This is a genomic window from Rhizobium sp. EC-SD404 (genome assembly GCF_902498825.1).
In the GTDB taxonomy this organism is placed as follows: Bacteria; Pseudomonadota; Alphaproteobacteria; order Rhizobiales; family Rhizobiaceae; genus Georhizobium.
Genome location: NZ_LR701459.1, coordinates 3,190,079 through 3,247,473 on the forward strand (window position 1 = coordinate 3,190,079; position 57,395 = coordinate 3,247,473).

Annotated in this window: 56 protein-coding genes and 1 pseudogene (2 of these 57 running past the window's edge); 24 read left to right on the top strand and 33 right to left on the bottom strand. The window is 62.3% G+C overall.

The genetic code is table 11. The annotated features are described in order from the left end of the window. The 4 genes in view from aroC to GC125_RS16225 are tightly spaced (at most 48 nt apart) and all read left to right on the top strand, a layout consistent with a single transcriptional unit that may run on beyond the window. Nucleotides 1-84 carry the 3' end of a chorismate synthase gene (gene aroC, locus GC125_RS16210; protein WP_151986596.1) on the top strand. The gene continues 1,029 nt to the left of window position 1, outside the view, so 84 of the gene's 1,113 nt are visible here — the last part of the coding sequence; the start codon falls outside the window, past its left edge; the stop codon is at nt 82-84. Between the two features lie 48 nt (nt 85-132). Beyond that, a complete protein-coding gene (gene ribB, locus GC125_RS16215; RefSeq protein WP_151986597.1) occupies nt 133-1,230 on the top strand; it encodes a 3,4-dihydroxy-2-butanone-4-phosphate synthase in 1,098 nt (365 codons plus the stop codon). A 22-nt stretch (nt 1,231-1,252) separates the two neighbouring features. Then, nucleotides 1,253-2,182, top strand: a complete 930-nt coding sequence (locus tag GC125_RS16220) for a histone deacetylase family protein (protein WP_151986598.1) — start codon at nt 1,253-1,255, stop codon at nt 2,180-2,182. A gap of 2 nt (nt 2,183-2,184) precedes the next feature. Then, on the top strand, nt 2,185-2,442 hold the full coding sequence (locus tag GC125_RS16225; RefSeq protein WP_502706066.1) for an exodeoxyribonuclease VII small subunit: 258 nt from the start codon (nt 2,185-2,187) through the stop codon (nt 2,440-2,442). A 29-nt stretch (nt 2,443-2,471) separates the two neighbouring features. Here GC125_RS16225 and GC125_RS16230 read toward each other — a convergent pair whose 3' ends face one another. Further along, entirely contained in the window at nt 2,472-3,992 is a 1,521-nt protein-coding gene (locus GC125_RS16230; RefSeq protein ID WP_151986600.1) for a putative bifunctional diguanylate cyclase/phosphodiesterase, read from the bottom strand. A gap of 323 nt (nt 3,993-4,315) precedes the next feature. On the opposite strand from GC125_RS16230, the gene dxs reads away from it, so the two are divergent. Next, nucleotides 4,316-6,250, top strand: a complete 1,935-nt coding sequence (dxs, locus tag GC125_RS16235) for a 1-deoxy-D-xylulose-5-phosphate synthase (protein WP_151986601.1) — start codon at nt 4,316-4,318, stop codon at nt 6,248-6,250. A gap of 22 nt (nt 6,251-6,272) precedes the next feature. Here the strand turns inward: dxs and GC125_RS16240 are convergent, their stop codons facing one another. Continuing rightward, nucleotides 6,273-7,277 (bottom strand): sensor histidine kinase, encoded by a 1,005-nt coding sequence (locus tag GC125_RS16240; RefSeq protein WP_151986602.1) that lies wholly within the window; start codon nt 7,275-7,277, stop codon nt 6,273-6,275. A gap of 237 nt (nt 7,278-7,514) precedes the next feature. Between GC125_RS16240 and GC125_RS16245 the strand changes: the two genes are divergently transcribed. Next, complete coding sequence (locus GC125_RS16245) at nt 7,515-8,306, top strand: TlyA family RNA methyltransferase (RefSeq protein WP_151986603.1); 792 nt, start codon at nt 7,515-7,517, stop codon at nt 8,304-8,306. Beyond that, the gene (locus GC125_RS16250) at nt 8,303-9,559 is read left to right on the top strand and encodes a class I SAM-dependent RNA methyltransferase (RefSeq protein ID WP_151986604.1); all 1,257 of its coding nucleotides are present in this window, start codon (nt 8,303-8,305) and stop codon (nt 9,557-9,559) included. Before GC125_RS16245 ends, GC125_RS16250 begins: the two co-directional genes overlap by 4 nt. A 17-nt stretch (nt 9,560-9,576) precedes the next feature. On the opposite strand, the gene GC125_RS16255 is transcribed toward GC125_RS16250, so the two are convergent. Next, nucleotides 9,577-10,338, bottom strand: a complete 762-nt coding sequence (locus GC125_RS16255; protein ID WP_151986605.1) for a crotonase/enoyl-CoA hydratase family protein — start codon at nt 10,336-10,338, stop codon at nt 9,577-9,579. Between the two features lie 11 nt (nt 10,339-10,349). Beyond that, nucleotides 10,350-12,125 carry an acyl-CoA dehydrogenase family protein gene (locus GC125_RS16260; protein WP_151986606.1) on the bottom strand — a complete coding sequence of 592 codons (1,776 nt, stop codon included), beginning with the start codon at nt 12,123-12,125 and terminating at the stop codon, nt 10,350-10,352. Nucleotides 12,126-12,373: 248 nt separating this feature from the next. Between GC125_RS16260 and GC125_RS16265 the strand changes: the two genes are divergently transcribed. The 4 genes from GC125_RS16265 (at nt 12,374) to GC125_RS16280 (ending at nt 16,206) form a co-directional block, all read left to right on the top strand. After that, nucleotides 12,374-13,375: an L-threonylcarbamoyladenylate synthase gene (locus tag GC125_RS16265; RefSeq protein WP_151986607.1), complete on the top strand. Its 1,002-nt coding sequence runs from the start codon at nt 12,374-12,376 to the stop codon at nt 13,373-13,375. A 20-nt stretch (nt 13,376-13,395) separates the two neighbouring features. Further along, entirely contained in the window at nt 13,396-14,835 is a 1,440-nt protein-coding gene (locus GC125_RS16270) for an FAD-binding oxidoreductase (RefSeq protein ID WP_151986608.1), read from the top strand. A 168-nt stretch (nt 14,836-15,003) separates the two neighbouring features. Continuing rightward, nucleotides 15,004-15,585 carry a DUF6101 family protein gene (locus tag GC125_RS16275; protein WP_151986609.1) on the top strand — a complete coding sequence of 194 codons (582 nt, stop codon included), beginning with the start codon at nt 15,004-15,006 and terminating at the stop codon, nt 15,583-15,585. 219 nt (nt 15,586-15,804) lie between these two features. Next, a complete protein-coding gene (locus GC125_RS16280) occupies nt 15,805-16,206 on the top strand; it encodes a hypothetical protein (RefSeq protein ID WP_151986610.1) in 402 nt (133 codons plus the stop codon). A 75-nt stretch (nt 16,207-16,281) separates the two neighbouring features. Here the strand turns inward: GC125_RS16280 and ubiA are convergent, their stop codons facing one another. Next, complete coding sequence (gene ubiA / locus GC125_RS16285; RefSeq protein WP_151986611.1) at nt 16,282-17,247, bottom strand: 4-hydroxybenzoate octaprenyltransferase; 966 nt, start codon at nt 17,245-17,247, stop codon at nt 16,282-16,284. Between the two features lie 129 nt (nt 17,248-17,376). Here ubiA and purD point away from each other — a divergent pair, with 129 nt between their 5' ends. Beyond that, nucleotides 17,377-18,645 (top strand): phosphoribosylamine--glycine ligase, encoded by a 1,269-nt coding sequence (gene purD / locus GC125_RS16290; protein WP_151986612.1) that lies wholly within the window; start codon nt 17,377-17,379, stop codon nt 18,643-18,645. Nucleotides 18,646-18,758: 113 nt separating this feature from the next. Beyond that, complete coding sequence (locus GC125_RS16295) at nt 18,759-19,244, top strand: plant virulence effector HPE1-like domain-containing protein (RefSeq protein WP_151986613.1); 486 nt, start codon at nt 18,759-18,761, stop codon at nt 19,242-19,244. A gap of 28 nt (nt 19,245-19,272) precedes the next feature. Here the strand turns inward: GC125_RS16295 and GC125_RS16300 are convergent, their stop codons facing one another. From GC125_RS16300 to GC125_RS16335, 8 genes are all read right to left on the bottom strand, one after another. Further along, nucleotides 19,273-19,650, bottom strand: coding sequence for a PH domain-containing protein (locus tag GC125_RS16300; protein ID WP_151986614.1), 378 nt, complete (start codon nt 19,648-19,650; stop codon nt 19,273-19,275). Between the two features lie 64 nt (nt 19,651-19,714). Then, nucleotides 19,715-22,009 (bottom strand): glycine--tRNA ligase subunit beta, encoded by a 2,295-nt coding sequence (gene glyS, locus GC125_RS16305; protein WP_151986615.1) that lies wholly within the window; start codon nt 22,007-22,009, stop codon nt 19,715-19,717. Between the two features lie 183 nt (nt 22,010-22,192). Further along, nucleotides 22,193-22,834 carry a hypothetical protein gene (locus tag GC125_RS16310; RefSeq protein ID WP_151986616.1) on the bottom strand — a complete coding sequence of 214 codons (642 nt, stop codon included), beginning with the start codon at nt 22,832-22,834 and terminating at the stop codon, nt 22,193-22,195. Continuing rightward, entirely contained in the window at nt 22,831-23,766 is a 936-nt protein-coding gene (locus GC125_RS16315; RefSeq protein WP_151988002.1) for a glycine--tRNA ligase subunit alpha, read from the bottom strand. Before GC125_RS16315 ends, GC125_RS16310 begins: the two co-directional genes overlap by 4 nt. A gap of 130 nt (nt 23,767-23,896) precedes the next feature. Further along, complete coding sequence (locus GC125_RS16320) at nt 23,897-24,094, bottom strand: hypothetical protein (RefSeq protein WP_151986617.1); 198 nt, start codon at nt 24,092-24,094, stop codon at nt 23,897-23,899. A 23-nt stretch (nt 24,095-24,117) separates the two neighbouring features. Next, nucleotides 24,118-24,984, bottom strand: coding sequence for a S49 family peptidase (locus GC125_RS16325; RefSeq protein WP_151986618.1), 867 nt, complete (start codon nt 24,982-24,984; stop codon nt 24,118-24,120). A 112-nt stretch (nt 24,985-25,096) separates the two neighbouring features. Continuing rightward, nucleotides 25,097-25,891 (bottom strand): tRNA1(Val) (adenine(37)-N6)-methyltransferase, encoded by a 795-nt coding sequence (locus tag GC125_RS16330; RefSeq protein WP_286165544.1) that lies wholly within the window; start codon nt 25,889-25,891, stop codon nt 25,097-25,099. 7 nt (nt 25,892-25,898) lie between these two features. After that, the gene (locus GC125_RS16335) at nt 25,899-26,126 is read right to left on the bottom strand and encodes a putative signal transducing protein (protein WP_151986620.1); all 228 of its coding nucleotides are present in this window, start codon (nt 26,124-26,126) and stop codon (nt 25,899-25,901) included. 110 nt (nt 26,127-26,236) lie between these two features. On the opposite strand from GC125_RS16335, the gene GC125_RS16340 reads away from it, so the two are divergent. The 4 genes from GC125_RS16340 (at nt 26,237) to moaB (ending at nt 30,834) form a co-directional block, all read left to right on the top strand. Continuing rightward, nucleotides 26,237-27,253: a polyprenyl synthetase family protein gene (locus GC125_RS16340; protein WP_151986621.1), complete on the top strand. Its 1,017-nt coding sequence runs from the start codon at nt 26,237-26,239 to the stop codon at nt 27,251-27,253. 147 nt (nt 27,254-27,400) lie between these two features. After that, a complete protein-coding gene (locus GC125_RS16345; RefSeq protein ID WP_151986622.1) occupies nt 27,401-29,302 on the top strand; it encodes a tetratricopeptide repeat protein in 1,902 nt (633 codons plus the stop codon). A 72-nt stretch (nt 29,303-29,374) separates the two neighbouring features. Further along, a complete protein-coding gene (locus GC125_RS16350) occupies nt 29,375-30,271 on the top strand; it encodes a 4-(cytidine 5'-diphospho)-2-C-methyl-D-erythritol kinase (RefSeq protein WP_151988004.1) in 897 nt (298 codons plus the stop codon). Beyond that, a complete protein-coding gene (gene moaB / locus GC125_RS16355; RefSeq protein ID WP_151986623.1) occupies nt 30,268-30,834 on the top strand; it encodes a molybdenum cofactor biosynthesis protein B in 567 nt (188 codons plus the stop codon). Before GC125_RS16350 ends, moaB begins: the two co-directional genes overlap by 4 nt. On the opposite strand, the gene GC125_RS16360 is transcribed toward moaB, so the two are convergent. Next, nucleotides 30,797-31,303 carry a glycosyl transferase family 2 gene (locus GC125_RS16360; protein WP_151986624.1) on the bottom strand — a complete coding sequence of 169 codons (507 nt, stop codon included), beginning with the start codon at nt 31,301-31,303 and terminating at the stop codon, nt 30,797-30,799. The two genes, moaB and GC125_RS16360, sit on opposite strands and share 38 nt — an antisense overlap. Nucleotides 31,304-31,431: 128 nt before the next feature. On the opposite strand from GC125_RS16360, the gene GC125_RS16365 reads away from it, so the two are divergent. Both GC125_RS16365 and rnhB read left to right on the top strand, forming a co-directional pair. Beyond that, nucleotides 31,432-32,589 carry a PA0069 family radical SAM protein gene (locus GC125_RS16365; protein WP_151986625.1) on the top strand — a complete coding sequence of 386 codons (1,158 nt, stop codon included), beginning with the start codon at nt 31,432-31,434 and terminating at the stop codon, nt 32,587-32,589. Between the two features lie 266 nt (nt 32,590-32,855). After that, a complete protein-coding gene (rnhB, locus tag GC125_RS16370; RefSeq protein WP_151986626.1) occupies nt 32,856-33,521 on the top strand; it encodes a ribonuclease HII in 666 nt (221 codons plus the stop codon). A gap of 64 nt (nt 33,522-33,585) precedes the next feature. On the opposite strand, the gene GC125_RS16375 is transcribed toward rnhB, so the two are convergent. The 13 genes and pseudogenes from GC125_RS16375 to GC125_RS16435 all read right to left on the bottom strand — a co-directional run bounded on the left by GC125_RS16375 (nt 33,586) and on the right by GC125_RS16435 (nt 45,818). Then, nucleotides 33,586-34,065: a F0F1 ATP synthase subunit B gene (locus tag GC125_RS16375; protein WP_151986627.1), complete on the bottom strand. Its 480-nt coding sequence runs from the start codon at nt 34,063-34,065 to the stop codon at nt 33,586-33,588. Nucleotides 34,066-34,075: 10 nt separating this feature from the next. Further along, entirely contained in the window at nt 34,076-34,669 is a 594-nt protein-coding gene (locus GC125_RS16380) for a F0F1 ATP synthase subunit B (RefSeq protein ID WP_151986628.1), read from the bottom strand. A gap of 82 nt (nt 34,670-34,751) precedes the next feature. Then, complete coding sequence (locus GC125_RS16385) at nt 34,752-34,979, bottom strand: F0F1 ATP synthase subunit C (RefSeq protein ID WP_126013498.1); 228 nt, start codon at nt 34,977-34,979, stop codon at nt 34,752-34,754. An 80-nt stretch (nt 34,980-35,059) separates the two neighbouring features. Beyond that, nucleotides 35,060-35,809: a F0F1 ATP synthase subunit A gene (locus tag GC125_RS16390; protein WP_151986629.1), complete on the bottom strand. Its 750-nt coding sequence runs from the start codon at nt 35,807-35,809 to the stop codon at nt 35,060-35,062. Between the two features lie 68 nt (nt 35,810-35,877). Beyond that, a complete protein-coding gene (locus GC125_RS16395) occupies nt 35,878-36,243 on the bottom strand; it encodes an AtpZ/AtpI family protein (protein ID WP_151986630.1) in 366 nt (121 codons plus the stop codon). 262 nt (nt 36,244-36,505) lie between these two features. Then, nucleotides 36,506-37,687, bottom strand: coding sequence for a cell wall hydrolase (locus tag GC125_RS16400; protein WP_502706067.1), 1,182 nt, complete (start codon nt 37,685-37,687; stop codon nt 36,506-36,508). Nucleotides 37,688-37,795: 108 nt separating this feature from the next. Then, nucleotides 37,796-39,235: a ribosome biogenesis GTPase Der gene (gene der / locus GC125_RS16405; protein ID WP_151986631.1), complete on the bottom strand. Its 1,440-nt coding sequence runs from the start codon at nt 39,233-39,235 to the stop codon at nt 37,796-37,798. 432 nt (nt 39,236-39,667) lie between these two features. Beyond that, nucleotides 39,668-40,318 (bottom strand): annotated as a pseudogene (locus GC125_RS16410) (tetratricopeptide repeat protein); the annotation flags it as partial. A gap of 190 nt (nt 40,319-40,508) precedes the next feature. After that, entirely contained in the window at nt 40,509-41,090 is a 582-nt protein-coding gene (locus GC125_RS16415; protein WP_151986632.1) for an NnrU family protein, read from the bottom strand. A gap of 21 nt (nt 41,091-41,111) precedes the next feature. Then, nucleotides 41,112-42,401, bottom strand: coding sequence for a peptide antibiotic transporter SbmA (gene sbmA, locus GC125_RS16420; protein WP_151986633.1), 1,290 nt, complete (start codon nt 42,399-42,401; stop codon nt 41,112-41,114). A 153-nt stretch (nt 42,402-42,554) separates the two neighbouring features. Beyond that, nucleotides 42,555-43,715: a YbfB/YjiJ family MFS transporter gene (locus GC125_RS16425; RefSeq protein WP_151986634.1), complete on the bottom strand. Its 1,161-nt coding sequence runs from the start codon at nt 43,713-43,715 to the stop codon at nt 42,555-42,557. Nucleotides 43,716-43,726: 11 nt separating this feature from the next. Continuing rightward, nucleotides 43,727-44,686 (bottom strand): UDP-glucuronic acid decarboxylase family protein, encoded by a 960-nt coding sequence (locus tag GC125_RS16430; protein ID WP_151986635.1) that lies wholly within the window; start codon nt 44,684-44,686, stop codon nt 43,727-43,729. A gap of 1 nt (nt 44,687) precedes the next feature. Next, nucleotides 44,688-45,818: a glycosyltransferase family 1 protein gene (locus GC125_RS16435; protein ID WP_151986636.1), complete on the bottom strand. Its 1,131-nt coding sequence runs from the start codon at nt 45,816-45,818 to the stop codon at nt 44,688-44,690. Between the two features lie 266 nt (nt 45,819-46,084). Here GC125_RS16435 and GC125_RS16440 point away from each other — a divergent pair, with 266 nt between their 5' ends. Beyond that, nucleotides 46,085-47,113 (top strand): TerC family protein, encoded by a 1,029-nt coding sequence (locus GC125_RS16440; protein ID WP_151986637.1) that lies wholly within the window; start codon nt 46,085-46,087, stop codon nt 47,111-47,113. 66 nt (nt 47,114-47,179) lie between these two features. Here the strand turns inward: GC125_RS16440 and GC125_RS16445 are convergent, their stop codons facing one another. After that, nucleotides 47,180-49,594, bottom strand: a complete 2,415-nt coding sequence (locus GC125_RS16445; protein ID WP_502706107.1) for a heavy metal translocating P-type ATPase — start codon at nt 49,592-49,594, stop codon at nt 47,180-47,182. 243 nt (nt 49,595-49,837) lie between these two features. On the opposite strand from GC125_RS16445, the gene GC125_RS16450 reads away from it, so the two are divergent. From GC125_RS16450 to cueR, 3 genes are read left to right on the top strand one after another with little or no spacing between them, the layout of a single operon-like run. Next, on the top strand, nt 49,838-50,035 hold the full coding sequence (locus GC125_RS16450) for a heavy-metal-associated domain-containing protein (RefSeq protein WP_151986639.1): 198 nt from the start codon (nt 49,838-49,840) through the stop codon (nt 50,033-50,035). A gap of 9 nt (nt 50,036-50,044) precedes the next feature. After that, the gene (gene copM, locus GC125_RS16455; protein WP_151986640.1) at nt 50,045-50,494 is read left to right on the top strand and encodes a CopM family metallochaperone; all 450 of its coding nucleotides are present in this window, start codon (nt 50,045-50,047) and stop codon (nt 50,492-50,494) included. Between the two features lie 32 nt (nt 50,495-50,526). Then, nucleotides 50,527-50,928, top strand: coding sequence for a Cu(I)-responsive transcriptional regulator (gene cueR, locus GC125_RS16460; RefSeq protein ID WP_151986641.1), 402 nt, complete (start codon nt 50,527-50,529; stop codon nt 50,926-50,928). A 139-nt stretch (nt 50,929-51,067) separates the two neighbouring features. On the opposite strand, the gene GC125_RS16465 is transcribed toward cueR, so the two are convergent. The 5 genes from GC125_RS16465 to GC125_RS16485 all read right to left on the bottom strand — a co-directional run bounded on the left by GC125_RS16465 (nt 51,068) and on the right by GC125_RS16485 (nt 55,259). Next, nucleotides 51,068-51,532, bottom strand: a complete 465-nt coding sequence (locus GC125_RS16465) for a nuclear transport factor 2 family protein (RefSeq protein ID WP_151986642.1) — start codon at nt 51,530-51,532, stop codon at nt 51,068-51,070. Nucleotides 51,533-51,608: 76 nt separating this feature from the next. Continuing rightward, a complete protein-coding gene (cynS, locus tag GC125_RS16470) occupies nt 51,609-52,052 on the bottom strand; it encodes a cyanase (RefSeq protein WP_286165545.1) in 444 nt (147 codons plus the stop codon). 44 nt (nt 52,053-52,096) lie between these two features. Continuing rightward, nucleotides 52,097-53,014, bottom strand: coding sequence for an ABC transporter ATP-binding protein (locus GC125_RS16475; RefSeq protein ID WP_151986643.1), 918 nt, complete (start codon nt 53,012-53,014; stop codon nt 52,097-52,099). Nucleotides 53,015-53,023: 9 nt separating this feature from the next. Then, entirely contained in the window at nt 53,024-53,860 is an 837-nt protein-coding gene (gene ntrB / locus GC125_RS16480) for a nitrate ABC transporter permease (RefSeq protein WP_151986644.1), read from the bottom strand. 1 nt (nt 53,861) lies between these two features. Then, complete coding sequence (locus GC125_RS16485) at nt 53,862-55,259, bottom strand: CmpA/NrtA family ABC transporter substrate-binding protein (RefSeq protein ID WP_502706108.1); 1,398 nt, start codon at nt 55,257-55,259, stop codon at nt 53,862-53,864. 224 nt (nt 55,260-55,483) lie between these two features. Here GC125_RS16485 and GC125_RS16490 point away from each other — a divergent pair, with 224 nt between their 5' ends. Beyond that, nucleotides 55,484-57,395, top strand: the 5' portion of a protein-coding gene (locus tag GC125_RS16490) for a sigma 54-interacting transcriptional regulator (RefSeq protein WP_151986646.1). It continues 29 nt past the right edge of the window; the window shows 1,912 of its 1,941 coding nt (coding positions 1-1,912); the start codon lies at nt 55,484-55,486; its stop codon lies off the right edge, out of view.

Here is a 57,395-nt window from a genome sequence, read left to right on the forward strand (position 1 = left end):
GCCATGCTCGCCTGCACGATCGCCGATCACTATCTCAGGGACCGAGGACAGACCGGCCAGTCGAGACTTGTCACTGACGACTGAGCCCCTCCGCCACAAGGGTTGCGTCCATACGCTTGCTAGGAACACTTCATGCCATACGATCAAAAACGAGTTGTCGAAGCGCTGCGCGCCTTCGAAGCCGGTGAAATCGTCGTCGTCACCGACGATGACGGGCGCGAAAACGAGGGCGACCTGATCGTCGCCGCGGTGCATTGCACACCCGAGAAGATGGCCTTCATCGTGCGCCACACATCCGGTATCGTCTGCACGCCGATGACCCGCGAGGACGCCAAGCGTTTCAATCTCGGGCCGATGGTCGCAGAAAACGATGCGCCGCACACGACGGCCTTCACGGTCTCGGTGGACTACAAGCACGGCACGACGACGGGGATTTCGGCCGACGACCGGACCCTGACGGCACGCAACCTCGCCAATCCCAACGCCGGCGCCTCGGATTTCGTGCGGCCCGGCCACATCTTCCCGCTGGTCGCACGCGAAGGCGGGGTGCTGATGCGCTCCGGCCATACGGAAGCGGCGGTGGACCTCTGCAAGCTGGCCGGCCTTCCCCCGATCGGCGTCATCTGCGAACTCGTCAACGACGACGGCACCGTCATGCGTGGCCCGCAGGTGGAGGCGTTCGCACAGGACAAGGGCCTCAAGCAGGTCTCCGTCGCCGATCTGATTGCCTATCGGCAGCGCAAGGAAACACTCGTCAAGCAGAACGCCACCTTCCCGATCGAGACGCCGCACGGGCGCGCGGTCGCGCACTCCTATTCGCTGCCCTGGGACCCAATGCATCACCTCGCCATCGTCTTCGGCGACATTCGCGACGGCGAGGACGTGCCGGTGCGGCTTCAGGTCGGATCCGTGCAGGACGTGTTCGGCATGCCGCGGCCCATTGATACCTACATGGAGCGCGTTGCCGCTCACGGACGTGGCGTGATCGTCTATCTTCGCGAAGGATCGGTCGGCGTCGGCCACCAGAATTCGGGACGCGCAGCGCTCGGCATCGAAGAACATGACGAAGCGAAGGCCCGCGAGAACGAATGGCTGGAAATCGGCCTCGGCGCCCAGATCCTGAAGGACCTCGGCATCACGTCGATCCGCCTGCTCGCCTCGCGCGAACGGCACTATGTCGGGCTAGAAGGCTTCGGCATCGCCATCACAGAGACAGAAATCTGCTCTTGATCACACCCCGGGGAAGCGCGTCATGACGACCAAGCTTTATACGAGCCCGATCTTCCTGGAGCATCTGGTGCCCGCCGGGCATCCCGAACGCCCAGACCGCCTTCGGGCAGTGGCCGCGGCGCTGGAGCATGAGAACTTCGATGCCCTCGTCCGGGTCGAGGCTCCGCTGGCGCCGGAAGAAGCGGTCCTGCTCGCCCATCCCGAGACCTATCTGAACCGGGTTCGCGGCAGCATCCCCGAAGAGGGCATGACCCAGATCGATGCCGACACCCATGCGAGCCCGCGCAGCCTTGAGGCCGCGTTGACGGCCGTCGGCGCCGCGATGGCCGCTGTCGACGACGTGTTCACCAACAAGGCCGACAACGTCTTCGTCGCGTCGCGCCCGCCCGGCCACCACGCCGAAGCGGACAAGGCAATGGGCTTCTGCCTGTTCAACAATGCCGCTATCGCCGCCCGCCATGCCCAGCGCAAATATGGCTGCGACCGCGTCGCGATCATCGATTGGGACGTGCATCACGGAAACGGCACCCAGGACATCTTCTGGAACGACCCGTCGGTGCTTTATCTCTCGACCCACCAGATGCCGCTCTACCCGGGCACCGGCGCGCTTGGGGAGACCGGCACGAAGGGCAATATCGTCAATGCCCCGCTCTCACCGAACGTGGGGGGCGATCATTTCCGCGAGGCGTTCAAATCGCGCATCCTGCCCGCGATCGAGGATGCGATGCCCGATCTGATCATCATTTCGGCTGGCTTCGACGCGCACCATCGCGACCCGCTGGCGCAGATCAACCTGGTTGCCGACGATTTCGACTGGGCGACTGCAAAGCTTATGGAGATTGCCGAACGCCACTCGGGCCACCGCATCGTCAGCCTGCTCGAGGGTGGCTATGATCTCGTGGGGCTGGCCGAGTCGGCGGCGATCCATATCCATCGACTGATGAAAGGATGATCATGAACGCGCAACCGGATGCCATCACCGAAATCGCGGGATTGAGCTTCGAGCAGGCTCTGGCCGAACTGGAGCGCATCGTTTCGGATCTGGAACGGGGCGATGTTCCGCTCGATCGCTCGATCGCCATCTATGAACGCGGCGAAGCCCTCAAGAAGCATTGCGAAACGCTGCTGAAGGCCGCCGAAGATCGCGTCGAGAAAATCCGGCTCGACCGGAACGGCAAGCCGACGGGCGTCGAGCCGCTGGACGACGCCTAAGCTTTTAAAGCTGCTGCTGGCTCACTTCGTTAGGAGGCTTCGGCAAGCACTCCGTCGACATTTGAAAGATCAATCTGTTCAAGCGGCTGCGGGCGGCAGATCGCGTAACCCTGGAAGCGATCGCAGCCGGCGGCCTTGGCCAGCTGGAAATCCTCGTCCGTCTCGATACCTTCTGCCACGACCGACACGCCCTGGATCCGGCCGACTTCCGTGAGCGCAGAAACCAGCACCTGCGCAAGCCTGTCCTTGCCGAGATTGCTGATGTAGCTGCGATCGATCTTGATGACGTCGATCGGCAAAGTTTTCAGATAGTTGAAGCCACAATGTCCGGTGCCGAAATCGTCGAGCGCCAGGCGGATGCCCATGGCGCGCAATTTGTTCAGCCTGCGCAGCACATCAGGCGTTGCGTCGGTCGCTGCCGTTTCGGTGATTTCATAGACGATGCGCTGCGGGGCGCAGCCTGTCTGTTGGAGAACCCGCTCGGTCATGGCCACCAGATTGTCGCGCTTCAATTGCTCACCCGAGACGTTGATGCTGACATTCAGGTGCCCGAGCCGAGCCAGATCCTGACAGGCGCGGGTAAAGACCCACTCGCCCAGGAGATCGATCAATGTCGATGATTCCGCCACCGGAATGAATTCGATCGGAGGAATAAGGCCGCGCACGGGATGGCGCCAGCGCACCAACGCTTCGAAGCCTTTCACCTGCTTTTGAGCATCGACCACGGGCTGGTAGTGCAATTCGAGATGGTCGAGATAGATCGCAGCTCGCAGCTCGCGCTGGAGATACCGAACGCGGCGGCGATCCTGCAGCATGGACTCCTCGAACGTCGTCGCGTGCCCGCGTCCTGCCGATTTGCTCGCGTAAAGCGCCAGGTCTGCATTCTGGAAAAGCCCGCTTGCATCATGGGCACGATCAATCGACGTGGCAGTGCCGATCGAAACGCTGAGGGCGATGTCGTGCCCTGCGTGCCTGAAGGGTTTTGCGATTAGTTGCAGCAGGGACGCAGTCTGGCGCGCGATTTCGTCCTCGGAGGTGCCAATGAAGAGGATCGCGAATTCGTCGCCGCCCAGCCGCCCGACTTGGCCCGTCTTGAACTGATGGCGAAGGCAATTGCTGAGATGAACAAGCGCTGCATCGCCCGCCGGATGTCCGAGCGTGTCGTTGAGCTGCTTGAAATGATCGATGTCGATCAGCATCAGGGTTACAGGCGCGCCTGTCTTGATCCGCACTGCCTGGTCCAGGCATTCCATGAAATGCCGTCGCGCTACCGCACCGGTCATGACATCGCTTTCCATCATGCGCTGCCGCTCGCCATCGGCGATGTGCGCATGCTCCAGCTTGCGGTAGACACCGCGCCTTGCATGATGAAGCGTGAACATGGAAAAGCCCACCGCCGCCATCGCGGCTGCCGAGGTCGCCACGATGGAACCGGTAGCATCGGCAGATAGGGCGATGGCTGATGTGGCCGACAATGCCCCCAGAAGTGAAAACTGCGATACCAGATAGGATCGACGGCTCTGCCGTTGGATAGTTGCAATCAGTCCCATTGCGTCGGTCAGGCCCCGTTTAACTCAGCCTGTTCCTGCCTAGCGTCCAGACGTTAAGACCGGGTTGAAATACACTTTCCTGGTGCAATTGAATGGCACGCGCCGCCTGATCGCGGCTGTGGCGGCAGATTGCGGGACACATTTCCTCCTCCCCGGGGGATGCAAGTCACGCCCCGCCTCGCCATATCTGATGGAATTCACCCCTTTGCCGCAGCGGTGACTTTGGTTAGTAACAACCTTTGCACCCGATCGGTCGCGGCGAGGCGGACCGAAACGACAACACCGGACACGGCCTGAAAGATGCCGTGCGGAACGAGGCCAGCGTGACGCAACTTCCCCATACCGCGAAACCGGAAACTCCGCTGCTCGACCGCGTGACATGGCCGGCCGACCTCAAGGCGATCGACGACCGCCAGATGCCGCAGCTTGCCAAGGAGCTTCGCGCGGAGATGGTCGATGCCGTTTCGGTCACGGGCGGACATCTCGGTGCCGGGTTGGGCGTGGTGGAACTGACGCTCGCCATCCACAAGGTGTTCGATACGCCGGAAGACCGCCTGATCTTCGATGTCGGCCATCAGTGCTATCCGCACAAGATCATCACCGGCCGGCGCGACCGCATCCGCACGCTGCGCCAGGAAGACGGGCTTTCCGGTTTCACCAAGCGGGACGAGAGCGCCTACGACCCCTTCGGCGCCGCCCATTCCTCGACATCGATCTCGGCCGGCCTTGGTATGGCGGTCGCCAGCGACCTGACGGGCAAGAACCGGCACGTCATCGCCGTCATCGGCGACGGCGCGCTGTCAGCCGGCATGGCTTATGAAGCGCTGAACAATGCCGGCGCACTCGATGCGCGGCTCATCGTCATCCTCAACGACAACGACATGTCGATCGCGCCGCCGACCGGCGCCATGAGCGCCTATCTGGCGCGTCTGGCGTCGGGCCGGACCTATATGGGCATCCGCGAATTCGGCAAGAAGCTGACGGCCTATCTCGGCCGATCGGTCGACCGCGCCATCACACGCGCCGTCGAGCACGCCCGCGGCTACGTGACCGGTGGGACGCTGTTCGAGGAGATGGGCTTCTATCACATCGGCCCGATCGACGGTCATTCCTTCGACCACCTGCTGCCTGTCCTGCGCAATGTGCGCGACAACGGGCGCGGGCCGGTGCTCATTCACGTCGTCACCCAGAAGGGCAAGGGCTACCCGCCGGCCGAAGCGGCTGCCGACAAATATCACGGCGTTTCCAAATTCGATGTGATCACCGGCACCCAGGCAAAAGCCAAACCGAATGCACCGAGCTACACGAACGTTTTTGCCGATGCTCTGATCGGCGAAGCGCGACAGGACGATCGGATCGTCGCGGTGACCGCCGCCATGCCGGACGGCACTGGGCTCGGCAAATTCGCCAATGAATTTGCTGCGCGTACTTTCGATGTCGGCATCGCCGAGCAACACGCCGTCACCTTCGCAGCCGGAATGGCGACGGAAGGGCTCAAGCCATTCGTGGCCATCTATTCGACATTCCTGCAGCGCGGCTACGACCAGGTCGTGCACGACGTTGCCATCCAGAACCTGCCAGTCCGCTTTGCCATCGACCGCGCCGGCTTCGTCGGTGCCGACGGCGCCACGCATGCCGGTTCCTTCGACACGACCTATCTGGCGACCCTGCCGGGCTTCGTCGTCATGGCGCCTGCCGATGAAGCCGAACTGAAGCACATGGTGCGAACGGCTGCTGCCTATGACGACGGCCCGATCGCATTCCGCTATCCACGTGGCGAGGGTGTCGGGATCGAGATGCCTGAGCGTGGCGAGATCCTGCCGATCGGCAAGGGTCGCATCGTCAAGCAGGGCGCCAAGATCGCGCTTCTCTCGTTCGGGACACGGCTTGCAGACGCGCTGCTTGCGGCGGAAGACCTCGATGCCGCCGGCCTGTCGACGACGGTCGCCGATGCCCGCTTCTGCAAGCCGCTGGACGAAACGATGATCGCCGAGCTTGCATCCAAGCACGAGGTGCTGATCACCATCGAGGAAGGCTCCGTCGGCGGCTTCGGCTCGCATGTGCTGCACTATCTGTCGAACGAAGGCCTGCTCGACAACGGGCTCAAGGTGCGTTCGCTCGTCATGCCCGACATCTTCATGGATCAGGCCAAGCCCGAGGTGATGGTCGCCAAGGCCGGGCTCGATCGCAAGGGCATCGTGGACACTGTCTTCCGGGCGCTCGGCCAGGATGACGTCGACCTTCCTGCGAAGGCCTGATCGCCTTCAGCGAGCTTAGCTCTCAGGCCTTGCGGCCATCGATCCGGAAGGCAAGGCTCGAAACGGCGCCGCCATCGTTGTGATAGCTGAACTGGCCGCCAATCTGCTGGGCAAGCGACATCACGATACGCATGCCGAGATTACGCGACGTATCCGGCTTGAAAGCGTCCGGCCAGCCCGGCCCATCGTCCCTGACGCGCATAACATAGGCGCCATCCGATCCGTCCACTTGAGCAAGGTTCACGCTGATCGTGCCCTGCCGCTTCTGCGCGAAGGCATGTTCGACCGAATTCGAGATCAGTTCGGTCGCGATCAGTCCGAGCGGCACCGCCATGTCAGACGAAACGTCGATCGCGGTGACCTGCGCATCGTAGGTGACATGGCGCGCGCCCATCGCTTCCAGGATGTCCGGTCCGAGCGCCTTGAGATACGCGGCAAAGTCGAGGCTCTGATGCGCGGGGTCGTAAAGCTCGCGCTGCATGCGTGCCACGAGATTGACCCGCGTGGCGGCCTGGGCGAGCGCGGTTGCCGCCTCGCCTTCCGGCAAAGATCGCTTCTGCGCATTCAACAGCGCGCTGACGACGGCCAGGTTGTTGGAAACGCGGTGCTGCATTTCCTTGAAGAGAACGTCGCGCTCTTCAGCATGCCGGTGTGACACCATCTGCTCTCGCTTCAGCCGATCGAGCGCCACGTGCATCCAATGGATCAAAAGCACATCCACCGTCACGATCGCCACGAAAAACGCGAGTGCGATGATCGCCGGACCGTTCAGCTCGAAGCTTCCGATCGGCGCGATGAAAAAGAACCAGGCCGCGAAGAACGAAGCAACGCCAACCGCGATGCCGGGCGCGAGCCCCACGAAGAAAGTCGTGAGAATCACCGCAGGGAAAAACGTCAGATACGGGAAGCCCGGCGGCAGGCGCTCTTCCAGCCAGAAACGAGCGCCGAAGGCGAGGCCGAAAGCGATAACCGCAAACAACCACCGCTTTGCAGGGCTCGCCCGAAGCGTTTCGGTGCGATCGAGCATCCGCTGGACTGAACTGATAGAAGCCTGCTGCACAAATCCCACGCTGAACTGCGCGCGGAGGCGCGACCATCTTCGGCCGCACCAAACCAGAATTCCCGCGAAATGCAATGGCAGTGTCACAAGACTTGGACATATTTGCCATCACTAACAAAAACGCGCAGCAACTGCGTACAGTCCCGACCTGAATTGTGGGGCAAGTGCTTGTCATGGGCACCATCAACGCGCATAGCCCACGCCATGATTGGACAAAATATCCAGAATACCGACGATGACGTGGCAGCTGACCCCAGCGTCAGGGAGCGGTTGGACCGCGTGCTGGTCGATCGCGGTCTTTACGACACGCGATCCCGTGCACGCGATGCGATCCTGCGCGGAACGGTGGCGGTAAACGGCGCGGTCGTGCGCAAGCCCGGTCACCCGACGGCTTTTGCGGATGCGTTGGCGATCGAGGACGATGCCAGCGCCTACGTCTCGCGTGCAGCATTGAAGCTCATTGCGGCGCTCGATGCCTTCAACCTCGATCCCACCGGTCGAACCGCGCTCGACATCGGCGCATCGACAGGTGGCTTCACCCAGGTTCTTCTCGAACGCGGCGCTGCACACGTGGTCGCGGTCGATGTCGGGCACGGCCAGTTGCACCCCTCGCTCGCAAACCATCCCTCCGTCACGTCCTACGAAGGCTTGAACGCGCGCAACCTCACGGCCGAGCAGATCGGGCACCCGACCATCGATTGCGTCGTCAGCGATGTGAGCTTCATTTCGCTCAAGCTTGCCCTGCCGCCGGCGCTCTCGCTCGCCGCGCCCGGATCGTTCTGCGTGCTTCTCGTCAAACCCCAGTTCGAGGCTGGCCGGGATGCGATCGGCAAGGGCGGCCTCCTGAAGGATCCCACGCAAGGGATCGAGGTCGCGCAGGATCTGGAGCGGTGGCTCGGCGCACAGGCGGGTTGGCGCGCCACCGGCTTCGTCCCTTCACCGATCGCGGGCGGCGACGGCAACCAGGAATATCTGCTGGCTGGAGAGAAGACATGAGCGCCGAAACCGTCGATATCAGCGAACTTGGTGCTCAGGGCGATGGCGTGGCGCATACGGAGACCGGACCGGTTTTCGTGCCGTTCACCCTGCCAGGTGAGACCGCCTCGATCGCGCGCGAGAAAACCAAAGCGACGCTGATGGCGCTCAAAAGCGCCTCGCCTCTGCGGGTAGAACCGCCCTGCCCGCATTTCGGGCCCGACGGCGAAGGCGGCGCCTGCGGCGGATGCTCATTGCAGCATTACGACATGGACGCCTATCGGGACTGGAAGGCCGGTCTGGTTCGCCAGGCGTTAGCCGAACACAAGATCGATGTGCCACTGAAACCACTGATCGCAGCGCAGCCGGGTGAGCGCCGGCGCCTGGTCTTGACAGGCATGCGCACCGACCAATCGGTCATCCTCGGCTTTGCAGCCGCACGCTCTCACCAGATCGTGCCGATCCGCGTCTGCCCCATTGCCGTGCCCGCCATATCGCAGAGACTGGATACGATCCGGCGTGTCGCGACGGCGGTTGCAACCGGTACCGCTGCCTTTCGGGTGAGCGTGCTCGCCACCGTCTCCGGGCTCGACATCGCCATTGCCGGTCCCATGAAACTTCAGGATCGACGCCGGCTGCTGGCCATCGAGACGATATTGGGCCTGAGCGAAATCGCCCGGGTCACCGTCGACGGCGAGGTTCTCGTGGAGCCGCGTCGACCGATCATCCAATTCGGCAAGGCATCCGTTACGCCGGTGCCCGGCGGGTTCGTGCAGGCAAGCGCGATCGCGGAAGGCCACATGGCGCAGATCGTTTCGGCGCATCTGAAGCCTTCGAAGCGGATCGCCGATCTCTTTGCCGGCAGCGGCACGTTTGCGCTGAGATTGGCAGAATTCGCGCCGGTTCACGCGGTGGAGAACGACAAGCTCGCTCTGGCGGCACTGGATGCGGCTGCGCGTGCGACGCAGGGGCTTCGCCCCGTGACGCACCAGAAGCAGGATCTCTTCCGCAGCCCGCTGATGGGTATGGACCTGAAACCCTTCGACGGCCTCGTCTTCGATCCGCCGCGTGCCGGTGCCGAAGCACAGTCGCGCGAACTCGCGCGTTCGTCGATCCGTCGGATCGCAGCGGTGTCCTGCAATCCCACGACGCTGGCGCGGGATCTCCGATTCCTCATCGATGGCGGTTACAAGCTGCTCTCCGTGCAGCCGATCGACCAGTTTCTCTGGTCGCCCCATGTGGAAGCCGTCGCCCTGCTGGAGCGCAAGGGCTGAGCGAGCCCCCGCTGGCGCTACTTCTTTCGGCTCATGAACGCCTCGAAAGCGGCGCGCGCTTCGGCGGACTTCAACTGAGCCTTGAAATGCTCGGCCTCGGCATCGATCCGCTCCAGCACCTGCTGCTCGGAGCCACGGATCAGATCACGCGCGATGGCGAGTGCCTGGGGAGGCTTTGCGGCGATATCGCGAGCAAAAGAAAGTGCTTCGGCCTCCAGGGCATCCGGACCCACGACGCGCCATACGAAGCCGGCCTCGCGCGCCTCCTCGGCCGAGAAAGGAAGCCCCGCAGCGAGCATGGCGAAGGCGCGCTGATGGCCCGCAATGTTCGGCAGGAGCAACGTGGATGCGGCTTCAGGCACGATAGCGAGATCGGTGAAGGGCGTGCGGAATAGCGACCGATCGGAGGCGATCGTCATGTCGCAGTGAAAAGTCAGCGTCGTGCCAACCCCGATCGCCAGGCCATCGACGCCTGCAAGCAGCGGCTTGCGTGTCGTCGCCAGCGCCTTCAGGAAATCGATCACTTCAGCTCCCAACGAGCCGCCCATGGCGAAGGCGAGGAAATCCTGCATGTCGTTGCCGGCCGAGAACGCGCCGGGCGCACCGAGGAAGAGATGCGCCCGCACGTCCGGGTCGGCATCGCCCTGGCGCAGCGCATCGGTCATGGCCGCATACATGGTGCGGGTCAGCGCGTTCTTCTTTTCCGGCCGGTTCATGCGGATGATCTGCACGCCGGGCGCACTCTCTGGCCGCTCGATCAGGATCGTGTCGTCGCTCATGCTGTCGGTCCTCATGCCGCCGTCAGGGCGCTGCGCGCAGCGATCAAGCTGCCGGCGCCTTCAATGACGCTGATCTTCAAGGCTGCGGTTTCGTTAAACAGGTTTTCGGCCGCGAAGCGGCAGAGCGCAACGCGGGCGTCCTCGTCCGATGCCAGCGCGCCCTTGGCGAGGTAGACACCGCCGGCGGCAAGCCCGAACAGGCGCAGATATGGCTGTGCGCTTGCCAGCGCCTCCTGCTGGCGTCCTGCCTGCGTCGCTTCGGTGAGCCAGTTCGTCGCTGCTTCGAGATCGTCGATCGCGCGGGAAAGCCGCTCGCCGGTCGTGCCGAAGCCCTCGCGGTTGGACGTCGTCACGGCTTCGGCGACCTGACGCAACTCGGCGATATAGCCGGCGACTTGGGCGCCGCCCGAAAGCGGCAGCTTGCGCATGACAAGGTCGATCGCCTGGATGCCGTTGGTGCCCTCGTAGATCGGTGCAATGCGGGCATCACGCATGAAACGCGCAGCACCTGTCTCTTCCACATAGCCCATGCCGCCATGGACCTGCACGCCGATCGAGGCGACCTGGCAGCCGACATCGGTCGAGAAGGCCTTGGCCACCGGCGTCAGCAGATTGGCGCGTTCCTGCCAATGCCGTGCATCGTCGCCCTCCGTTGCATGCGCATAATCGATCGCATGGGCGCAGGCGTGGCAGATGGCGCGCGCGGCCTGCGTCAGCGCCTTCATGGTGAGAAGGTCGCGCTGGACGTCCGGATGCTCGATAATCGGGCTCATGCCTTCGCTCGTATCACCGGGCGCCTTGCCCTGGCGGCGATCCAGCGCGTAGGCCAGTGCCTTCTGATAGGCGGCGTCGGCGACGGCCACGCCTTGGACGCCGACATTCAGACGGGCGTTATTCATCATCGTGAACATGCAGGCGAGGCCGCGATTTTCCTCGCCGATCAGCCAGCCGACCGCGCCCGCTTCCTCGCCGTGCTTACCGTCGCCATAGATCATCGTGCAGGTGGGCGAACCGTGAATGCCGAGCTTGTGCTCGACGCCATTGCAGAACACGTCGTTGCGCGCGCCGGGAGCGCCGTTCTCGTCCGGCAGGAACTTGGGCACCAGGAAGAGCGAAATGCCGCGCGTGCCGGCCGGCGCATCGGGCAGCCGTGCCAGCACGAGATGGATGATGTTGTCCGTCAGGTCGTGCTCGCCGAAGGTGATGTAGATCTTCTGGCCGAAGATGCGGTAGCTGCCATCGTCGCGGCGCTCCGCGCGCGCCTTGAGGGCATTAAGGTCGGAACCTGCCTGCGGCTCGGTCAGGTTCATCGTCCCCATCCACTCGCCGGAGACGAGCTTGGCGAGATAACGATCCTTCAGGTCCTGAGAACCGTGCTTGTCCAGCGCCTCGACTGCGCCGACGGTCAGAAGCGGGCCGAGCCCGAATGCCATGTTGGCGGCGGCCCACATCTCGGAGGCGGCGACGGACAGCATGGTCGGCAGCTGTTGGCCACCATAGGCCTCGGGGCCCGACAGAGCGTTCCAGCCGCCCTCGATCCAGCGGTGATAGACGTCCTTCCAACCGGGCGGCATGGTGACGACACCGTCCTTCAAGGGCGTGCCGTGCTTGTCGCCGGCTTCTGCCGTCGGGGCGAGCTGATCGGTGGCGAAGCGGCCCGCCTCTTCCAGAATCGCGTCGACAAGATCTTCGGAAAGATCGCCGAGACGTTCACCGTCCAGCGCCTCCTTCAGGCCTGCCACATGCTTCAGCGAAAATGCGATTTCCGAAACGGGTGCGCGGTACATGACACTCTCCCCTGTCATAGCCGGCCCCTGTCATAGCCGGGAACATCTGTACGAATTGCGGCGCGTCAGATTCTCTTGATCAAGCTCATCAGACGCGCTTTCTGCTTTTTACGTAAAGGTAAGACATCCGGCAAGGGATGTTGTCTTTATCGGGCGATGCTCGTATGGCCAACGGGCTGGCGACCACGCGGTCGGGACCCCTTCTTTTCCCGGCTATCGCGCGGGTGTGCAAGCGTGCGGAGCTTTAATTGGCCGACATTCTTTCCATTGCCGACGCACCGGAGCGGGCCATCGAGGCGGCCTGCGCCGTCCTTGCGCGCGGCGATCTCCTCGGCTTGCCGACGGAGACGGTCTACGGGCTCGCTGCCGACGCCACCAATGGCGAAGCGGTCGCCGGCATCTACGACGCCAAGGGCCGGCCGCGCTTCAATCCGCTGATCTGCCACATGAGCGATCGCACCATGGCCGAGGCGCATGTGCGCTTTGAACCGCTTGCAGAAAAGCTCGCCGACGCCTTCTGGCCGGGACCACTGACACTCGTCCTGCCACGCCTGGCGCAATCGCCGGTCGCCTCGCTGGTCACCGCGGGTCTCGAGACATTGGCGGTGCGGGTCCCGCGGGGGATCGCCGGCGACATCATCCGGCGTTTCGGCAAGCCGATCGCGGCGCCCAGCGCCAACCGCTCAGGCCGCATCAGTCCGACGCGTGCGGAGCATGTCGCCGAGGACCTCGGCGCCGCCGTGTCGCTCGTCCTCGATGCCGGCCCCTGTGCCGTCGGCCTGGAATCTACCATCGTCAAGGTCGAGAACGGCCGTGCGATCCTCCTGCGCCCCGGTGGCCTGTCACGCGACGAGATCGAAGCGGTAACCGGCCACGCGCTCCTCCGCCACGAAACGCCGGGCGTGCTGGAAGCACCGGGCATGATGGCCTCGCATTACGCCCCCGACGCACCGGTCCGGCTGAACGTGATCTCGGTCGCGCCGTCGGAAGTGCTGATCAATTTTGCCGATCAACCGATCGCGGGCAGGGACGATGCGCGCGCCGTCATCGATCTCAGCCCGACCGGCCGCCTCACGGAAGCGGCAGCGCAGCTTTTCGACGCGATGCAGCGGGCCGATCAACTCGGCGGATCGGCGATCGTCTTTGCGCCGATCCCGACCACTGCTCTTGGGGAAGCCATCAACGACCGTCTGCAGCGCGCGGCCGCACCGCGCGGCATCGAGCCTGCTGCCGGTACACAATTCGGCTGATTTGCCCTAGATCGTCAGAGATGAGCTTGTCCCCTTCCCTCTCCCCATCCCTCATCGAGCGCTTCGCTGCCATCGTCGGTCCCGGCAACGCATTGACCGATCCATCAGACACACAAGGCTTCACCCACGAACACCGCGATCTCTATCAAGCGACGACTCCGCTCGTTCTCCGCCCCGGGACTAAGGAAGAGGTCGCGGCGATCCTGAAGCTTGCGACGGAAACCAAGACGGCGATCATCCCCCAGGGCGGGAATACGGGGCTGACGGGCGGCCAGGTGCCGCTTGCGGAAGGTCCACCCGCCGTCATCCTCTCGCTCTCGCGCATGAACCGCATCCTGGACATCGACGCCATCGGAGGGACGATGACGGTCGAGGCGGGCGTCGTTTTGCAGACGATCCAGGAATCGGCGGCTGAGGTCGGCAAGCTTTTTCCGCTTTCGCTGGGCGCCGAAGGCTCCTGCCAGATCGGCGGCAATCTTTCGACGAATGCCGGCGGCACGGCGGTGCTTGCCTATGGCAATACGCGTCAGCTTTGCCTGGGGCTCGAGGTGGTTCTGCCCACCGGCGAAGTGTGGACGGCGCTGCGCAAGCTGAAGAAGGACAACACCGGCTACGATCTGCGCGATCTCTTCATCGGCGCGGAAGGCACGCTCGGGGTCATCACGGCGGCGGTTCTCAAACTCTTCCCGATGCCGGCGGGACGCGAAGTTGCGATCGTAGGGCTGACATCGCCCGACGCTGCGCTCAAGCTCTTCCGCCATGCAGAGGCGCTTTCAGGAAGCGCGCTAACGGCATTCGAGCTCATGGCGCGCATCGGTGTGGAGTTTACCGCGCGCCACATCGACGGCGTGCGCGATCCATTCGCTGAGCCGCATGACTGGTATGTGCTGATCGAGATTTCCTCGAACCTCTCCGCGGACGCAGCGCGCCATCAGATGGAGGCTCTGTTAAGCGCTTCCCTCGAGGATGGGACCGTCGACGATGCCGTCGTGGCGCAAAACGAGACACAGGCGCAGCAGTTCTGGCACATGCGTGAAGCACTGTCCTGGGCCCAGAAGCCCGAGGGCGGATCGATCAAGCACGACATCTCGGTGCCTGTCGCCGCTATTCCGGCGTTCCTCGCTCAAGCCGAGCCCCTCGTGCAGGCGATCGTGCCCGGCGCCCGGATCGTCGCCTTCGGCCATCTCGGCGACGGGAACATCCACTACAACATCTCCCAACCGGTCGGCGCCGACCGGGAGACGTTTCTCGCCCGCTGGGATGCGGTGAGCGCGAAGGTCCATGCCCTGGCCCTCTCCTTCGGAGGCTCGATTTCCGCCGAGCACGGCATCGGCCAGATGAAGCGGGACGAGCTTGCGGCGATCCGCGCACCGATCGAAATCGACCTCATGCAGCGCATCAAGGCGGCATTCGACCCGGCCGGGATCATGAATCCCGGAAAGGTACTCCAGACGCGCTGACCTTCCGACTTTGGTAACCATCGGAAAGGTCAAGGTTTTTTAACTGCGAATTTTAAGTGGGCTGGAACCCCGGCACCCTACAGTCAGACACAACAGAGAGCGCGACCAAGCGCTCCGGCGGGAAGACCGGAAAACCGGCTCTCGAGAGTGTCAACAAGGGTGTGGTCAATGTCGAACACGGTTCTGAAGTCACAAAGCAAGCCCGTTTGGGCAGGTCACGAACTCCGGCTGGATCCCGGCCATCTGCCGCAGCACGTCACTTACTGCGCCCGGAGCCAGACCGAAGCTGTCACGATCACGATCGACAAGCGCGGCGCCGTGATGCGTCGTCAACTGCCGGCAAGCGGCCTGCCGCTGTCCGTCGCACTCCCCTCGCGCATCTTCGCAGGCGTCGCTGCCCGGGCCATCGATCATGGCGATGGCCAGATCACCGTCACGCTCGAACTGCACCATACGGATCCGGAACTTTGCGTACCGCTGCTCGTCTCGCACGATCTCGGCGATATCGCCGCCGACTGGCGCAGTTGGGCTTCCGTCTTCAACCTGCCCATGCTGATGGTCGAAGCCGACGGCGTCGCGCGGCCACTCGAAAATGCCATCGGCCCGCTGACTGTCGGTCGCACACGCCCGCGCCGCCACCATGCATTCTTCGCCGACCGTCGGCCGCGCTTCCTGGTGCGTCGCAAGACCGGCACGCTCGGGATTGCCTGTCTGGTGATCGACGGCGAGGAGATCATAGCCCGCCGGTGAGTTTTACAGTAATCTAATATAGCGATATCTTAAGTATAAATATCTGATATCTCGTGGAACGATACAGTCCAGTCCTCGTTCTTACAGCATCGGCACCGCACGGCGCGCCTCTCAACAGTTTTAGAGACTGTTAGACCAAGGCTAAACGTCGTGATCCCGAAGCTGAACGATCAATAAGACAGAAATAAATCTGTCACCGAGATTATCAGGAGAACGACTTTGACCAAGGTTATCGCACTTCTTACCGCTACGCTGATGTCTTCCGCAGCGATCGCAGCCCCCATGGTTGGCGATCACAGCGCAACCGATCGCGCAGAAGCGCCGATCATCCTTGCACAGGCTGCCGACAACAATGCTGACGCCGGCGAGTCGCCGGACGGCCCGATCATCGAAGAAGAAGACACTGAAGTCATGGGCACGACGACCGGCCCTGACGAAGAGCAGGCCGATAATGACGGCGACGATGGCGAGTCACCTTCTGCACCAGTCGTCTCTGAAGACGAAATGATTGAAGAAGATGCTTCGGGCGTAACCACCGGCCCAGACGCTTCGCAGGCCGCTGAGGACATGGAAGACGGCGAATCGCCGCGTGGCCCGGCTGCTGAAGAGCCTGCACAGTAATCGATCCATCTCGATCGCATTCGAACTAGGAAGGGGCCGAGCAGCAATGTTCGGCCTTTTTTCGTTGTCCAGCCGTCAGGCACCAAGGCGGAAAATTGCGCCGGCGAGCAAGCCGGCAAACAGCAGCGCTCCGACAAGGGTGTTCGACTTGAATAACTTCAGGCACTCGTCCGGATTGTCGATATCGAGCTTTCGCGTCTGGAAGACGAAATGCGCTGCCGCTGCTGCGAGGCCGAGATAGGCCACGACATGCACGCCGGTCAGCACGAAAGACGCCAGCATGCAAAGCACGGCAGCCCCATAGAGCCGATCCAGCCACAGCTTGGTGCGGCTGCCGAAGAGCAGAGCGGTAGAACGCACGCCGACCAGGGCGTCATCTTCCTTGTCCTGATGCGCATAGATCGTGTCGTAGCCGATCGTCCACAGAATCGCACCGACGTAAAGGACAACCGGGGCAATCGAAAGCGTGCCGAAGGCTGTTGCCCAACCCATCAGCGCGCCCCAGGAAAAGGCAAGCCCGAGAAAAAATTGCGGCCAGTCCGTGAAGCGCTTCGCAAAAGGATAGATCGCAACGAAGGCGAGCGAGGCAAAGCCGAGGACGATTGCGAAACCGTTGAAGGACAGCAGAACGAACAAGCCGACGAGCGATTGTAACAGAATGAAAATCTGCGCCTGGCCACGGCTCACCCGGCCCGATGGCAGGGGGCGCGAGCGGGTGCGGGCAACTTCCGCATCGATCTTGTGGTCGACAAGGTCATTATAGGTGCAGCCCGCACCCCGCATGGCAATTGCGCCGATGGTGAAGAGCACGCAGTGGCGCACCAGATCCGCAAGCGTGTATCCCGCTTCGAGCGCACCGGGCAAGTTTCCGGCGAGCGCCGCCGACCAGAGGCACGGCCACAGGAGCAATTGCCAGCCGATCGGCCGGTCCCAGCGGGCAAGCTGCGCATAGGGCCACAGAACGCGCGGCAGCACCTTGTAGACGAAGTTTCCGGACGGTGCGTCGGCGACGCGGTCGCCCATGGGGGATGTGTCGTTCATGGCGGATCAGTGGCAGCGGGGCTTTGTGCGGTCAAGGCTTCACCGCGCGGCTGAGGAACGCCCTCTTGACCCAATTGCTCACGCAGGCTTTACCGACCCGCAACACTGACTTGCCGGGGACCAAGCTTCATGAACGTGCTTCTCATCGGATCGGGCGGCCGCGAACATGCGCTCGCCTGGAAGATCGCTGCCTCCCCGCTGCTCGGCCGCCTTTATGCAGCGCCCGGCAATCCGGGCATCGCCGAAGAAGCCGAAATCGTCGCTCTGGACACCGCCGACAACGATGCCGTGATCGGCTTCTGCCGCGAGAACGGCGTCGACCTCGTCGTGGTCGGCCCGGAGGCGCCGTTGGTCGCCGGCCTCGTCGATGCGCTCGATGAAGCAGGCATTGCCGCTTTCGGACCGACGGCTGCCGCAGCGCAGCTCGAAGGCTCCAAGGGCTTCACCAAGGATCTGTGCGCGGAATACGCCATTCCAACTGGTGCCTATCAGCGCTTTAACAATGCGCCCAAGGCCAAGGCCTATGTCCGTGCGCAAGGCGCGCCGATCGTCATCAAGGCCGATGGGCTGGCCGCTGGCAAGGGCGTGACCGTGGCCATGACGCTCGACGAGGCGCTTGCCGCCGTCGACGATTGCTTCGAAGGCGCCTTTGGCGATGCCGGAGCCGAAGTCGTGGTCGAAGCCTTTCTCGATGGCGAGGAAGCGAGCTTCTTCTGCCTCTGCGACGGCGAGACCGCCCTGCCGCTGACCAGCGCACAGGATCACAAGCGCGTCGGTGATGGCGACACGGGTCCCAACACCGGCGGCATGGGCGCCTACTCGCCGGCTCCCGTGATGACGGCCGACATGGTCCAGCGCACCATGGTGGATATCATCGAGCCGACGCTGCGCGGCATGAAAGCGCGCGGCATGCCCTTCAAGGGCGTGCTCTATGCCGGTCTAATGATCACCGACAAAGGCCCCGAGCTCATCGAGTACAATGTGCGTTTCGGCGATCCGGAATGCCAGGTGATGATGATGCGGCTGAAGGACGACATCCTTCTTCTTATGAAGGCGGCAGCCGACGGTACCCTTTCGACGATGAGTGCACGCTGGCACGACGATGTGGCGCTGACAGTCGTGATGGCTGCCAATGGCTATCCCGGCGCCTACAAGAAGGGCACCGCGATCGACGGCATTGCCGAAGCTGATGCTGTCGAAGGCGCGAAGGTGTTCCATGCCGGAACGGCCCTGCATGATGGACAACTCACCGCCAATGGCGGGCGGGTGCTCAACGTGTCCGCCATGGCAAAGGATGTCGCCGGCGCCCGAGACCGCGCCTATCAGGCGGTCGACCGAATTTCGTGGCCGGACGGGTTCTGCCGGCGCGACATCGGCTGGCGGGCGCTTGACCGCTAAGCTGCTAAGGCTTCGTTAAGCACCTTCCGACACCGGATCGAAAGGTGAAGTGGTTACCCTCGCGGCCAAATCCGCCTTCGTGTCGAGGCGGCCAGGCTTATCGAGGGTCGATCATGTTGCGCGTAGTCTTCGCAGTCTCCTTGGTTTCAATGGCGTCCCTGCCGGCGTCGGCACAGTCCGTCGAGACCTGGCAGCCGCGCGAACCGGGCTTTTCCAGCGTGGATGTGATCACCTGCTCCACCTGCCCGCAGAAGCGCCAGACCCAGGCTGAAGCCGAGCTGATAGAGCTTCAGGCGCAAGGCGCGCGGATTTTCCAGGAAGACGGCGTCGAGAAGGTCGCCCGCACCGACAATATGCTCGGCGGCACCCCGGTGGTCACCGTCACGAGCGCCGACCTGCTTTATGGCGCTCAGCGTCCCATGACGGCATCGGCATCGCCTGAAGCGATGGAAGAGTCCGACGTGGAAATCATCGCTCCCGACTTTTCCGCGCCGCGCGCCGCGCTCGATATCCCTGCGCAGGGCATCGACATGGATGCGCAGACGTCGTCGCTTTCCGGATCCATGAGCGTGAACACGTTCGAGCTGCGCCTGAACTGACGTCCAGGCTCAGCCAACCTCTGCGAATTTAGCGACAGACGCCCTTCGCCAGAGCGCTCTGGATGCCGGCGACGTTCGACTTGCGATCGAGCGTCTTCGCGATCGGTGCGCCCTGGCCTGAAATCCAGACCTTCATCTCGGCGTCCATGTCGAACGAGCCATTGTTCTCGACCGAGAACATGGTGATCGACTTATATGGGATCGACAGATATTCGCGCTTGCGCCCGGTCATCCCCTGCTTGTCGATCAGGATGATGCGGCGGTCGGTGAAGATCATCTGGTCGCGGATGATCTGGAAGCCGAGTTCAACCTCCTCGCCATCCGCCAGGATCGGCCGCAATTCCTCAGTCACGCCCGCAAGATCAAGGTCGGACGCATGGCCAAGCAGGCCGCTGAACAGTCCCATTCGCTTCTCTCCAGATTGCCCCTACGAGATTTCGCAGGGGAAACGTCAGGGACTGTTATTGGTTTCAGCCCACAATGCGTGAGAAATCTGCAACCTGCGCGGTGGCAGAACGAATACGTGCCAGAAGCGCCAGCCGGTTGGCACGGACGCTGTCGTCCTCGTCGTTTACGAGGACGTGTTCGAAGAATGAATCAATCGGTTCACGCAATGCCGCAAGCGCGCGCATGGCGGCCGAATAGTCTTCATTCTGAATCGCTTGGACGGCTTCGTTCTCGGTTTGAATCACCGCGTTAAAGAGATGCTTCTCTTCCTCCGTGCGAAGAAGCGCAGGATCGACTTCATCGGCGATAGCCGTGCCCTTCTTCTCTTCCGCCGCCAGAATGTTCGCCGCCCGCTTGGTGCCGGCGAGAAGGTTCTTTCCTTCTTCGGTGTCGAGCAGTTGACCAAGAGCCTGAACCCTTTGAACGATCGCAAACAGGTTGCAGCTTCCGGACAGCATCACAGCGTCCACGAAATCGTGACGAACACCCTGGTCGCGCAGATAGACCTTCAACCGGTCCTGAATGAACGAGCGCAGATCATCGCTGACGCTTGGGTCATGGTCCTCAACTCTGGACAGCCATTCGGGCTCTTCAGGCTTCGCCTGGGCAATCAAGCTCCGCGCCTGGTCTCCATGCAGTCCACCGGCGACTGCCGCCGAAAGGATCGCGTCCAGTTGCTGCTCCGCAGTCGCCGTCTTCCCGATCTGATGACGCAGGACCTGGACATCGTTGAGCGGATCGATCGAGAAGTTCAGCTCGTTTTCGAGCACCAACCGTATTACGCCCAGCGCTGCGCGACGCAGCGCGTAGGGATCCTTGGAGCCCGTCGGCTTCTCGTCGATGGCCCAAAAACCCGTTAGCAGATCGATCTTGTCGGCAAGTGCCACGGCGATGGTGACCGGTTCGCGGGGGACGGTATCGGTCGGGCCGAGCGGCTTGTAGTGATCTTCGATGGCAGCGGCGACCGCCAAGCTTTCGCCCTGCAGCTCGGCGTAGCGGCGGCCCATCAGGCCTTGCAGTTCGGGGAACTCGCCGACGGCGTCGGTGGTCAGATCCGCTTTGGCAAGCACGGCGGCGCGATCGGCGAGATCGGGATCGGCGCCGACGATCGGGGCCAGTTCACGCGCCAGGCGCCGGATGCGTTCGACACGCTCGCCTTGCGTGCCGAGCTTGGCATGGAACGTCACGCCCAAATGGTCGAGCTTTGCCATGCGCTGGTCGAGCGGCTTCTTCAGGTCGAGGCCAAACTTTTCGGCAGACGCCGTCAGCGTGTCGAGGTCGGGCAGATCGCCCTGGTCGGACTGCCAGAAATAGAGCGCGTCGGAAAGGCGCGCGCGCACGACCTTGCCGTTGCCGTGAATGATTTCCTTGCCGCCATCGCTCGCCTCGATGTTGGCCACGAGGATGAAGCGGTTGGACAGCCCCCCGCCCGTCTGCGGACGGATCACGAAGCACTTCTGGTTGGCCTTGATCGTCAGCCGGATGACTTCCGGCGGGATCGACAGGAAGGCCTCGTCGAAACTGCCCATGAGAACGACCGGCCATTCGACGAGACCGGAGACCTCTTCGAGCAGCGCCTCGTCCTCGACCAGTTCGAGACCAGACGCAAAAGCGAGGTTCTTGGCGTCGGTGGCAATGATTTCCTTACGGCGCGCGGGGTCGAGCACGACATGCGCCTTCATCAGCTTGTCGGCGTAGTCGTCGAAGCGCCGCACGGTGATCGCATCGGGCGCATGGAAGCGATGGCCGTAGGTGACGTTGCCCGCGCGGATGCCGTCGATCTCGAAATCGACCACGAATGGCTCTTCCGTTTCCGGCCCGAAGGTGCAGAGAATGGACTGAAGAGGGCGCACCCAGCGCAGCGAACCGGGCTTTGCCGATGCCTTGCCCCAGCGCATGGATTTCGGCCACGGGAAATCGCGGATGATGCCGGGCATCACATCTGCAATGATCGCCTCGGCAGCGCGGCCTGGCTTTTCAATCACAGCAACGTAGAACTCGCCCTTCTTCGGATCGGCGACGATCTTGGCCTGGTCGATGGAGGTGAACCCTGCGCCGCGCAGAAAACCCTCGATCGCCTTTTCTGGCGCGTCGGTGCGCGGGCCCTTGCGCTCTTCCTTGAGATCGGCCGACTTCGCCGTCAGGCCGCGAATGTCGAGCGTCAGCCGGCGCGGCGTCCAGTATTCCTGCGCGCCTTCATAGGTGAGCCCCGCATCGACCAGCGCATCGGTCACGAGCTTGCGCAGATCGCCTGCGGCCTTGCGCTGCATGCGAGCGGGGATTTCCTCGGAACGAAGTTCAAGCAGAAGATCGGGCATGGGCTGGGGCTCTGGAGACTGGAGACAAGCGTGCGCCGCCCTTAGCAAGGCGGCAGGACTTTGTCATGCTTTGAGGAGCCGACAAAACCGACAAAAGCGACACTCGTTCCCGGCCAAACCGCCCCACTTCATGTCGGCCACCATGAAGTATCCAAGCAGCGGCCTTCGGAAATTGCAATTTGTCTACCGAGAAGCCAGTTCGACTGACTCGACAGCCAATCCAAAAATCGATCTCTCTCCACTGATCAAAACCTCTACGTTTTGCTTGGTGGGAATACCATCAAGTCGCGAAAGATAGCTCCGAAATCCCGTCAGCGTCGAGTACGGGGTGACCATCTGAACCTGGACGTCGCCTGGCATGCGCTGGTTGACGGGATGCAGATAAACAATCGTTTGGACGGTTTCAGGAGTACTGGGGAAAATACGGTGAAGAATATAAGATTCTGTGTAGGGAATTTGAGACCCAAACAATAGTATACAAACTATTGAATATAGCCCCATTTTCATCGGCCCATTGAATTTGGCCCGAAAAGCCGTCGGCAACCAATCATCGTTGCTTAATCCACCTCGTCTGACCCTTTCCCTTTCTTCAGCGAAAACTATTCTCCTCAGGGTCACAAAGATTCCGAAATAGATTATGAAATGAGCGATCCAGGAATAGGGGGAAACCATCCAACTGGCCGTGAGGAAATCGACGTCGAATAGCCCGAGCAAAATCAGCGAGGCGACGAACAGGGCCGTCACGCGGGCCAGCCAGATTGACCGCCAGCGCTCTCTCACTACTGCACGACGGATCGCCTTTTGCTTAGGCGTCTCGGCTGTCACGCCGCATTCGCCGTGAGGCTCACCCCACCCGCATCTGTCATCAAGAATGCTTCGCCGCACGCCTTCGACAGGTTGCGGACCCGCAGGATGTAGCTCTGGCGTTCCGTGACAGAAATCACGCCGCGCGCGTCCAGCAGATTGAAGACGTGGCTTGCCTTGATGCACTGATCGTAAGCGGGAAACACGCATTTGTGAAGGCGCTGATTGGCATTGTCGCCCGGCGCTCCCGCCTGCAGGAGAGCCTGACACTCCGCTTCGGCATCCTCGAAGTGCTTCAGCAGCATCTTCGTATTGGCGAATTCGAAATTGTGCCGGGAATATTCCTGTTCGGCCTGCAGGAAGATGTCGCCATAGGTGACCTTCTCGTCGCCCTCGCGGCCGTTGAAATTGAGGTCGTAGACGCTGTCGACGCCTTGTACATACATGGCGAGGCGTTCGAGGCCGTAGGTCAGTTCGCCGGCGACGGGCGCGCATTCGATGCCGCAGACCTGCTGGAAATAGGTGAACTGCGAGACTTCCATGCCATCGCACCAGCATTCCCAGCCGAGGCCCCAGGCGCCGAGCGTCGGGCTTTCCCAATCGTCTTCCACGAAGCGGATGTCATGCAGCATCGGGTCGAGACCGATCGCCTTCAGCGAGCCGAGATAGAGCTCCTGCAGGTTCGGCGGCGATGGCTTTAGGATGACCTGATACTGGTAATAGTGTTGCAACCGGTTCGGATTTTCGCCGTAGCGTCCATCAGTCGGGCGGCGCGAGGGCTGCACATAGGCGGCGTTCCATGGCTTCGGACCAAGGGCACGCAGCGTCGTTGCCGGATGGAACGTCCCGGCGCCGACTTCCATGTCGTAGGGCTGCAGCACGACGCAGCCATAGCTTGCCCAGTAGTTGTGGAGCGTCAGGATCAGGCCCTGAAACGAGCGCGTGGGGTTCATGTGGTCGGTGGTCATGACATGTCCCGGTCCGGTCAAGCTTGGTGTGGCGGCATCCGCCTCAAAGGTCGCGGGACAGGTGCCACGCAGGCTATCGCCGGTCAAGCGGCGGCGGCGGTCGAGAGAGCGCCGATCAGTCCGCTTTATCGCGTTTTTCCAGCCGGTACTCGCCCGTCACCGGATCCTTGATCAGCGTTCCGGTGGAGCGGTTCTCCGCTTCCTTCTCCGCCTGGCGGACACGGGCATTCACGCGCTCGGCCTCCTTCAGCAGGCGGCGATAGCCATACCAGGCAATCGCCCCCACCGCTGCCAAAAGCAGGATCTGCGGCATTCGATTCTCCGGGAGATCAGTATTCACAAGCCGTATCGGCCCCAGATTGCCTTGTTTTCCAATGCGTCTGCAACACCCTGCGTCGCACTTGCGGCAATAGTTTGAGCAAAATCGTCACCGCCGATGGATGCCGGAATGCGACCGCCAAAAAGCCCGCGCCGAGGCGCGATGAGGCGCGTGCGCATCTTCTCGCCATACCGAGCCTTCAGGAAGCCGTGCATGTCGCCGAGCTCGTCGACGAGACCGAGTTCGCGCCCTTTCACGCCGGACCAGAACAGTCCGTTGAAAAGCGTGTCATCGTCAGCCGCGAGCTTGCCTTGGCGGCGCGCCTTGACGAGATCGATGAACGTGGCATGCACGTCGCGCTGCAGCGACTTCAGGTGTTCCACGTCGGTTTCCTTCTCCGGCTGGAACGGGTCGAGCGAGACTTTGCTCTGGCCTGCCGTATAGACGCGGCGCTCCACGCCGATCTTCTTCAACAATTCCGGGAAACCGAACGAGGCCGAGACGACGCCGATCGATCCAACGATGGACGACGGGTCGGCAATGATCTCGTCGCCGGCGAGCGCGATCATGTAACCACCCGACGCCGCCACGTCCTCGACGAAGATATGGACGCGCTTCTGCTTTTCCTCGGCCAGATCCCGGATGCGCTTGAAGATGAGGCGCGACTGGACGGGCGATCCGCCGGGCGAATTGACGATGATGGCGACGGCAGGCGCCCGTTTCATCGAAAAGGCCTTGTGCAGGCTTCCGGCGACGCTTGCCAGGTTGAGGGCAGGACGAAACTGGCTCCCGCCGGTCATGATCGTTCCCTGCAGACGGACGACTGGGATGATCGTGAGGTCCTTCTTCATCCGCCGGGGGAGAAGTGCGTCATAGAATGCCATTGCGCCGCCTTGCCTGTTTGAAGGTTCTTGTCTTGGGAGATGTATGTGCCGTCCTGCCAAACGCAATGGCGCTCAGTCAGTTGCAGCGATCGTGCATGAACGTGGCGCAAGTTCAGCGGGGATAGTCGCAAAGCCCATTGTTCAGTGCGTCCACGGCCGGCGAAAAAGCATGACTTTCGCCCTCGTGCATCACCAGCGGGGAGCGCAGGATCAGGGATGCCCTGCTGCCTTTGATCGCGGTGACGAGAATACGGATCGCCGGTTCGCCCACGCGCGGATGGACGGGCGTGATCTGAAGGCCACCGAAGCGGCGCCCACATGCGGCGATGATGTCGCCGATCGAGACGGGTCTCGCGATGAGGGATAACTGCCCGCCGGGCTTTGCGATCGCGCATGCCGTGCGGATCCAGTTCTCAAACAGGCCCGTCGGCATGGCATGAGCTTCGGCCTTGATCCGGTCCGGCGTCTGGCGGTCGGCTTCCGGATTGAACGGCGGGTTCATGATCACATGCTCGAAGGCATCGTCCTTGAGGCCCACAGCGACACGCGCCCGCCCCGTCAGCGTCACGTCCGCCTCGACGATATCGACGCGATCCTCCAAATGCCGGTTCTGCTCGAGAATAAGCGATCGGCGGGCAAAGTCCGCCATCATCGCCGAGCGTTCGAATAGGGTGACTCTCAGTGCGCCAACGCGCGAGGCAGCGGCCAAACCGGCGGCGCCTGCACCGGCGCCGAGATCGGCGAGATGGCCCTTGGCCGATCCGGGCACCATCGCGGCAAGAAGCATGGCGTCCATGCCGGCGCGGTGGCCCCTGCCCTTCGGCTGCACGAGCGCGAAGCCGCCGCGATGGAAGGCGTCGATCGTCTCGGCAAATTGATCGTCTTCGCGGGCAGAAGATCCGGTCACCGAACCCTCACCGCTGTTCGCGCAGTTCCTGGCCGATACCAGCATCGATCATCAGCCGGCGCGCCTCGATGGCTTGATCGGAATCGACGAGAATGCGCTTGGCAAGCACGCCGATCGACCCTTCCGCGATGCTCATGTTCTGGTCGGCGATGAAATAGCCGATCTCCGCTTCCTTCAGAAGACTTTCGGCAAAGGAGATGATCACCGGATCGTTCGTCCTGATCAATTCCTCCATGGCCGTTCCTTTCATCATGCGCGTCGCTGTGAGCGCGCCAATTCGCCACTTGCCGGGCAACCCGCCCCTTTCTATGCTTTCAACCAGAATTTGAACAGGAGTGTGAGCGCGTGGGCGTCGTCATCCCGCTGGACGAGAAAAAGAATCAGGCAGCGTCCGTCAAACCTTTGCAGGATTTGACGAAAGCCGACATGGAGCGCGTCAATCAACTGATCCTTGCGAAGGCCGGCTCCCATGTGGAGATGATCCCGGAAATCGCGCGGCATCTGATCGCATCCGGCGGCAAGCGACTGCGCCCCATGCTGACGCTCGCGGCGGCGCAGATGTGCGGCTATTCCGGCGATCATCACATCAAGCTCGCGACCTCTGTCGAGTTCATGCATACGGCGACGCTGCTGCATGACGACGTGGTGGATGAAAGCGACATGCGTCGCGGCTCCTCCACGGCCCGCATCATCTGGGGCAACCAGGCGAGTGTGCTCGTCGGCGACTTCCTGCTCGGCCAAGCCTTCAAGATGATGGTCGAGGTCGGTTCGCTGGATGCTCTGGACGTGCTTTCGAGCGCTGCAGCTGTCATCGCCGAAGGCGAAGTGCTGCAATTGTCCGTCGCCAAGAACATGGAAACAACGGAAGACGACTATCTCGCCGTCATTCGCGCCAAGACCGCGGCTCTCTTTGCCGCAGCCGCCGAAGTCGGCCCGATCGTTGCCGGGTCCGACAAGGCGACCCGCAAGGCGCTGTCTTCCTACGGCACCAATCTCGGCCTCGCCTTCCAGCTCGTCGACGACGTGCTCGATTATGGCGGCAAGGCTGCCGATCTGGGCAAGAATGTCGGCGACGATTTCCGCGAGGGCAAGGTCACGTTGCCGATCGTCCTGTCCTACCGCCGCGGCACGGAAGACGAGCGCGCGTTCTGGCGTTCGGCGATCGAAACGGGTGACAATAACGACGTCGCCCTGGAGAAAGCGCTGGGTCTAATGACCAAGTACAACGCCTTGTCCGACACGATCGCACGCGCCAATCACTACGGCGACATGGCCCGCGACGCGCTCGCCCCGATGCCCGAATCACCGCACAAGGCAGCGCTGCTCGAAGTGATCGATTTCTGCATCAGCCGGGTGACCTGAGCGCGGGACACCGGCCAAGGTGCGCTTTTCGGCGCACACAAAGGCGTGACCCGGCGCTTATTGCCAAGCCACCAAAAAAAGCCATGCTGTGCTGTCAGACGGTGGCCCAACAGGCGCGACCGTGCCGAAGACTGGAAGGGCTTGCGAATGTTGAAGGGATGGATCGAGCGGCTGGCAGGATCGGCGGCGATCGGTTTGATTGCTGCGCTGGTTGGTGTCTCCGCTCCGATGTCGGCGAGCGCGCAAGAGGCGGCAGCGCCTCCCGCGGAAGCCGCTGAAGAAACCCCTGCCATCCCGCTCGAGGCTGAATCGATCGGCAGCTTCGCAGGCGCATTCCTGGCGGCGCGTACCGCGGATGTGGATCGGGACACGGCGTCGGCAATCGGGTTCTATGCCCGAGCGCTCGCCTTCGATCCCAGCAACAATGAGATCAAGCAGCGGTTGATGCTCGCCCACATCGCCGAGGGCGAGTTCGAGCAAGGGCTTGTCCTCGCCGACGAACTGAAGGACGACGCATCCATAGAGCGGGCAACCGACCTGATCCGCGCCGTCGAAGCGCTTCGCAATCGGGAATTCAACAAGGTCGAAACGCTGCTCGACTATGACGGCGTCAACGAACTCGATCGCCTGCTTTCCGGCCTGTTGCGTTCATGGGCACGGCTCGGCCGGGGCGAGACCGATGAAGCGTTGACGATGATCGACGAGCTTCAAGGGCCCGAATGGTACGGCATTTTCCTCAACTTCCATGGTGGATCGATCGCGGCAGCCGGCGGCAACGTCGCCGAGGCGCGCAGCCGTCTCAATGCGGCAATCACCGACCAAGCCGGCGGCGGTGCCGCGCCCGACACCTACATGCGCGCCGTCATGGCTCTTGCAGCGCTGGAAGCGCGTGAAGGCGATCAGCAGGCCGCTCTCAACGTCATCTCGACGGGCGAGACCTTTTCCCCGGATTATGCGCCACTGACGGCGTTGCGGCAGTCGATCGAGGACGGTGAAAACCCGCCTTCCGATATCGAAAACGCCCAGGATGGCTCTGCTTCGGTCCTGCACACGGTTGCCGCCGCATTGAACCGGGAAGGCGCCGAAGAGATCGTCACCCTTTATCTTCAGCTCGCTCGCGTGCTCGATCCGGAAAACGCTGCGACACTCATTCTTCTCGGCGGGCTTGCCGAAAACATGGAGCAGTCCGAACAGGCTATCGCGATCTATGAGAGCATTCCCGAAGATTCGCCCATGCGGCGGATCGCGGAGCTGCAGCTGGGGCTCAATCTCGCCGATCTCGGCCGGACCGACGAGGCAAAAACCTATCTGCAGTCTTTGATCGAAGCCGATCCGGACGACATGCGGTCCTATCTCGCCTATGGCAGCGTGCTTTCGTCGGCCGAGCAGTACGAGGAGATGGCCGCCAATTACGACCGTGCCGCCGAGACGATCGGTGACGATGCGGACCGCAGCCACTGGAACATCTTCTTTCAGCGCGGCATCGCCTACGAACGGCTGGACGATTGGGAAACGGCCGAGCCGAATTTTCTCAAGTCGCTTGAGCTCTTCCCCAACCAGCCGCAGGTTCTGAACTATCTCGGCTATTCTTGGGTCGACATGAACCTGAACCTCGACGAGGGCATGGAGATGATCGAGCAAGCGGTCGCCCTGCGCCCGAACGACGGTTACATCGTCGACTCGCTCGGCTGGGCCCATTATCGCCTCGGCGACTATGAGGCCGCTGTGCAGGAACTCGAACGCGCAGTCGAATTGCGACCGGCGGATGCGACGATCAACGATCACCTCGGCGACGCCTATTGGCGTGTCGGACGCAGGCTCGAAGCGGTGTTCCAGTGGAACCGCGCTTTGACGCTGGAACCGGAAGACGATCAGATCCCGCTGATCCAGGCGAAGATCGAGGATGGTCTGGACGATACGCCGCCGCCGGCGACCGCTGACGGTGGACCGGAGGAGAACCGGACACCTCCGGCTGTCGCCGATCCCGACGAGCGCTCGGATCTGCCTGAACTGCACCGCACCTTCAGCCAGGACGTCGTTGCCCGCTAAGCCATGGCAGCCATGATCGACCGCAGTGGCCCGCCTTCGACCGGTTCGGCCGCCGCTGACTCAAGTGCAATCATGCGGGATACGGATACGGCCTCGCGGGTCGCGCAGCATGCTGCCGCCAAGATCAATCTCGCGCTCCATGTCACCGGTCGACGGCCGGATGGCTATCATCTGCTCGAAACTCTGGTCGTCTTCACCGAAGCTGGCGACAATTTGACGATTGAACTGGCGGCGACAGACAGCCTCGTGCTGTCGGGGCCGTTCAACGCCAAGCTTTCGGACACGGACGACAACCTCGTCAGCCGCGCACGCGACCGCCTGCGGTCCGCGCTCGTCGCAGATGGCCGCGCGGCACCCTCGATCGCGATGCATCTCGACAAGCAGCTTCCGATCGCGTCGGGCATCGGAGGTGGTTCTGCAGATGCGGCGGCCTGCCTGCGCGCGCTTCAGGCGCTGTGGCGGGCAAGGGATGTCGATCTGATTGCGTTGGCGGCAAATCTCGGGGCCGATGTCCCGATGTGCCTGTCCTCCCAGCCCCAACTCGCAACCGGCATCGGCGAGCTGATTCAGGCGATCGGAGGATTTCCGAGCCTCGATCTCGTTCTCGTCAATCCCGGCGTTCAGGTCGCGACTCCGGCGGTGTTTGCCGCGCTCGGACACAAGGACAATCGGCCTCTGCCGCCGTTTTCAGGTCTTTCGACCCCGAGCAGCGTGATCGAGTATCTGCGCGAAACGCGCAACGACCTGCAGTCAGCCGCGATCGGATTGGCGCCGGAGATCGGACAGGCATTGGAAGCACTGGATGCCAGCGACGCGCTCTTTTCCCGCATGTCCGGCTCGGGCGCGACATGTTTCGGCCTCTATGCCGATCCACATCAGGCAGCACGCGCAGCCACCCAAATCGCAGAACACGCACCGCACTGGTATGTGAAAGCAACCCGCAGCTTCGCCACGGAGAACAGCCGATGAGCCGTATCGACGAAACTCGCTCCTTCGTACCCGTCGGGATCGCGGTGCTGACGGTGTCCGACACGCGCTCGATTGCCGAGGACCGGTCAGGCGACACGCTGGTTGCGCGCATTGAGGAGGCCGGGCACGTGCTGAAGGAGCGGACCGTCGTGACCGACGACATCCCCGCCATTCGCGAGCAGGTGCTGAAATGGAGCAAGCGCGCGGACATCGACGTGATCATCTCGACCGGAGGGACGGGCTTCACGGGACGAGACGTCACACCCGATGCGCTCGAGCCGATTTTCGAGAAGCGGATGGACGGATTCTCCGAAGTCTTTCACCGAATTTCCTATGACAAGATCGGCACCTCGACCATCCAGTCGCGGGCGACCGGCGGCGTGGTGAATGCGACCTTCGTCTTCGTGCTGCCGGGCTCCCCCGGCGCCTGCAAAGATGCCTGGGACGGCATCCTGAAGCTGCAGCTCGACTACCGGCACATGCCCTGCAATTTCGTGGAAATCATGCCGAGGCTCGACGAGCACCTCAAGCGCGGCGCGGCGCCCGCCCGGCCGGCACGATAGCGCAATCCAATGTCATCGGCTTGACCAGCTTCGCCACGTCGCGAAGGCCGACCGCCCCTTCCAGCCGGGTCGCGATGGCACTCTTCTTGACCACGAGCCCGAGAGCGAGCGTGGAGCGCTGCTGGCGAAACCGCTCCAGCACCGACGCCCGCGCCTGATGAGCGCGCTTGAAGCGAGCCGGACGTCCATCATAGCCGAGATGGGATGAGAGGCGTTCGATCCAGCCGGGAAGAAGCCGGGCCCCCGGTTCGATCATCATCAACCAGTCCGAGCGCGCCCCGATAAGGGCTGCGTGCATATCCGACGAAGGCATGATCCGGCAACCGGCCGCATCCGCGACGGTGCGGGACGCTTCGTTCATGCCGCGATCGATAATGGTGACATCGCTGATGACGCCTTCAACGGCCCCCGGCACGAGCATCGCAAGCGTCATCGCCAGCGCTTCATCATCCTGGGCTGCTTCGATCATCACGGAAATCATCATCCGATTTAGCCTATTGCAACGCACAATGACAATGCCGCTAAATGTTCTTGTTTTGTTTCGTTTGCTGCGATAGGAATAAAGTCATCAACACGCGATTCCCGATGGAGGCGCAGATGACGGCCCTTACCAACCTGAAGAACACGGCGTTTTCGGAACTGCATCGGCCGGATATTGCGGACTTTCTGGTCCGGCAATCGGAGCTGCGGGTCAGCGACGAGCGTCGGCGCGGGCGCGGCGCAGGCCTCAATCCTGCAGGCAGGTTCGAATCTGAAAGTCGTCATGTCTTCGATGATGGCTGGGAAACGCTGGAGGATCTTCCGCCTTTCCAGACCAAGGTGCAGGTCGAGAAGCCGCGGACGATCATCACCCGCAACCAGTCGCCGGACATTTCCTTCGATCGCTCTATCAATCCCTATCGTGGGTGCGAGCATGGCTGCATCTACTGCTTCGCCAGACCCACCCACAGCTATATGGGGCTTTCCGCCGGTTTGGACTTTGAATCGCAGCTTTTCGCGAAGCCCGACGCGGCAAAATTGCTGGAGCGTGAGCTTGCAAAGCCGGGCTATGTACCGCGCTCCATCGCGATCGGTACCAACACCGATCCTTACCAGCCGATCGAGCGCGAGTGGCGCATCATGCGGCAGGTCTTGGAAGTTCTGTCTGCAGCCAATCATCCCGTCGGCATCGTGACGAAGTCGGCCCTCGTGACGCGCGACATCGATATTCTTTCATCGATGGCGGAACGGGGTCTCGCCAAGGTCGCGCTTTCGATCACGACACTCGACCGCAAGCTGGCGCGCAGCATGGAGCCAAGGGCATCGACGCCGCCGAAGAGGCTGGAAGCCCTTCGCGCGCTGAGTGACGCAGGCATTCCGGTCTCGGTGATGACTGCGCCAATCATTCCCGGGCTCAACGATCACGAGATCGAACGGCTCTTGGACTCGGCGGCCGCCGCCGGCGCCAAGGAGGCTGGCTACGTGCTTCTGCGTTTGCCGCATGAGGTCAGTCCGCTGTTTCGCGACTGGCTGCTCCGCAACTATCCCGATCGCTACCGGCACGTGATGTCGCTCGTCAGGTCGATGCGGGACGGAAAGGACTACGATGCGGAATTCGGCAAGCGGATGCGTGGCGCAGGCCCCTATGCCTGGCAGCTCGGACGCCGCTTCACGCTTGCGGCCAAGCGGCTTGGCCTGAACACGAGCCGGAGGCCGTTGCGCACAGATCTCTTCGTGCCACCACTTGGCAATGGGGTGCAGTTGGCGCTGCTTTAAGCAGAGCACGTATTTCGATTTGACAGGCGCCGTCCGCCGCAAACGCGGCGCCTGTCATGGTCTCGAGCAAAAACGGCCGGCCCTGCCCCATCCGTCGCCCGTTTCGAGACCTCGATGGACGGGCCGTCGCATCCTGCTGGATGTGGCGGCCCGCCCTCGCCTTCTAAGCTTTCAACCCGGCCCATGCGACTTGTTCAAGCTCAAGTCACAGCTTTGGCTTAAGGCGAGACTTGTTCGTGCACCGCCTCGATGCGAAAACCGGTGGCATGAGTCGCCCCAAGAAAAAGCCCGAATCCTCACTGCTGTTCGAGTTTCCGCAAGGTCCCGATTTCTCGCTTGAACTCGCGGCCATCAGCCGGGGACTTCGCCTGATCGCCGGGCTCGACGAGGCCGGACGTGGTCCACTGGCCGGGCCGGTGGTCGCGGCAGCGGTGGTCTTTCGCGCCGGCGCCGTGCCAGAAGGGCTCGATGATTCCAAAAAGCTGACGGCGAAACGTCGCGAAGAGCTGTTTGATCAGATCCTCGCCAGCGGCGATGTATCCATCGCCTCGTCGTGCCCTCGGCGCATCGATGCAATCGACATTCGCAAGGCGAGCCTCGATGCGATGCGACGCGCCCTTGCCGGTCTGCCGGACATGCCTTGCCATGCGTTGATCGACGGGCGCGACGTTCCGCCAGGTCTCGCCTGTGGGGGCGATGCCATCGTCAAGGGCGATGCACGCTCGCTCTCAATCGCAGCCGCCTCGATCGTCGCCAAGGTCGTGCGCGATCGCATGATGGCTCGGCTCCATCACAGCTATCCCGATTATGGCTTCCAGCTTCACGCCGGCTATCCTACCGAGATGCATCGCAAGGCGCTGGCCCTCGTCGGGCCGTGCCCGCTGCACCGCCTCAGCTTCCGCCCGATGAAGGCCGACGGACAGATCGGATGATCTGAAACGCGAAAGGCCGGACGTTTCCGCCCGGCCTCGAATTCAGTCCGACAGCAATCGACGCTTAGTTCAAACGCTGTTTTACTTCGCCGATCGACTTGTCGAACAACGCCTTTTGAACGCTGGCATCGCTGCGCTCGACAATGATGCGCTCTGCGGCAGCGATCGCAAGGTTGACGGCCGAGGCCTTCACTTCGCTGACCGCATCGGCTTCCGCCTGGGCGATCTTCTCTTCTGCCATTGCCGTACGGCGCGTCACGTATTCCTCGGTCTTCGTCTTGGCTTCACGCACGATGGCCTGGGCCTCGCGCTCAGCAGCCTGGACAATCTCGGAGGCTTCCTGCTCCGCATCCTTGCGACGACGCTGGTATTCGGCCAGCAGCTGCTGGGCCTCTTCGCGCATGCGCCGCGCTTCGTCGAGTTCGTTGCGGATGGCATCGGCGCGCTTGTCGAGCGCCTTCGCCATCATGCCCGGCACCTTCAGGTAGGCGATCAGACCGAGGAAGAGGATGAGGGATACAAATGCCCAAAATGTCGAGTCCATCGGGCCCTCCCTATTCTTCGGTCGCAGCAGCCTTGACGGCTGCGCTTGCGGTTGCAGGAGTGACGGTCGCGCCGGTCAGCTGTTCGACGATGGCGACAGTCGTGTCTTCTGCGATGACGTCGACTTCGCCGAGCGCGCGCGCCTTGATCTCAGTGATGCGCTTTTCGGCATCGGCCATCTTGGCAGCAAGATCCGATTCGATCTGCGTGCGTTCGATGTCGGCTTCGGCTTTGGCGTCGTCGCGTGCCCGCTGGCCAATCAGATTGGCCTTGGACTTCGCTTCGGCCAATTCCTGCTCGTATGCGGCGATGGCTTCATCGGCTTCGCTTTTCAGCCGTTCGGCCTCATCGAAATCCGATGCGATGCGGTCGCGGCGGTTTTCAAGAATACCGCCGATGCGCGGGACGATGACCCGCTGCATGAAGAGATAGAACAGCCCGAAGGTGATCGCGAGCCACAGAAGCTGCGATGCAAAGGTCGAGGAGTCGAAAGGCGGAAACAGGCCAGACCCTTCAGCACCATGATCTTCCACACCGGTCTCGGTGTTGAGGTTCTCGGTCGGGACCGGTTCCGCATCCTGGGCGAATGACGGGGTAACGAGCATTATCCTCTCCGCATATGGGGATCGGCCACGTCCGCCGCTTCAGGCGCGCAGGCGTGGCCGAAAGGCATGCACTGCTGTTGGATCAGACTGCGAAGAGGAGCAGCAGAGCGACGAGCAGCGAGAAAATGCCGAGAGCTTCCGTAACGGCGAAGCCGAATACGAGGCGGCCGAACTGGCCGTCAGCAGCCGACGGGTTGCGTAGGGCGCCCGAGAGGTAGCTGCCGAAGATGTTGCCGAGGCCGAGGGCGGTACCCGCCATGCCGAGACAAGCCAGACCGGCGCCGATGTAACGTGCTGCTTCCGCTTCCATAGTGAACTCCTTCATCAAGATTTGGTGCGGTTTAAGGATACCGGCGGACCGATGCCGGCGATGTCGTGCGAACCCTGCGTCTAGTGTCCAGGATGCAGGGCGTCGTTGAGGTACATGCAGGTCAGAACGGCAAAGACGTAGGCCTGCAGGAAGGACACAAGAAACTCCAGACCCGTCAGCGCAATGGTCATCAGGAGCGGCAGGATCGAGCCGACGACACCGAGCGCACCGAGCGCGCTCATGGAGGTGACGAAACCGGCGAAGACCTTTAGCGTGATGTGACCGGCCAGCATGTTCGCGAAAAGACGAACGGAAAGGCTGATGGGGCGCGACAGGAACGAAATGACTTCGATGGCCGAGACGAGCGGCACGATCAAAGGCGGCACCCCGTGGGGTACGAACAATTTGAGGAAACCGACGCCGTGCTTCATGAAACCGTAGACGATGACGGTTCCGATCACGAGCATGGCAAGCGCAAATGTCACGATGATGTGGCTGGTTACCGTGAAGAAATACGGCACCATGCCCATCAGGTTCGCCACAAGAACGAACATGAACAGCGAGAAGACGAGCGGGAAGAACCGCATCCCCTGCGTCCCCGCCCCTTCGCGCAACATGTTCGCGATGAACTCGTAGGACATTTCGGAGATCGACTGCATCCGGCCCGGGACCAGACCACGATTTGCGGTCGTCAGGAACAGGAACCCGCCGGCAGCGGCAACGGTCGCGACCATGAACAGGGAGGAGTTGGTGAAGGAGAAGTCCAGATTCCCGATCTCGATTGGGACCAGTCGTGAAATCTGAAACTGTGAGATTGGATCGTCTGCCAATTTCCTGCCCCGTCCATCGCTCGAGTGTGAGCGGAATTTCTACTTGCCGTCGACGCGACGACCGATTGTCATAGTTTTGGCCGGTCGGCAACCTTGCCGACGGACCTAAGCACATTCAAAACGCCGGCAGCGAAGCCGAGCATCAATAAAACGATCAGTCCCCAGGGCGATGTTTCGAAATAACTATCGAAACCGTACCCAAGGATGGCACCGACCGCGATGCCCGCGATGAACTCGCTCGACACCTTGACGGCGACACCCCAGCCCGTATCCGAACCATCCCGGTTCTTCTCCGCCTGGAGCGCCGACTTCTTGCGCTGCTTGCCGATCGATGCGGCCAAGTCATCGCGGCGCTTGGCCAACTCGGCATCGTCGAACGGTTGCGACCGGTTGCTCGCGTCGTCCTTGCCGTCTTCTGGCAATGTCTCGCGCATACCGAGCTCTTTCGAGAATGTTCGACCCCTGAAGGCCTGCCGAGCGGCCGAAAGGCTGCCCTGAAGTCGGGCGCACCATAGTTTTAGGGTCTTTTATAGTCAAGGCGACGGCAAGCCTATTCGGCTTTGCCGTTTTACCAAGTAAAACAATGGATTATCTGGTTTCAGCCGCCACATTCCAGCATGCGCCAATATGTCCGGGTCTGGCGCAACGCCGGCACGTGCCGATCATCGCTGCCTTAAGGCCGAAAGGCCGGAGCGATCAACTCCAGCCGCCGCCATGGGTGCGGTAGAAGATATGGAGGCCGATCTTGCCCATCCGGGACATGGAACGGGCCCACCGCGGATTGACGTACGTTGCGTGGTAATGGGTCGAAGAGCCAACTTCCGACAACCAGATCTTGCCGGCCGTCGTCGCCATCGCGATCTCTTCGGCGATATCCCAGTGACGCGGCGAACGCACCACATCCGGGATGCGGTCGCAGGCAAACGAGAACTGGCAGCGATTGCGCCAGTTCTTGTTCTGGTAAACGACGCCGCAAATCGTGTTGGGATAGGCAGGATTGCGCACCCGGTTGAGAATCACCTGCGCCACGGCCGCCTGGCCCTTCACATTCTCGCCCCGCGCCTCGAAATAGATGCCTTCTGCCAGACACTTCTGCTCAGCTGCGGTAAAAACGCGCGGTGGCAGCGGCATAGATGCCCAATGGTGGTCGTTGTCGAGTACGGGCGGAATGAAGCGGCCGGTTTCCTGCTTTTCCCGAAGGACGGAAGCGAACGGTGATTCTGTCGAATAGTCCGGACCGGCAGGTGCGTAGGCGGTGGCCAGCACGTCCGGCCGATCGTTCGTGACCAGATCGGCGAGCATCGACGAAACTCCATCCACCGATGGCTGCTCATGCGGGTAGAAGGTCTGCGCGATCTGGATTTCCTTGCCGTCGAATTCCGGAGCGACGAAAGCCATCAGGCTGCTGTCATCGAATGCTTCGGGACGGAACAGGCTTGACGTGCGCTCCAGAATGGAGCCGGCCGAGAACGCCTTGGGCGGCTGGATCGGTGCGATGGACAAGATGCGACCGCGCTTGGACGACCTGTTGACCCGCTCTTCGTCCGCCGTCACGCCGTTCTTGTCGTCGGCACCGCGAAAGGCGATGCGCTCGCCGTCCTGCAGCTCGACCCCGGCACCGATCGTGCCCGTCGTCATCGCATCGGCAAACCGGAATTCGGCGCTGTGAAGCGAACCGGCAGGCGCGGCAATCATGTGGGCGCGCCACCGCGCCGACGTGTCCGTCTGGCCGACCATGCTGGCCATGTCGGAGAACGCCGTCATGGACGGGCTCGCAAGGAGACCTGCCCAGGCAAACAGAAGCGGCGCAGCCCATGCAGCGCGTCCGGTCTTCAGTTTGCGTGTCTGTCGTTTCGATACACGATTACGCCCCGCCACTTGCACACTCCAACACCCAAACTCGACCTGATCCCTATGCCCTGAGAATGATTGATTAACCTTGATGGGAGGTTAACCGCGGCGGGACAGGCGTTTCGATGCGGGACGTCAGTAGATCTTGCGCGTTTTCTTGGGTGCAAACGGATTGTCGGACTTGCGGTAGCTCACGCGGATCGGGACGCCCGGCAAGTCGAAGTCGACCCGCAATTGGTTCGTCAGATACCGCGTGTAGGAGGCCGGCAACGCATCGGGCCGTGTGCAGGACACGATGAAGCCCGGTGGGCGGGCTTTGATCTGCGTCATGTATTTGAGCTTGAGGCGCCGGCCAGCCACTGCCGGTGGCGGATGCTGCGCCGTCACCTGTTCCAGCCAGCGGTTCAGCTTGGCGGTCGAGATGCGGATGTTCCAGACTTTATGGGTGTCGACCACCGCCTGCATGAGTTTGTCGAGCCCCTCGCCGGTCTTGCCGGCAACGGGTACGGCACGGATGCCGCGGGCCTGCGGCAGGAGCCGCTCGGTCATTTCGCGAAGCTTGGCCAAGGTCTCCTGGCGTTCCTCGATCGCATCCCACTTGTTGAAGGCCAGCACCAGCGCCCGGCCCTCGCGAAGCACGAGATCCGCGATCTGCAGATCCTGCTTTTCGAACGGAATCGCCGCATCAAGAACGACGATGACGACTTCGGCGAATCGGATGGCACGCAGCGCGTCCGCAACGGAGAGCTTTTCGAGCTTTTCCTGAACGCGGGCCTTTCGACGCATGCCCGCCGTATCGAACATCTTGATGCGGCGACCGCGCCAATCCCATTCGACGGAGATCGAATCACGCGTGATGCCAGCTTCCGGGCCGGTGAGCATTCGCTCGTAGCCAACGAATCGGTTGATCATGGTCGACTTGCCGGCATTGGGACGGCCGACGACGGCGACCCGCAGCGACTTCGTCTCGTCATAGACCGGTTCGGGCGCATCCTCGTCGCCGTCCAAGTCCAGCGGCACGTCGACATTGGCGATCGCCTCGTCGTCGGCGTCCTCGACTTCATCCGGGAAGGCGCGTTCCTCGCCGATCTTCTCGACGATCGCGTCGCGCAGATCCAACATGCCCTCGCCGTGCTCGGCCGAAATGGGGCACGGGTCGCCGAGACCGAGATTGTAGGCATCGAGGAAACCGGCGTCGGAGCCCCGCGCTTCGGATTTGTTGGCCACCAGAACGACGGGCTTGGCCTTTCGGCGCAGAATTTCGCCGAACGCGGAATCGACCGGGGTGACGCCGACTTTGGCGTCGATCAAAAACAGCGTCAGGTCGGCCTCGTCGATGGCGGCCTCGGTCATACCACGCATGCGCCCTTCGAGCGTTTCAGCGCCGCTTTCTTCCAGACCAGCCGTGTCGATGATGGTGAACTCGAGGTCGATCAGCCGTGCATCGCCCGGCCGACGGTCGCGCGTGACGCCCGGCGTGTCGTCGACGAGCGCCAGCTTCTTGCCTACAAGCCGATTGAAGAGCGTCGATTTGCCGACATTCGGCCGTCCAACGATGGCGACGGTGAAACTCATATTGTTATCCTGCCGTGGGCGCGCCCATGACCTGTCATAGAGCAAATTCGCTTTCGCTCAATTGCTCTCGGTTTCTGATTTGCCGCGTTTCCAAAACGGTGAACCGGTATCCACTTCACCTGGAAACGCTTTCGAACGCGCTTCGGGCCCATATCGGGCCCGAGAAAGAGGTGTTGCCGTCATCGCTGCCCTTGGCGGGCGTCAGGACGGGTCTTCGGCTTCCAACGATTCCAGAGGAACCGTCTCCGGTACCGCGCTCGTATCGTCGTTGCCTTCAGCCGGAGCAGTAGCACCGTTTGCCGGCTGATCGGAAGCGGCATCTGGCGCGCTGCCCGGTGCGAGGTCCGGCGCCAGCTCCTCAAGCGACAGCGGTGCGGCAGGCGGTGCTGCCGGCGGCTGGCTTGCCGGAGCCGTCGACGCGTCGGGATCATAGGCGGCGATCACTTCGAGCATGATTTCCGCACGCTCGGCGGAGGCCGGCGTCGCCTGACCATCGGACGCGATGCGGTCGAACCAGCCTTGAGCGGTCTCGATATCCTCGGCGCGCCATGCCGCAAGACCGAGCGCCTCGCGCGCAGAATGGCGCATAGCGTGCTCGTCGTTCTCAGCCAAATCGTTCACGACGGCGACGACATCGTCATAGGAGCCGTGATCGACGAGAAGATAGGCTGCCCTGATCCGGGCGGCCTCACGGATGGCGATGGGAACCGACGTGTCATCGCCGATCGCGCGGAAATCGGCGACAGCCGCGTCGAAGTCCTCAGCCTCGGCCTTGAGCGTTGCGGCACGCATGCGCGCCAATACCGGATAGGAGCCGAAGCCTTCTTCCTCAAGCGCGCTCAGTGCGGTAAGCGCCTCTTCGGTGCGGCCTTCACGCGCATGGGTCAACGCTTCCAGGAAAGCGTCACCGGACTGCGAAGCTTGCTGCGAGCGCCAATAGTTATAGCCACCCCAGGCGGCAGTCGCCGCGATGATGACGATGATGGCCGTGATGATCACCCAACCGAAACGGCTCCAGAAGGACCGCAGCCGCTCGGAGCGCACATCCTCGTTCACTTCACGGAAGAAACTGTCGTCAGCCATTCCAAATCCCGTCATGCAGCCGCGCAACGCTCAACCGGCGCCTGCCTTGGCATTCGCTTTCGCGCACCTGCCGATCCGCAGGCTTCGTTCGAAAGCACTCAAATTCGCACAAGCCGGCCTTCTAGACGATTTTGCGCGCCGTGTAAGGGGGCGATGCGGGTTTTAGCGCTGGAATGGCTCGATCGGGCTCTCAGCCGATCGGTGCGACCCCGATCAGCCAGAGATGCAACCGCCATACGAACAGGAGGTATAGCGCGATGCCGGCGACCAGCGCGATGATGTCTCCGCGCGACGAAACGACGACCGGCAGGCGGGTCTCACCGGCACGCAGCCGCCGCTTCTCGGAAATGCGGTCGGCCACGGCCCAGGCCAGGAAGCTCGCGAACAGGATGAAGGACGCGAGGTCACCATTGGCGATCAGATGCGCGAGCGCCCAGATCTTCACGGCGAGCAGCATGGGGTGCTTGACCGCCGCCTTGATACGGCCGGTCGGCACCTGAGAGGCGACGAGAAGGATCATCGCCGGCAGCATCAGCAGAAGGGCAATATGCCGCGTCCAGATCGGCGGATCGTAAAGGATCGGCGCCGTCATGCGCGCCTGCCCGAACCCCCATACGAGGATCACGAAGCCGACGAGCGAGACGATCGTATAAAGGCCTTTCCAGGCCCCCTCGCCGCGCCTCGCAATGAAGTCGCGCCGAAAGTCCGGCGCGACGATGCGGGTCGAGTGTATGCCGAGGAAGATGACGATGCCGACGATCAACACGAACACGATGGATCAGTCCTCTTCGATTTATGCCGACGGCGTCAGTGGTGCCGGCGGCTCGGCCGCAGGGTTCGGGCCGTGCTCGGCGAGATATTTTTCGTCGATCGACGGCAGCTTACCACCGAATATCGCAGCTTCGAACGCGGCGAGACGTTTGTGGATCGACAACAGCTCGACGATCGTTGTCCAGGAGTTGATCAGGAACTGGAACGAGGACGAAACCTGGCCGAACGCCGTCAGTATCTGCTGCCAGATACCAAGCGTGATGGCACCGGCGACGACGGTCGGGACGAGGATGATGTTCAGGTAGATCGCATCCGCCTGGATGTAGAATCCACGGGCGATGTTGAAATACATGTAGTGGAAATAGAGCCGGAAATAATTTCGGCGCACATTGCTGAACAGTTCACGGACTGTGGGCGGCTGTGCGCGCTCCGCGTTGTCTTCCCCGTAGACAAGCTCCTTCCGGTATGCCGCCTCGACGCGCTGGTTCCGGAATTCCAGTCCGGGCAGTTTGATGCCGACGACCGCCAGGAGCACGGTTCCGAAGATCGACCAGAAGAGAAGCGCCGTGAACAGCGGCTTCGGGATCTGCCCGAGCAGCGGCACTTCGGTGATGTAGTCGGACAGCACCCAAAGCACTGGCAAGAACGCAAACAGCGTCATGATGGCGTCGATCAGGGCGACGCCCAAGCCTTCCATGATTGCAGCGAAGCGCATCGTGTCTTCCTGAACACGCTGCGAAGCACCTTCGATGTGGCGCACGCGGGTCCAGAACGACATGTAGAAATCGTTCATCGCCTGGCGCCAGCGGAAGATGTAGTGGCTGACGAAGAACCGGACGGCCACGAAGATCGCCATGGACAGAAAGGCGATCTGCGCGAATTGCAGGATGAGAATGTAGAAATCCGCTTCCTGGACGTCGCCCTCGCCAGCCAGCGCGGTCTGGAACAGATCAAAGAACGGCCGGCGCCAGTTGTTCAGCGCGACGCTGATCTGCACCGAAAAATAGGTGGAGAAGATGATGAAGGCGGAGCCCAGTACCGACCAGGCCTGCCATGGATGCGGCGCGTACCAAGCCCAAAAGGCGGCAAACAGCGCAGTCGCCACTGCAAAGACCAGGTAAAACCACATGAATTCGGGGGTGACGAAGTAACCCAGCCCAATGATCGGCGCGCTATCCGCGGGTGCGAATTGGAACCCGATCGCCTCTGCGATGCTGTCGCCGATCGTGTACCAGAAGGCAACGACGCAGGCGGTCCAGAGAAGAGCTGACAGAAAGAAGGGTTTCGGCTTCGGAAAGAAGGATTCGAACACGTGACCTCGGACTGTCTAAGGTTGGACGGCCGCTTCTGTGGCCGGTCGCGACGCTAAGACACTTGCATGCGCACCGCAACGGACAACCCCAACCATGACAAAGGTTTAATGTTGTCTTCCCCTGCGCAAATCGCGCCGGTTGGCGGGGCTTCACTACGTCCGGGCTGACCGAAGGACGAGCGCGGCGGATACGAACAGCGCGAGTGCGGCAAGAAGACTGGCGAGAAGGTAATTGCCCGACCAATCCGCAAGGTAACCGGCCACCAACGGCCCGATGATCTGCCCTATGCCGAAGGCTGCGGTCATGAATGCCAGAATGCGGCGCTGACTGTCGGGCGCGAGCGATCGTGCGAACTGCAGACCGTAAGCGGTGATCACCACGAAGGTCGCGCCGAGCAGCAGACCGCCGACGAGCGGACCGAACGGCAATGGCAAAAGCACGCTGGCTGCCACCCCCGCCGCTTCGACCAGACAGCCCGCCGCCATCACCGTCGCGATGCCGAACCTTTTGACGAAAGGCTGAGCGGCTGCCACCGACACGGCGGCCGCAAGCCCGGTCAGAAGCCATACCAGCGCTTCGAAACCGACGCTGCCGCCGTCCGAACGGATGATCGCGATCAGGAACGTGGCGGTGACGATGTAGCCGAAACCGAAGATACCGTAGCCGGCGGTGAGCGCGACGAGACGCGGCGACCAGTTCAGGGGCGGTTCCCGCCGGCCTGTGCCGCCGGCGGGTGGCACCGGCGCTGGCAGGAAGGCGAGGGCAAAGACCAAGCCGCACGCTGACAAGGCGGCCATCGCCAGCCAGGATTGCACGGAGCCCTGCCCCGCGAAACCGAGAGCGCCCACAAGGACGGCCGACAGCGCCATGCCGATGCCGACCCCGCCGAAATGCACCGATTGCACGATTGGCTTTCCGGCGCGCGCGCCATGGCCGAGCACGATGCCAGCGGAAAAGATCATCAGGAACGCGCTTGCCATGCCGGCCGCAAAACGCAGCAGCGCAAAAGCGGCGACGTCGTCCACCATTGCCATAGCTGCCAGCAGCGCCGTGTTCGCGGCGACCGAGCCGAGCGCGATGCGCCGTTCATGTCCTGCGGCCCAGCCGAAAGCAGCGAGGACCGCGCCGACAAGATATCCGGCGTAATTGGCGGATGCGATGATGCCCGCCTGCGCAGCGTCGATCCCGAGTTCCGCCATCATCTGGGGCAGGATCGGGGTGAAGGCAAAGCGGCCGATCCCCATGCCGACGGCCATCGTCACCATGCCGGCAAGCGCAATCCGCCACAGCGGCTGCGACGTGGCGTTCGTCATCGCGGTGTCCGTTACTGCGCTTCGAGCTGGCGGAAGTAATCGATCGTACGTTGCATGCCTTCTTCCAACGTCACTTTCGGCTCCCAGCCGAGCGTCGTGCGGGCACGGGTGATATCCGGCTGGCGCTGCTTCGGGTCGTCGGTCGGAAGCGGCTTGTATTCGATGGTGGAAGCCGAGCCCGACATCGCGACCGCCCGTTCGGCGAGTTCCCGGATCGTCATTTCGCGCGGGTTGCCGATATTGATGGGGCCCGTCACGGTCTCGTCGGTGTTCATGAGGCGGACGAGGCCATCGATCAGGTCGTCGACATAACAGAACGAGCGGGTCTGCGATCCATCGCCATAGAGCGTGATGGGCGCGCCGCGCAGCGCCTGGATGATGAAATTGGACACGACGCGGCCGTCGGCCGGGTGCATGCGCGGGCCATAGGTGTTGAAGATGCGCGCCACCTTGATGGCGAGGCCCATCTGGCGGTGATAATCGAAGAACAGCGTCTCGGCGCAGCGTTTGCCTTCGTCGTAGCAGGAGCGCGGGCCGATCGGATTGACGTTGCCCCAATAGTCCTCCGTCTGCGGATGGACGCTCGGATCGCCATAGACCTCGCTGGTCGACGCCTGGAGGATCTTGCACTTCAGCCGCTTGGCGAGCCCGAGCATGTTGATCGCGCCATGCACCGAGGTCTTGGTCGTCTGCACCGGGTCGTGCTGGTAGTGGATCGGCGAGGCAGGACACGCCAGATTGTAGATCTCGTCGACTTCCACATAGAGCGGGAACGTCACGTCGTGGCGCAGGAACTCGAAGCGCGGATTGGCGTGGAGATGGTCGATGTTGCGCTTCGAACCGGTGAAGAGGTTGTCGAGGCACAGCACTTCGTGGCCTTCGTCAAGCAGCCGGTCCGTCAGGTGCGAGCCGAGGAAACCGGCTCCGCCGGTGATGAGGATACGCTTGCGGCTGTCCATCAGTCTCGGCATGTCATCGTGTCCTCTTTTGCAGTTCGTCGGCGGGCGCGCCCGCCCATTCGGCAAGCAAAGCCTCGGTGATGGCGCGTTCCGTCAGGTTCGAAAGGGCGTGCGCGCGGGCGGCAAGCGCCATGGCATGAAGCCGCTCTTTGTCGGCGAGTGCGGCCACGACGCTCTCGACCGCTCGTGCTTCCTCGTCCGGATAATAGACGAGGCAATGGCGGTCTACCTCGAGCGGGCAGTATCTATCGATGGTCGGCGCGTTGACGAGCGGAACCGAACCCGCGATCGCCGCCTCCATGTGGCGGTAGCAATCCCAGCCGAGCCCTTCCGGCGAGAGCGTGATCCAAGCCTTGGCGCAGCGCGCCATGAAAGCATCGAGCGGCAAGCGGCCTTCGGGCACATCGACCGTCACGCCTGCGGCGCGCAAGGCTTCGATCAAGGCAGGCATGCGGGACCGAACATGGCTGTTGCCGTCGATGCCGCCGGCAAAGAACACATCTGACGTCTTCTCTGCGCCGAATGCTCCGTTCGCCGCCTCGGTCTGCTGCCGGTTCAGGCCGAGACCGATCGGCTTCAGCTTGGCGAGGCGCTTCAGCCAACGCGGCTTGCGGCGGAAGCTTGCGCCCGGAAGCCGCCGATGGCCGGATCCGTAGAAGGCCTGCCAATGATCCACCGGCAGCTCGCGCTTGTAATAGGCGTCGGCCTTGTCGATCCATGCGAAGTGGTGGTTCGGAATGCCGAAACTGTCGGAACGGTCGATCGCGATGAGCGGCTTCAACGCAATGAAGCGCAGGAGCTCGAAGAAGAGCGGGCTTGTCAGGGCGCCCCAAAGCGACCGCACGTCGCCGCGAAACAGCGTGAATTTCAGCGCCGCCAGAAACGAGCGCGGCTGCCAGCCGGCGTAGAATGGCGGGTGTACGACGATCAGGCGGTATTGGCCACTCAGCATGGCCCTGCGGATCGCCATAACACCGCGAAGACCGAGAAAGGGTCGGCCCTGACGCAGGTCGGCGCGGTAGCTGACGTAGTAGGCGTCGGTGCGCTCGGGCATCGCCCAATGGAACAGGCCGGTTTCGCCAATCTCCAGAACATCCCGCTTGGGAGCAGCATCCAGCCCATTGTCGACGTCGAATTCCGGCACCTGGCCTCTCCACCTGCAGCGGCGCCCTTCTACCGGATTGGACGAACCAAGGCGATGACGAAATCACCGACCATCGACACGCGCAGTTGCACGCAACCAATTCGCAACCATTCACGAAAAATTTCGACAGTCCCTCTTGAACCTCGCGGGGCGCACCGTTATTTGCCGCCCTGTAACGCAGCTCCGGGCCCCTCTGGCGATAGCTACCGACCCACTTCGTGATGTCGGGCTGCACCAACCAACCTTTGGGTCGGCGGCGTTATATCATGGACTTTCTAATCTACGACTTTCTAGGTCAGCCACTATGGATGTGGCTCGGCTTCGTCGCACTCGTCATGGCTCTTCTTGCCTTCGACCTCGGCGTTCTGCACAAGGACACCCACGAGATCGAAATGAAGGAGAGCCTTTGGCTTTCCGCCTTTTACATCACCCTCGGTCTGCTCTTCGGCGGCTTCGTCTGGTACCAGCTCGGCCCGCAGTCGGGCATGGAGTATCTGACCGGCTTCGTTGTCGAGAAGAGCCTCGCGATGGACAACATCTTCGTCATCGCGATGATCTTCTCCTATTTCGCGATCCCTCGTCAGTATCAGCACCGCGTGCTTCTCTACGGTATTCTCGGCGTGATCATCCTGCGTGGCATCATGATTGCCGCCGGTGCCGCCATCGTCGAGAATTTCGAGTGGGTGCTCTACCTCTTCGCCGCGTTCCTGGTCTTCACCGGCGTGAAGATGCTGTTTGCATCCGATCACGGCTATGATGTCGCGAGCAATCCCGTTCTGAAGTTCATGCGCAAACGTTTCCGCGTAACGGATGAACTGCACGGCCACAACTTCGTGGTGAAGCAGGAAGACCCGAAGACCGGCAAGCTGAAGACCTTTGCCACGCCGCTTCTCCTGGCGCTGGTTCTCGTCGAAATCGCCGACGTCATCTTCGCCGTCGACTCCATCCCCGCGATCTTCGCGATCACGACCGACCCGTATATCGTCTACACGTCGAACATCTTCGCGATCCTAGGCCTGCGTGCGCTCTATTTCGCACTCTCGGCGATGATCCACCGCTTCGTGTACCTGAAATACGCTCTGTCGATCGTGCTGATCTTCATCGGCTCGAAGGTCTTCCTGGCCGACATGCTGGGTCTTGCCAAGATCCCGCCGGCGGTGTCGCTTTCGATAACGCTTGGCATCCTGCTGACGGGTATCTTCGCGTCGCTCTGGGTGACCCGCAAGGAAGAGCGCGAAGAGGCACCTGCCGCCGATTCGCCGGAAGCCAACCCGGCCGAGAATTTCGGCCGCTAAGCGGACGCGAGATCATCGAAAACAGGAAGGGCGCGGCCTCTGGCTGCGCCCTTTTTCCGTTGCCGGTCAGGCGCTGATGGCGAAGCGGCGAAGGCGCAGCGCGTTGGCAAGCACGAAGACGCTGGAAAGCGCCATGGCCCCGGCCGCCAGGATCGGCGAAAGCAATATCCCGAAAGCCGGGTAAAGCGCGCCCGCGGCAACGGGGATGAGCGCTGCATTGTAGGCAAATGCCCAGAACAGGTTCTCGCGGATGTTGCGCATCGTTGCCCGAGACAGGGCAATCGCGGTCGGAACGCCCGTGAGACGGCCCGAGACCAGAACAACATCGGCGGCCTCGATCGCGATGTCCGAGCCGGTGCCGATCGCAATGCCCACATCCGCCTCGGCGAGCGCCGGCGCATCGTTGATCCCGTCGCCGACATAGGCAACACGTTCGCCGCCGGCTTTCAGTCTGCGGACCGCCTCCACCTTGCCGTCCGGCAGGACTTCGGCGACCACGTCGTCGATACCGAGTTGCCGCGCGACCGTTTCGGCGGTCCTGCGGTTGTCGCCGGTGATCATAACCACCTTCAGCCCCAGCGCGTGCATCGCGCGGATCGCACCGGGCGTCGACGGCTTGATCGGGTCTGCCACTGCCACGATTGCCGCCAGCCGCCTGTCGATCGCGGCATAGAGTGGGCTCTTCCCTTCACCGGCAAGCCGGCCGGCGATTTCGGCGAACTGCCCCACGTCGAGCCCGAGGCTCGCCATGAACCGATCGGCGCCGATTTCGACGCGGCGCCCTCCCGCAACGGCGCGGACTCCGAAGCCGGTGACACTCTCGAAGGACGCGACCGCTGGCAGTTGTAGCTCTTCCGCTTCGGCGGCCTCCACGATGGCACGCGCGATCGGATGCTCCGACCGCGCTTCGACCGCTGCGATGAGAGACAGGATTTCACTACGTGCGAACCCATCGGCTGTCTGAAGATCGGTAAGCGCGGGCCTGCCCTCGGTCAGCGTGCCGGTCTTGTCGAGCGCGACAACGCGGGCGTCCTTCAGGCTTTGCAGTGCCTCGCCCTGCCGGAAGAGAACGCCGAGTTCCGCCCCCCTGCCCGTGCCGACCATGATGGAGGTGGGCGTGGCCAGGCCCATGGCGCAGGGACATGCGATGATGAGCACCGCGACCGCATTGACCAGCGCGAAACTCGTGGCCGGCTCAGGCCCGAAGATCAGCCAGACCAGAAATGTCAGCGCCGCGGCGAGCATCACTGCCGGCACGAACCAGAGCGTGACGCGGTCGACCAGAGCCTGGATCGGCAGCTTGGAGCCCTGCGCCTCTTGCACCATGCGGATGATCTGCGCGAGCATCGTGTCGCGACCGATCGCCGTGGCGCGCACCGTCAGGGCGCCCGTCTGGTTGATGGTACCGCCCACCACGGCGTCTCCCGGTTTCTTTGCGACCGGCACGGGCTCGCCGGTCAGCATCGATTCGTCGACGAAGGAGCCGCCTTCGACCACCTTGCCATCGACAGCGAGCCGTTCGCCGGGCCGCACCTCGACGAGGTCGCCGAGGCGAATTTCGGAGGCATCCAGTTCAACCGTCTTGCCGTCGCGACGGATCCGCGCCGTCTTCGGCTGCAGGCCGACGAGCCGCTTGATGGCATCCGACGTCCGGCCCTTGGCGCGCGCTTCCAGATAGCGGCCAGTGAGGACCAGCGTGACGATGACGGCGGCGGCTTCGAAATAGACGTTGACGGTGCCGGCCGGTAAGAGCTGCGGCGCGAGTGTCGCGACGAGCGAATAGGAGAAGGCGGCAAACGTGCCGACGGCGACCAGCGAATTCATGTCCGGCGCGCCCTTGAAAAGCACAGGCAGGCCGATGCGGTAGAAGCGCAGGCCGGGCCAGAAGAGCACGATGGCGGTCAGCACAAGCTGGATCTGCCAGCTCGCCTGCATGCCGATCGTCCCCGTCACCCAATCGTGGATGGCCGGCACCGTGTGGGAGCCCATCTCCAGGACAAACACCGGGAGCGTCAGCGCTGCCGCAATCAACAAGTCACGCTTCAGGGCAAGCCGCTCCACATCGCGACGTGCCGCGTGGTCTTCGGCATCCGTGTCACCTTGCAGCAGATGCGCCTCGTAACCGGCCCCATCGATGGCGGCGATCAGGTCCTCGGTTCGTACGGTTGGATCGGCTGTAACAGCGGCCCGCTCGCTGGCGAGATTGACGGAAGCTGCCCGAACGCCGGGCAGGACGGTGAGCGCCCGTTCGACCCGCGCGACGCAGGAGGCGCATGTCATGCCGTCGACGGCAAGTTCATGCCGTGCGACAGGCACCTCGTAGCCTGCATCCTCGATGGCTGCGACCAAGGCTCCGCGATCGACTTGGCCCTGCAGCGATATATCGGCGCGTTCGGTCGCCAAATTCACATGGGCTGCGGTCACGCCTTCGACACGGGCGAGCGCTTTTTCGACACGGCCCACACAAGAGGCGCAGGTCATGCCGACGACGGGGATCGTCAATTTCTGCACCGACGCTCCGTTCGCTGCGGTGGCGCGCAATTCCTGCAACGCGGACATGATGCCTGCTCCTTCTGGAAACTCGATTGCTCCCTATGTGGGGTTTCCAGTCGATGGAAGGTCAAGGACCAACGGCCGAAATACCCTGCCGACGAACGTGCTTGACCTTCCACCCGCTGGAAGCTGCATCTTGCACATCAACGCGATCGCTGACGGAGGCAGATCATGAAGTTCGAAATCGAGGCCATGCATTGCGGCGGTTGCGCCAGGGGCGTGACGAAGGCGATCCAGTCGGTCGACCCGGCAGCATCCGTCAATGTCGACCTCGACAAGCGTCATGTCACGGTCGATTCCAGCGCCGACCCCGCCGCAATTACAGCCAAGCTCGATGCGGCTGGTTTTCCACCAAGACAACTGGACTGAGGACGAAACATGCGTTTCACATCGATATTCCCTGCTGTCGCGGTTCTTGCCCTCGCCGGGGGCATACCCGCCCTGGCGCAGTACGCCGAATTCAAGTTGCCCACACAGTGCGTCGAAGCGCAGGACCATGCACATATGGACCACAGCGCAGACCATGACATGGATATGAGCGGTATGGAGCCGCAGTCGCTGGAAGGCATGCCCGAACATGTCCAGGAAAACATGCAGCGCATGGCGATCACGATGCCCGCCATGCAGCAGGGCATGATGAACGAAGACGCCGATGTGGCCTTCGCTTGCGGGATGATCGCCCATCACCAGGGCGCAATCGACATGGCCGAAGTGCTACTCGAAAATGGCGAAGACGCCGAGATGCGCGCGCTGGCCGAAACCATCATCGCCGCGCAGCAAGCCGAGATCGCCGAAATGACCCAGTGGCTGGCTGAAAACGCCGATTGAGCGCAGTCTGCCGCTTGCCGGGAGAAAGATCCATGAACATCGGTGCCGCCGCCAGACAGTCGAAACTACCGACGAAAACGATCCGCTATTATGAGGAGATCGGTCTCCTGAAGGCCGATCGCGCCGCCAACGGCTATCGCGATTATTCGGAGGACGACATCCATCGGCTCCGCTTCGTCCAGCGTGCGCGCAGTCTCGGCTTTTCCGTCGACGAATGCCGGCAGTTGCTGTCGCTCTATTCCGATCGCGAGCGGGCCAGCGCCGACGTGAAGGCCATTGCTCTGGAAAAGCTCGGCGAGATCGACCGCAAGATCGCGGAGTTGACGGCGCTGCGGAAGACGCTCGGTCATCTCGTAAAAACCTGCCACGGTGATAACCGTCCCGAATGCCCGATCATCGACGGTCTTTCGGGCAAGTCGGCGAGCGATCACTAAGCTAAATGTTCCGAGCACGCTGGCTTTCAATCTCGGCAACGTGCCGAGTTGGAAAGGTCGCCGCGGCGATCCGCCGTGCCGGCACAATGCAACACGCGACGTGATGGAAAGCGTAACGAGTGCCCGACAGGCGTGGTCGTCAGAGACCGAGCTCGCTGAGCCCGGGGTGATCCGCCGGGCGAATGCCCCGCGGCCAGTGGAATTTCCGTTCTTCGCTCGAAATAGCATGATCGTTGATGGACGCGATGCGCCGCTGCATCAGGCCTTCGGGCGAGAACTCCCAGTTCTCGTTGCCGTAGGAGCGAAACCAGTTGCCGCTATCGTCATGCCATTCATAGGCAAAGCGCACCGCGATACGGCTTTCATGATGCGCCCAGACCTCCTTGATGAGGCGATAGTCGAGCTCGCGCGCCCATTTGCGCTCAAGAAAGGCGTGGACGGCGTCACGCCCCTGCAGAAACTCGGCGCGGTTTCGCCAGATCGTGTCCTGCGTATAGGCCAGCACGACCTTTCCCGGATCGCGGGTGTTCCAGGCATCTTCCGCCATGCGTGCCTTCTGGGCGGCAGTCTCTGCTGTAAAAGGGGGCAAGGGCGGTCGCGACATCGTTCACGTCTCCGGGCAAAGCCTCGATGCGGCTAGGGCAAGGACGCTTCGCGCCCTGCCCGCGCCGTTGGTCAGATCACCAGGCGTTGTAGGCCAGGTATTTGCCTCGCATCTTGAGCTCAACCCGATCGCCCTTGGGACTCGGAATGCGGTCGATCTCCATGTCGAAATCGATCGCACTCATGATGCCGTTGCCGAACTTCTCGTTGATCAGTTCCTTGATCGTGTCGCCGTAGACGGCAACGATCTCGTAGAGACGGTAGACGCACGGGTCGGTGGGGACCGCCTGCGAAAAGATCTTCGTGGGGAATTCGGCAAGGACGAGCGCCGCTTCCTGCGGCAGTCCCAGGTTGCGCACCAAGAGATCGGCCTTGTCGCGTGGGAATGCGTTCATGCCCAGGCAGGCGGAGGTCGTGAACACTTCCGACATGCCGATATCCGCCGCGATCTTTTCCCAGGTGAGACCTGCGGTGCGCTTCTTTTCGATGATCATTTCCGTGACGTCGATTTTCTTCATCATGGTCGGCGTTTCCTCGTGATGGTTATGGGGTCGAAACGTCCAGCTCAGCCGGCGAGCGAGACGAGATGGGGACGGACGCGCTCGGCGTCCGGGGTCGGTTTTTCATCGTCCGCACCGGGGCGAACGGTCAGCGGCTGGCGCCGCCCACCGCTGGGCTCGCGTGGGCTCGCCGCGATCTCGCCGGAGCGTCGGGACAGAAAATCGACGAGGTGGTTGCGGATCTTGTAGTAGGCCGGATGGTGGATCATCTCGGCACGCTTGCGCGGCCGGGGAATATCGATGACCACGCTTTCGGCAACTTCGGCGAACGGCCCGTTGCTCATCAGCAGGATGCGGTCGGCGAGAAGGATCGCCTCGTCGACGTCATGGGTGATCATGAACACCGTCTGGCCGCTGTCCTGCCAGATCTTCAAAAGCTCGTCCTGGATGGTGCCGCGCGTCAGGGCATCCAGCGCCCCAAACGGCTCGTCGAGCAGCAAAAGCTTCGGCTGCGTCGCGAAGGCGCGGGCGATGGAGACGCGCTGGCGCATGCCGCCCGAAAGCTGCGACGGCTTGCGATGCTCGGCCCCGTTGGTCAGGCCGACCATGCGTAGATATTCGTAGCTGTGCTCCTCGACCTTTTCCTTGGACCAGGCGGGAAAGCGCGCCTTGACGCCGAACATCACGTTCTTCAGCGCCGTCAGCCAGGGCAGCAGCGAATAGTTCTGGAAGACGACGCCGCGATCGAGGCTCGGGCCCGATACTTCCCGGCCATCCATGGTCACCACGCCTTCGGTGGGCTCGTCCAGCCCGGCGAGAACGTTCATGATGGTAGACTTGCCGCAGCCGGAATGGCCGATGATGCAGACGAACTCGCCCTTCTGGATGTCGAAGTTGACGTTTTCGAAAACGGTGAGCTGTTCGTCCTTGCTGCCCGGAAACCGCTTGGCCAGCCCGTCGATCTCGAGGAATGGTCTTGTCATGACGATCTCCTATTCGGTGTAGGTGACGGCGCGCTGCAGGCGGCCGAATGCGGCATCAAGCGCCATGCCGACGACGCCGATCATCAGGATCGAGAAAATCACGCTGGTGAGATCGAGATTGTTCCACTCGTTCCAGACGTAGTAGCCAATGCCCGTGCCACCGACGAGCATCTCGGCGGCGACGATCACGAGCCAGGCGATGCCGATCGAGATGCGCATGCCCGTCACGATGGTCGGTGCAGCGGCCGGCAAGATCACCTGAAAAGCCGTCTTCACCGGCCCGAGCTCGTGGGTACGGGCGACATTGACCCAATCCTTGCGCACTGAGGCGACGCCGAACGCCGTGTTGATCAGCATCGGCCAGATGGAGCAGATGAAGATCACGAAGATCGACGAGGCCTCGCTGTCCTGGATGATGAAGAGCGCAAGCGGCATCCAAGCGAGCGGCGAAATCGGCCGCAGCACCTGGATGAAGGGATCGAGGGCCCGGAACATCAGCGGCGACATGCCGATCAGGAAGCCCACCGGCAGAGCGATGATGGCTGCAAGCGCGTAGCCGGTCAGAACCCGCATCAGCGAATAGGCGATCTGGATGCCGATGCCCTTGTCGTTGGCGCCGGTGTTGTGGAAGGGATCGGAAAGCTCCTCCCACGCCTTCTGCATCACCGCAGAAGGCGCAGGAACGCCGGCATTCTGGCTGCCGCCGCCCATCAGCCGCTCATACTCGGTCATCTCGCCGGCGCCCGGCAGGATTTCCGTGTTCGTCGACAGTTCCCAGGCGCCGAGCGCGACGATCAGGATGACGATCGTGAGTGCGAGTGCCCTGAAGTCGTAGGAGCGCGTCATGTCACGTCCTCCGGATCGCGAAGCTTTCGACATAGGCTTCGGGTTCGGTCGGATCGAAGGTCTTGCCCATGATCATGTGCGACTTATAGGTCTCGGTCGGCACTTCGAGACCAAGATCCGCCATGACCTTCCCGCAATCGGCAGCGAGATAGACCTGCTCGGCAACGGCTGCGTAGTCGATATCGCCCTCGATGTAGCCCCAGCGCTTCATCTGGGTCAGGATCCAGACACCCATGGAGTGCCAGGGGAACGGATCGAAATCGATCCGGTCCGGCTCGTCGCGCACATTGCCGAGACCGTCGGCGAAGCGACCGGTCAGCACCTGCTCGATGACCGGCACCGGCTGATTGAGATAGTTCGTCGGCGCAATGGCCTCGGCGATCTCGGATCGGTTGGCGCTGTCGCTGGCGTACTGGGTGGCGTCGATGATCGCCTTGAGAAGATTGCCGTAGGTATTGGGATAGGTTTCGGCGAATTCCTGCGAGCAGGCGAAGGCGCAGCAGGGGTGGCCTTCCCAGATGTCCTTGGTGAGGATGTGGATGAAGCCGATCTCTTCCCAGACGGCGCGCTGGTTGAATGGGTCGGGCGACAGGAAGCCATCAATGTTGCCGGCACGCAGGTTCGCGACCATTTCCGGCGGCGGGACGACGCGAATCTGGATGTCGCGATCCGGATCGAGACCGGCTTCCGCCACGTAGTAGCGCAGCAGGAAGTTGTGCATGGAATATTCGAACGGCACACCTAAGATCAGGCCACGCCAGCTTGAGACGTCCTCGTGCTTGTCGCGGTGATCATTGTGCAGGACGATAGCCTGGCCGTTGATGTTTTCAACGGCGGGCATCAGGAACGGCGTTGCCGTCGAACCGGCGCCGAGTGTGATCGCGAGCGGCATCGGCGTCAGCATGTGCGACGCGTCGTATTCGCCATTCAGCGACTTGTCGCGGGCCACGGCCCAGCCGGCCGTCTTCACGACTTCGACGTTCAGGCCATAGCGCTGATAGAAGCCGAGCGGCTCCGCCATGATGATCGGCGTGGCGCAGGTGATTGGCACGAAGCCAACGGAGAGGTCGGTTTTTTCCGGTGTCCCGATTTCGTCGAGGATCGCAGCCTTCACCTTGTCGATGGGCAGAACCGATGCGAGTGCTGCGGCGAGCGTCGTTCCGCCGAGCATCTTCGCGAATGAGCGGCGCGACAGCTCGTTGTGACCGAACATGGAGCGTACGACGGCGCTCTCCACGGCTCTATCGAGCATGTCTTCAGTCGACATCCGCACGCGCTGGTCTCTTGCCGAGACCGCTTTCATTCGGTGGCCTGCATCGTCCACGCAATCGCTGCAGGTACAGGCAAGACCATGGCGAAGGTCGACATCGCCGTCATATGGATTACCCAAGGACTTGATCGTCATCTGCTGAACCCCTTTTTTTGACAGCGCATCCGGTTGCCGCAGCTGCGCCAGCCTCCACGTCTGACGTAAAGCAATGGCCGTGCCAGATGCTCGCCACCGACCAAAAGCCCGCGCCAACAGGCGTCAAAAGGGCGCGCGGACACCACCGGTTTTTACGAACATTCGTAATTTACAGATTCTCGTAATGGCGTTATGAGATTTCGTAAAACGGAGTGTGGATGGCAGAGGATCTGTTGCTAAAGGAATTCGCCCATTCAGACGAAGCTGATGGAACGGTGCTCTTCGCCGATGCGTTCGATACCGACATTGAGGCTCTGCTGTTGGTTCGCCCCGAGGCCAATCGGATCGTACGAGCGAATGCGGCTGCGGTACGCCTATTCGAACGGCCGTTGGATGTGTTGCGCGAGACGCGCGTTACGGCACTCTACGAGGATGCGATCGGCGCATTGCATGTCCTGACGGAAGAGGCGCTGGAACGCGGGCATGCCTATAGCCGCGACATTGCCATTCCGCGGGCAAAGGGTGAGCCGCTGGAAGTGGAACACAGCGCGCTCGCACTCAAGACCGCCGGCGAATTCCATATCCTCATCCGCATCAGCGATCTGGACGCAAGACGGCGGCGCTCGATCGACGAAGAGGCCAACAACTACCATCGCCAGGGATTGGAGGAATGGCGCCGCGCCGAGCGCTTCTTCCGTGAGATCGAACGGGAAAATCAGCTCATTCTGGCGGCAGCGGGAGAAGGCATCTACGGCGTGAACGCCGATGGCGTGACGACGTTCGTCAACCCGGCCGCCGAGGCGATGCTCGGCTACAGCGCGACCGAACTCGTCGGTCACGACATGCACAGCATGGTGCACTACAAGCATCCGGACGGCAGCCACTACCATTCGTCCGACTGCCCGATCTACAAGGCGTTTCGCCAGGGCACGATCAACACGGTGGACGACGAGGTCTTCTGGCACAAGGACGGCCATCCCGTGCGCGTCGAATACACCTCGACGCCGATCAGCGACAACGGCGCGCATGTGGGCGCGGTGATCGTCTTTCGCGATATCTCCGAGCGCAAGCGCAACGAAGAGAAGCTTCGGTCTGCTTTGGAAGAGAATGCCCGCCTGCGCGAGCGGCTCGAAATGGAAAATGCCTATCTGCAAGAGGAAATCCTCACCCAGGCGAACCATTACGACATCATCGGCAACACCGGTCCCATCCACAAAATCCTGCAGCAGATCGATCTGGTCGCGCCGACCGATGCCAATGTGCTAATCACCGGCGAGAGCGGGACGGGCAAAGAGCTCGTCGCGCGCGCGATCCATCAGGCCTCCAGGCGCCGCGACCGGCCCTTGATCCGCGTCAATTGCGCAGCGATCCCCCGCGAGCTTTTCGAAAGCGAATTCTTCGGCCACGTCAAAGGCGCCTTCACCGGTGCGGTCCGCGACCGCATCGGCCGCTTCGAGTTGGCAGATGGGGGGACGATCTTCCTGGACGAGGTGGGAGAAATTCCGCTCGACCTTCAATCGAAGCTTTTGCGGGTCCTGCAGGATCGGCGCTTCGAGCGGATCGGCGAAGAAAAGACACGCGAGGTGGACATCCGGTTGATCGCCGCGACCAACCGCGATCTCAAGTCGGAAGCTGGCAAAGGGCGGTTCCGGGAAGATCTGTATTTCCGCCTCAACGTCTTCCCCATCGAATGCCTGCCGTTGCGCGCCCGGCGGGAGGACATCCCGTTGCTCGCCCAGCATTTCCTGAAGATCGTGTGCGCCCGGCTCAACATCGATGAGCCGCTGATGACGCGGGCGAATATTGCCGAACTCAAAAGCTATTCATGGCCCGGTAACGCCCGCGAATTGCAGAACATCATCGAGCGCGCCGCCATTCTCGCGCGCAACGGACGGATGGAATTTCACCTTCAGGGTCAGGCGGAAAGGCCCGTCGAGGAACGCCGTCAGACCCCGGTGAAAGACGCCAAGGTCGATGCCGCCGGTCCGATCCTCACGGCTCTCGAAATGCGGAACTTCGAGGCGGCGAATATTCAACGGGCACTCGAAGGTGCGCATGGTCGCGTTTCCGGCAAGGACGGCGCGGCCGCCCTGCTCGGGATGAAACCGACCACGCTCTATTCCAAGATCA

Coding starts and splice junctions, on each gene's coding strand:
- ribB (WP_151986597.1), top strand. CDS start 133: ATGCCATACGATCAAAAACGAGTTGTCGAAGCGCTGCGCGCCTTCGAA.
- GC125_RS16220 (WP_151986598.1), top strand. CDS start 1,253: ATGACGACCAAGCTTTATACGAGCCCGATCTTCCTGGAGCATCTGGTG.
- GC125_RS16225 (WP_502706066.1), top strand. CDS start 2,185: ATGAACGCGCAACCGGATGCCATCACCGAAATCGCGGGATTGAGCTTC.
- GC125_RS16230 (WP_151986600.1), bottom strand. CDS start 3,992: ATGGGACTGATTGCAACTATCCAACGGCAGAGCCGTCGATCCTATCTG.
- GC125_RS16240 (WP_151986602.1), bottom strand. CDS start 7,277: ATGCTCGATCGCACCGAAACGCTTCGGGCGAGCCCTGCAAAGCGGTGG.
- GC125_RS16245 (WP_151986603.1), top strand. CDS start 7,515: ATGATTGGACAAAATATCCAGAATACCGACGATGACGTGGCAGCTGAC.
- GC125_RS16250 (WP_151986604.1), top strand. CDS start 8,303: ATGAGCGCCGAAACCGTCGATATCAGCGAACTTGGTGCTCAGGGCGAT.
- GC125_RS16255 (WP_151986605.1), bottom strand. CDS start 10,338: ATGAGCGACGACACGATCCTGATCGAGCGGCCAGAGAGTGCGCCCGGC.
- GC125_RS16260 (WP_151986606.1), bottom strand. CDS start 12,125: ATGTACCGCGCACCCGTTTCGGAAATCGCATTTTCGCTGAAGCATGTG.
- GC125_RS16270 (WP_151986608.1), top strand. CDS start 13,396: ATGAGCTTGTCCCCTTCCCTCTCCCCATCCCTCATCGAGCGCTTCGCT.
- GC125_RS16275 (WP_151986609.1), top strand. CDS start 15,004: ATGTCGAACACGGTTCTGAAGTCACAAAGCAAGCCCGTTTGGGCAGGT.
- ubiA (WP_151986611.1), bottom strand. CDS start 17,247: ATGAACGACACATCCCCCATGGGCGACCGCGTCGCCGACGCACCGTCC.
- purD (WP_151986612.1), top strand. CDS start 17,377: ATGAACGTGCTTCTCATCGGATCGGGCGGCCGCGAACATGCGCTCGCC.
- GC125_RS16295 (WP_151986613.1), top strand. CDS start 18,759: ATGTTGCGCGTAGTCTTCGCAGTCTCCTTGGTTTCAATGGCGTCCCTG.
- GC125_RS16300 (WP_151986614.1), bottom strand. CDS start 19,650: ATGGGACTGTTCAGCGGCCTGCTTGGCCATGCGTCCGACCTTGATCTT.
- glyS (WP_151986615.1), bottom strand. CDS start 22,009: ATGCCCGATCTTCTGCTTGAACTTCGTTCCGAGGAAATCCCCGCTCGC.
- GC125_RS16315 (WP_151988002.1), bottom strand. CDS start 23,766: ATGAACCCCACGCGCTCGTTTCAGGGCCTGATCCTGACGCTCCACAAC.
- GC125_RS16320 (WP_151986617.1), bottom strand. CDS start 24,094: ATGCCGCAGATCCTGCTTTTGGCAGCGGTGGGGGCGATTGCCTGGTAT.
- GC125_RS16325 (WP_151986618.1), bottom strand. CDS start 24,984: ATGGCATTCTATGACGCACTTCTCCCCCGGCGGATGAAGAAGGACCTC.
- GC125_RS16335 (WP_151986620.1), bottom strand. CDS start 26,126: ATGGAGGAATTGATCAGGACGAACGATCCGGTGATCATCTCCTTTGCC.
- GC125_RS16345 (WP_151986622.1), top strand. CDS start 27,401: ATGTTGAAGGGATGGATCGAGCGGCTGGCAGGATCGGCGGCGATCGGT.
- GC125_RS16350 (WP_151988004.1), top strand. CDS start 29,375: ATGCGGGATACGGATACGGCCTCGCGGGTCGCGCAGCATGCTGCCGCC.
- moaB (WP_151986623.1), top strand. CDS start 30,268: ATGAGCCGTATCGACGAAACTCGCTCCTTCGTACCCGTCGGGATCGCG.
- GC125_RS16360 (WP_151986624.1), bottom strand. CDS start 31,303: ATGATCGAAGCAGCCCAGGATGATGAAGCGCTGGCGATGACGCTTGCG.
- GC125_RS16365 (WP_151986625.1), top strand. CDS start 31,432: ATGACGGCCCTTACCAACCTGAAGAACACGGCGTTTTCGGAACTGCAT.
- rnhB (WP_151986626.1), top strand. CDS start 32,856: ATGAGTCGCCCCAAGAAAAAGCCCGAATCCTCACTGCTGTTCGAGTTT.
- GC125_RS16375 (WP_151986627.1), bottom strand. CDS start 34,065: ATGGACTCGACATTTTGGGCATTTGTATCCCTCATCCTCTTCCTCGGT.
- GC125_RS16380 (WP_151986628.1), bottom strand. CDS start 34,669: ATGCTCGTTACCCCGTCATTCGCCCAGGATGCGGAACCGGTCCCGACC.
- GC125_RS16385 (WP_126013498.1), bottom strand. CDS start 34,979: ATGGAAGCGGAAGCAGCACGTTACATCGGCGCCGGTCTGGCTTGTCTC.
- GC125_RS16395 (WP_151986630.1), bottom strand. CDS start 36,243: ATGCGCGAGACATTGCCAGAAGACGGCAAGGACGACGCGAGCAACCGG.
- der (WP_151986631.1), bottom strand. CDS start 39,235: ATGAGTTTCACCGTCGCCATCGTTGGACGGCCGAATGTCGGCAAATCG.
- GC125_RS16425 (WP_151986634.1), bottom strand. CDS start 43,715: ATGACGAACGCCACGTCGCAGCCGCTGTGGCGGATTGCGCTTGCCGGC.
- GC125_RS16430 (WP_151986635.1), bottom strand. CDS start 44,686: ATGCCGAGACTGATGGACAGCCGCAAGCGTATCCTCATCACCGGCGGA.
- GC125_RS16440 (WP_151986637.1), top strand. CDS start 46,085: ATGGACTTTCTAATCTACGACTTTCTAGGTCAGCCACTATGGATGTGG.
- GC125_RS16445 (WP_502706107.1), bottom strand. CDS start 49,594: ATGACCTGCGCCTCTTGTGTGGGCCGTGTCGAAAAAGCGCTCGCCCGT.
- GC125_RS16450 (WP_151986639.1), top strand. CDS start 49,838: ATGAAGTTCGAAATCGAGGCCATGCATTGCGGCGGTTGCGCCAGGGGC.
- copM (WP_151986640.1), top strand. CDS start 50,045: ATGCGTTTCACATCGATATTCCCTGCTGTCGCGGTTCTTGCCCTCGCC.
- cueR (WP_151986641.1), top strand. CDS start 50,527: ATGAACATCGGTGCCGCCGCCAGACAGTCGAAACTACCGACGAAAACG.
- GC125_RS16465 (WP_151986642.1), bottom strand. CDS start 51,532: ATGTCGCGACCGCCCTTGCCCCCTTTTACAGCAGAGACTGCCGCCCAG.
- cynS (WP_286165545.1), bottom strand. CDS start 52,052: ATGATGAAGAAAATCGACGTCACGGAAATGATCATCGAAAAGAAGCGC.
- GC125_RS16475 (WP_151986643.1), bottom strand. CDS start 53,014: ATGACAAGACCATTCCTCGAGATCGACGGGCTGGCCAAGCGGTTTCCG.
- ntrB (WP_151986644.1), bottom strand. CDS start 53,860: ATGACGCGCTCCTACGACTTCAGGGCACTCGCACTCACGATCGTCATC.